Below are 52,063 nucleotides of genomic sequence, written 5' to 3'. Positions count from 1 at the left end.
TGAGGAAAATAAATGAGCACACCTGAATTTGCCACTGCCGAGAATAACCAGGAACTGGCACAGGAAGTAAACTGCCTGAAGTCGCTGCTGACGCTTATGCTACAGGCGATGGGCCAGGCTGATGCTGGGCGTGTGATCATTAAAATGGAAAAACAGATCGCGCAGATGGAAGATCAGGCGGAATCCGCTGTTTTTGCCAATACAGTTAAGCAAATTAAACAAGCCTACCGCCAGTAACAAAAAAGGCTGGATGCAGTGCATTCAGCCTTTTCCTCGTCTGACACGCAGAACGTGATATCAGTCAAATAAGCCCAGTCGCCGCGGCATAACACGCTATCTGGATCTTATTCGGCGCGTTGAATTTCTTCTGCATATTCTTCTGATGGAAGTTGACGGTATTTTCCGAGATGGAAAGAATGATGGCAATTTCTGCCGACGTCTTCCCTTCTGCGGTCCACTTCAGAATTTCCCGTTCACGCTTGCTGAATTTCATTTCCGGCGGCATCACCGTCTCATGTTCAAAGCGCAACAGTGTAGTGAGCGCCATCTGAACCAGCATTTGTAAACGCAGCTCAATCTCTTCACTGGATATCGAGTGTGCCTGTAAGCTAGTACATGACACGGAGAGGAAGCCGAGCGCATGATTTGGCAGCATCAGACACTGCGTTATTCCCTTACGTAAACCGTGGTCCCGCGCGCCGTCCCATAATTGCTGGGCATCCGTGAATAATTCATCCGTCCAGGGCAAATGACCCTGAATGAAATTCTCCGGCTTCAGTACCGGGTCAATGGCGAAATAATTCTCGGATTGATATTGCGCCATCCATTGTTGCGGATAACTGGAATGGACGGATGTTCGCGGGCGGGTAAATGGCACAGGGTGTCGAACACAAAGCGCATAATAATCGAATTCAAGCGCCTGCGTTTGTCGCTGAAGTTCCTGATATACCTCGTCAGCACAGGTCATTTCCTGAAACCGGAGGACGCATTCCCGTCGCCAGGTGAAAAAGTCTATATCCCTCATACTTGCCGAATGAAGCCTCTGATAAAGATAATCATTATTATGGTGAATATAACCTAACACATAAAGCAGGATCATTTATATAAAATATCGACCACAGACGGATTATCTTTAATTTGGCGATGGCTTATCCACATCGGGTGGAATAAAAAATCAACAAAACTGAATTTATGGGAGGATAATTTGCTCCAGAAGTGACATCTGGAGCAAATTGAGCGTGAAAATGCTACTGCATTAAGAATTTTTCAAGGAACTGGCGGGTTCGAGGCTGCTGAGGATTGGCAAACAGCGCCTTAGCTGGCCCCTGCTCTACTATTCGCCCCTGATCCATGAAAATTGCCCGATCGGCAACGTCGCGAGCGAAGCTCATTTCATGCGTCACAATCACCATCGTGCGTTTTTCCTGCGCCAGCTGTCGGATAGTGTTAAGCACTTCCCCGACCAGCTCAGGATCGAGTGCGGATGTGGGTTCGTCGAACAGGATCACATCCGGGCGCATCGCCAGCGCGCGCGCAATGGCGACACGCTGCTGCTGTCCGCCAGATAACCGACGCGGATAGCTCGTCTCCTTCCCGGCCAGGCCAACCTTCGCCAGCAGCTCGCGGGCGCGGGCCGTCGCGTCTTCCTTTGGTTCACCCTTTACGATGACCGGGCCTTCAATAATATTTTCCAGCACCGTACGGTGCGGAAAGAGATTGAAGCTCTGGAATACGAAGCCGACATGCTGACGCAGGCGGCGAATCAGCCCTTTTTGCTGGCTGATGGGTTTCCCGGTATCAATGGTGATATCGCCCACGCGGATCGTCCCACCTTCGGGCTGCTCAAGCAAATTAATGCTGCGCAACAGCGTGGTTTTCCCTGACCCACTCGGGCCGATAATTGCCACCACTTCGCCCTGCTCAACCTCAAGGTCGATGCCGTGCAGCACCGTTTGCCCGTGGAATTTTTTCACCAGGTTTTTGACGTCAATTGCACTCATTTTGGATCTCGCTCCTGGCGGTTAAGCTGGTTTTCAAAATAGTTTTGCAGGGCGGACAGCACCGTCGCCATCACCCAGTAAATCAGCGAGGCCGCCAGATACATGGTAAACACTTCCAGCGTGCGCGAGGTGATCAGTTGCGCCTGACGGAAAAGCTCCGGCACCTGAATGGTCGCCGCAAGCGAGGTGTCTTTCACCAGGCTGATAAAGCTGTTGCTCAGCGGAGGTAGCGCCACGCGCGCCGCCTGGGGCAGGATCGCCCGGCGCAGCGTCTGCCACGGGGTCATCCCGATACTGGCCGCCGCTTCCCACTGTCCTTTATCGATGGACGAGATCGCCGCACGCAGCGTTTCAGAGGTGTACGCCGCCGTATTCAGCGACAGGCCAATCATCGCCGCCGGGATCGGATCCAGCTCGATACCGAACTGGGGCAGCCCGTAGTAAATCATAAACAGCTGGGCGATAAGCGGCGTTCCGCGAAACACGGAGATGTAAAACCGCGCCAGCCACCGCACCGGCCAGACGTTCGACATGCGCATCAGTGCCAGCACAAACCCGAGCACCAGCCCGAAGAACATCCCGCCGATACTGAGCTGTAAAGTAAACACCGCGCCCTTAAGCAAGAACGGCAGCGAATCAATAACCAGTTGAATACTTTCTTGCATTATTATTTTTCTACCTGATTTTTAGACATGGGGATGATAGGCAAACAGCGCAGGCGCCCCGCCAGTATGAACAAACAAAATGGGTCCTTCATCCTTAAAGCGCTTGCGGGCGATACCGTCGATAAGGCCCGCCATCGCCTTACCGGTATAGACAGGGTCAAGCAGAATACCTTCGAGGCGGGCCAGCAGCTTAACGGCCTCCATCCCTTCATCATTGGGGGTACCATAGCCCGGCGCGAAGTAGTCATCCCACAGCAATATTTCCGCCTTCGCCTGAAGCGCAAGCTGTTCTGCCACCGCCTGTTGCAGGGTGACGACTTTCGGCTTTTGATCCGCAACGCTTCTGGAAACCGTCACGCCAATCAACTCTACGTCCGGCATCAGTTGCTCAAGCCCGACCGCTAAACCGGCATGGGTACCCGCGCTGCCGGACGCCACTACCACCGAGGACAAACTCACCGCGCCTTCGCACTGCTGGGCGATTTCCAGCGCGCTCTCAACATAGCCGAGAGCACCCAGCGCATTCGAGCCGCCAACCGGGATGACGTACGGACGAAAGCCCTGCGCTTCCAGGCGCGTCGCCAGTTCATCAAGCTGTGCAGCCGGGTCGGTCAACGCGTCAACCATTTCAACCTGCACGTTGAACAGATCCAGCATCAGGCGGTTACCGTTAGTCAGGTAATTCTCTGCCTGCGTGCCAATCGGGTTCTCCAGCAGGGCTACGCAGTGAAGGCCCAGCTTCGCCGCCACTGCCGCCGTCTGGCGAACGTGGTTAGACTGAATTGCCCCGGCGGTGATCAGCGTATCCGCGCCCTCGCGCAGGGCATCGGCGGCGAGAAATTCCAGCTTGCGCAGCTTATTCCCGCCCATCGCCATGGGCGTCACATCGTCACGCTTAATGAAAATATCGCGCCCCAGATAGTCAGAAAATCGCGGCAGATACTCCAGCGGCGTGGGTGCGCCGATAAATTCCAGACGGGGAAAGCGCGTTAAATTCTGTAGTGACATGGTTCCTCCGGTCACGCAAACAATTGTTATTTCATTATGCACGCAGACGCGCGAGAAATAAAAAAGGCGCTTTTAAAAGCGCCTTTTTTTGTCGGTCAGAGACTTATTTCGTCACGTCTGCGCCGAACCACTTCTCAGAAAGCGCCTTCAGGCTGCCGTCTTTCTGCATTTCAGCAATGGCAGCATCAATGGCTTTCAGCAGATCTTCGTTACCTTTACGCACCGCCACGCCGGACTCCTGACGGGAGAACGCATCGCCCGCGACGGCCAGGGTATTGTTGGTTTTCTTCACCAGATCCAGCGCTGCCAGGCGGTCAACCAGAATGGCGTCTATACGGCCTACGCGCAGATCCTGGTATTTCGTCGGGTCATCATCATAGGTGCGGATGTCCACGCCCTGCACGTTCTGGCGCAGCCACTCTTCGTAGTTGGTGCCCAGACCGACGCCGACTTTCTTACCTTTCAGATCCGCGGCGGATTTGATGCTGCCTTCGTTACCTTTCTTCACCAGCGCCTGGATACCGGACACGGTGTACGGCGTAGAGAAGTCATACTTCTTCTTACGCTCGTCAGAAATGGTCACCTGGTTAATCACCACGTCGATACGTTTGGAATCCAGTGACGCCAGCATACCATCCCATTTGGTCGGTTTCAGGGAGGCTTTGACGCCGAGATGCTTGGCCAGCTCTTGCGCAAACTCCACTTCAAAACCGGTCAGCTTACCGTCGTCGCCCTGGAAGCTGAACGGAGGATAGGTTCCTTCCAGCCCAACCAGCAGCGTGCCGCGCTCTTTGACTTTGTTGAGCAGATTATCTGCCGCGAACGTTTTCACGCTCATCCCCGCGACCAGCGCAACGGCCATCATCCCCATCAGCGCCTGACGACCCAGAACTGCTAATTTCATAAGTACTCCGATACAGTGGAATTTTTGAGTAGTGTAGAGAAATCGCCTGCAACGTCAAAGGCGGCTGCGCTACATCTTATTCTTTTTTAATATATATCAGAAGTTGTTCCGGCGTGGACTTTCTGCTTTATGACGCCCGGCATCTGGACTTTATATTGCGCGTACTTTCGCAGCGCGATGCGGTAATTGTTGGTACTGGTGGCGGGCAGCCAGGGCTCCAGATTTTCATCCAGGTATCCGGTCGTCAGCAGATCGCGGGAGATATTTTGCATGGTCAAATGCTGACCCAGGCGGCGCAGGCGAACCACGTATTCACGCACGGTGCCGTGACTCATCTCCGTTTGTTCAAACAGGAACTGCTTGAAGCCGATAATATCGAAGAAGTCGCTTTGCTCTTTGCAGTGGAGATCGCCACAGAAACGGCAAAGCGCTACCCACTCTTTTTGCTCTTCAAGCCAGGCGGCTTCATCCATCAGCGTGTCGAGGCGGGAAATCGCAATCTTATTCACGATTTCACCGCGACGAACCAGCGTGATGCGGTCGAGTAATTTTTTACAGTGGGCGCAATGCGTCTGGCTGTGTTTAAAGTCTTTCAGGTAGCGGCTTAAAGGCCGTCTTTTAGATTGCTGCACCGTCATGATAACTCCTGGTTGTCAATACGTTGTGCGGCATTTCCAAGGCGAATGACTCACCTATAACTTACCCAGTTTTGTGCGCAGGCGTTTAATGGCCTGGCTGTGCAGCTGGCTCACCCGTGACTCGCCCACCTCCAGCACGGCGCCAATCTCTTTGAGATTGAGCTCTTCCTGGTAATAGAGGGTTAACACCAGTTGCTCACGTTCAGGTAAAGCTTCAATCGCTTCCATCACGCGCTGGCGTAAATTCCCTTCCAGTAAGTGGTGTAACGGGTTTTCTTGCTGATGCTCATCCGTCACCAGCTCGATGCTATCGCCATGCTCTTCGCGCCACTCATCATAAGAGAAGAGTTGGCTGTTATTGGTATCGAGCAACATCTGGCGATACTCTTCAACAGGAATGCCCAGGCGCTCCGCCACTTCGGTTTCCGTCGCGTTGCGCCCCAGTTCCTGTTCCAGCTGCCCCATCGCATGCGCCACTTCGCGCGCGTTGCGGCGAACGCTGCGCGGCACCCAGTCGCGGCTGCGCAGCTCGTCCAGCATCGCACCACGAATACGCTGCACTGCGTAAGTCGTAAATGCCGTTCCTTGCAGAGCGTCGTACCGGTCAACTGCATTCAATAACCCGATACCGCCCGCCTGTAGCAGATCGTCCAGTTCCACGCTCGCCGGCAAACGCACCTGGAGGCGCAATGCTTCGTGACGCACCAGCGGAACATAACGCTGCCACAGCGAGTGTTTATCCATTACACCTTCAGCGGTATAGAGTGAATTCACGATAAACAGCCCTGCGTTAGTTGAGTTATCGGCATGATTATCCGATTCTGGAGGGGTTTTAATCGGGTGAATAGTGGGTGAAATGAGGGGTTATTTGGGGGGTTACGCTTGTGCGTGGATAGAAAAAACCCCGCCGAAGCGGGGTTTAAGCGTAATCAGGCGATTAGCCTTGCAGCAGAGACAGAACCTGCTGAGGAACCTGGTTAGCTTTGGACAGCACGGAGTTACCAGCCTGCTGAACGATCTGCGCTTTAGACATATTTGACACTTCGGTCGCATAGTCGGCGTCCTGAATACGGGACTGCGCTTCAGACAGGTTGGTGGTGGTGTTGTTCAGGTTGGTTACCGCAGAGCTCAGACGGTTCTGAACCGCACCCAGTGAAGAACGGAATTTGTCTACGGACGCGATAGCTTTGTCCAGCAGAGCCAGTGGGTCCGCAGTAGATGCGCCCTCGAATTCGGCAGTTGCTGTACGACCACTACCAGTGCTCAACTCAACGCCAGCAGTAGTAGAAGTAGTTGGTGCAGTAGAATCTTTGGTGTTAACCAGCGCGGTGGCTGCTACACCATAGTTTTTACCTTGGACAGTAACGAAACCAGTAACAGTACCATCAGCAGCAGTACCAACTTTAATTGGCTGAGCAGCCATGGATGCGCCGTCAGCAGCAATACCGTTGACCGCGTCACCATAAGTGATAGTAGTAGTGTTCAGGGACACTTTACCTGCATCAGCCCCAGTGTCACCAACAGATACAGAGTAAGAATCACTGCCAGACTGGACAACATACTGACTTGTTCCAGTTACGTTGTGCAGAGTCAGAGTACTCGCGTCCACACCCAGAGCAGTTGCAACACCTTTCAGGTCGATATCTTTAGGAGTGTTTGAAGCGGTTTCAGTGATCTGAGTTACAGCTGAACCTACATTCAGTGCACCTTTAGAAACGGAGAAGCCGTTCAGACCCAGCGTTGAAGAGTCGATCTGTTGCAGGTCGATGGAGATGGTCTGGCCGTCGTTTGCACCAACCTGAATCTTCATGGAGCCGTCTTTAGCCAGCACGTTCACGCCGTTGAACTGAGTCTGACCGGATACGCGGTCGATTTCAGACAGGCGGGATTTGATTTCGTCCTGGATTGAAGACAGGTCAGAATCAGAGTTAGTACCGGTCGTTGCCTGAACGGTCAGTTCACGAACACGCTGCAGGTTGTTGTTGATTTCAGACAGCGCGCCTTCAGTGGTCTGTGCCAGAGAGATACCGTCGTTAGCGTTACGTGCAGCCTGAGTCAGACCTTTGATGTTAGAGGTGAAGCGGTTAGCGATAGCCTGGCCCGCAGCGTCATCTTTCGCGCTGTTGATACGCAGACCAGAAGACAGACGCTCGATAGAAGAAGACAGAGCGGACTGGTTCTTGTTGATGTTGTTCTGAGTGATCAGCGAGAGGCTGTTGGTATTAATGACTTGTGCCATGATTTCGATTCCTGTTGTTCATCAAATCTGTTTGGTTAGATTTGGGTTTCCACCCTTCGGCTTCATCGCCGTCAAAGGTGTTATCGTCTGGTCCAAACCAACCTTTAGATTTTTTTTCAGGATCGCGTTAATTTTTTTAGCCACGGAAAAGCTCTTCTCTATTACCGTTATTCCCGCCATTAAAAAAAAGAAATTAACCGTAAACTTTCCCCCATAAAAGCCGATAACCCCACTATTCGTTCTACGTGTCGATAGATTAAGGAATAAATATGGCAAGTATTTCATCATTGGGGATCGGTTCGGGTCTTAAGTTAGCAGACATTCTGGATAGTCTGACCACGGCCGAAAAAGCACAGTTGACGCCGATAACCAAACAACAGTCATCTTATACCGCCAAGCTTAGCGCTTACGGCACGTTGAAGAGTTCGCTGGAAGCGTTTCAGACTGCAAACACCGCGCTGAATAAAGCCGACCTGTTTACGGCGACCAGCACGTCGAGTAGCTCCACGGCATTCAGCGCCACCACTACCGGCAGCGCGATTGCCGGTAAATACACCATCAGCGTGTCGCAGCTGGCGCAGGCGCAAACCCTGACGACCAAAAACGCACAGCCGGATACCAAAACGGCCATTGCCACGGCTGACAGCAAGATCACCTTTACCGCCGGAAACGGTAAAGATCCGGTGACCATCGATATCAGCGCGGCAAATTCCTCGCTGACCGGCATTCGCGATGCGATTAACAAAGCTGACGCCGGCGTGACCGCCAGTATTATTAACGTCGGTAATGGTCAATATCGTCTGTCCATCACCTCCACCGAAACCGGAGCGGACAACGCGGTCAGCATCAGCGTAAGCGGCGATAGCGCCCTGCAATCCTTTATGGGTTACAACGGCACCAGCACCGATGCCAGCAACGGTATGATGGAAAGCGTTACCGCGCAAAACGCGAAGCTGAAGGTGAATAACGTAGATATCGAAAACAGCAGCAACACCATTAGCGATGCGCTGGAAGATATCACCCTGAACCTGAACGACGTCACCACCGGTAACCAGACGCTGACGATTACTAAAGATACGTCTAAAGCGGAAACGGCGATGAAAGCCTGGGTGGATGCCTACAACACCCTTCAGGACAGCTTTGCATCGTTAACCAAATATACGGCGGTTGATGCTGGCACAGATGCGCAGGATTCCAGCAACGGCGCCCTGCTCGGAGACACTACGCTGCGTACTATCCAGACGCAGCTGAAAACCATGCTGAGCAACACCGTCGGCGGAACCGCCTATAAAACGCTGTCTCAGGTTGGCATTACCTCAGATCCAAGCACGGGCAAGCTGGAGCTGAGCAGCGAAAAGCTGAAAAAAGCGCTGACGGATAACCCGTCTGCGGTGAAAGATCTGGTTGTAGGTGACGGAAAAACCACCGGGATCACCACCACCATGGCCACCCATCTGACTGACTGGCTTTCCAGTAAAGGCATTATCCAGGCGGCCAAAGATGGCGTCAGCAAAACGCTGAACAAGTTAACGGATCAATATAACGCCGTGAGCGAACGTATTGATGCAAGAGTGGCGCAGTACAAAGCCCAGTTTACCCAGCTGGACGTACTGATGACCTCGCTGAACAACACCAGCAGCTACCTGACGCAGCAGTTCGAAAATACGTCCAGCAACAAGTAGTAAATGCTAATCAGACCCGAGGGGGATAACATGTACGGCGCAAAAGGCACGCAGGCCTACGCAAAGATAGAAGTTGAAAGCGCGGTGATGAGCGCCAGCCAGCAGCAGCTGGTAATCATGCTATTTGATGGAGCCCTCAGCGCGCTGGTACGCGCGCGTCTGTTCCTGGCAGACGGTAATATTCCTGCTAAAGGGCTGGCGCTCTCAAAAGCCATCAACATTATCGAAAACGGGCTGAAGGTTGGCCTGGTGGAAAATAACGGTGATGAGCTTACGCAAAACCTGATTGCCCTTTATGCCTATATGGTACGTCGCCTCCTGCACGCCAACGTGAATAACGACGCCAGCGCCATCGAAGAGGTGGAAAACCTGCTGCGCAATATCGCTGACGGGTGGAAGGAGGTTGCCGGTACGCCACAACTGATGCAGGACGCCGTCTAATGAGTAACGCACCGCAACTTTATGCCCTTTATCAGCAACTCCTTGAGCAGAGCCAGTTGATGTTGCGACTGGCGCGGCAGGGACTATGGGATGATCTCATCATCTGTGAAACCGACTATGTTAATGCGGTGCACTCACTGGCTCGTCTCACTCAGGAAAGTGAACCTTCGATGCAGATTCAGGAGCAGCTTCGCCCGACGCTGCGGGTGATCCTGGACAACGAAGGCCAGGTAAAAACATTGCTGCAAGCCAGAATGGATGAGCTGGCGAAGCTGGTTGGGCAATCCTCCATCCAGAAAACCGTTCTCTCCACCTACGGTAACCAGGGCGGTCATGTCCTTGTTCCGCAAAGTAATAGCGATATTAATTAGCCATTTAACTGGCGGGCAAGCGTTAACCGTTTCGTTCGCCAGGCATTTCTGCCAAACCTGCTCCATACTTGAGTTTCGCGACCTCATGGAGATGGTGCATGCGCAACCCAACACTTTTACAATGTTTTCACTGGTACTACCCCACCGGCGGTGAATTGTGGCGAGAAGTCACGGCATTAGCCCCCAACCTGAACGAAATCGGCATCAATATGGTCTGGTTACCCCCGGCCTACAAAGGCGCATCCGGCGGCTATTCCGTCGGGTATGACTCTTATGACCTTTTCGACCTCGGTGAGTTTGACCAGAAAGGCAGCGTCGCCACCAAATACGGCGATAAAGCCCAGCTGCTGGAGGCCATCAACGCCTTAAAAAGCAACCAGATTGCGGTGCTTCTGGACGTGGTGGTCAACCATAAAATGGGGGCCGATGAAAAGGAACCCGTCCGCGTGCAGCGCGTGGATGCTCAGGATCGCACCCAAATCAGCGATGAGATCATCGAATGTGAAGCCTGGACGCGCTACACCTTTCCCGTTCGGGCCGGCCAGTATTCGCAGTTCATCTGGGATTACAAATGCTTTAGCGGTATCGACCACATTGAAAATCCCAGTGAGGACGGTATCTTCAAAATCGTTAACGACTACACCTGCGAAGGCTGGAACGATCAGGTCGACGACGAGATGGGCAATTTCGATTACCTGATGGGTGAAAATATTGATTTTCGCAACCACGCGGTGACGGAGGAGATCAAATACTGGGCGCGCTGGGTGATGGAGCAAACCCACTGCGACGGCTTCCGCCTGGACGCGGTAAAACACATTCCAGCCTGGTTCTATAAAGAGTGGATTGAACATGTCCAGGAGGTGGCCCCGCAGCCGCTATTTATTGTGGCGGAATACTGGTCTCACGAAGTGGATAAATTGCAGCAATACATCAATCAGGTGGACGGCAAAACCATGTTGTTTGACGCGCCGCTGCAAATGAAATTTCACGAAGCGTCACGCCAGGGACGCGACTACGATATGAGCCAGATTTTCACCGGTACGCTGGTGGAAGCCGATCCGTTCCATGCCGTAACGCTGGTGGCCAACCATGACACCCAGCCCTTGCAGGCGCTGGAAGCCCCGGTTGAAGCCTGGTTCAAACCGCTGGCCTACGCGCTCATCCTGCTGCGTGAAAACGGCGTGCCGAGCGTGTTCTACCCGGATCTTTTTGGCGCCAGCTATGACGACACTGGCGGGGATGGTGAGACGTATCACATTGATATGCCGGTGATTGAACAGCTCCACGAACTGATCCTCGCCCGGCAGCGTTTTGCCCACGGCGTGCAAACCCTTTTTTTCGATCATCCAAACTGCATTGCGTTTAGCCGCAGCGGGACAGAGGAGAACCCGGGCTGTGTGGTGGTGCTGTCGAATGGTGATGACGGTGAGAAGACGATCTGCCTCGGCGAGAATTACGGCAATAAGACCTGGCGGGATTTTTTAGGCAACCGCGAGGAAACCGTGACCACGGCGGCGGATGGCGAAGGGACGTTCTTCTGTAACGGGGGAAGCGTCAGCGTCTGGGTGATTGAAGACGCGCTGTAGTACGGGAAAGGTGCGGCCTGATGCCCTCACCCCGACCCTTTCCCACAGTGAGAGATATCTCCAGTAATTTGAAAGCAGAAGCAATAACGTTGCCTTCATAATAACTGAGGACTTTCAGCGATGCCCTGGTCCGGCTGTAAATCGCTGAAGCGTTTCCGTAAGGCCGGGGCGTGGCGCAGGGAAGCGCCGAGAGGGCGTGGCCTGCATGGATGCAGGCTCATGCCCGACCCGATAGCCTGAAGGAAAAAGCTGAGGGTACCGCGAAGCGGCGATTTTCCGCCGGGAGCCCGGGTCGCCAGGGTGGTGGCGACTGAGCCACCCTGGCACGTTCACCGCTCATGTCGCTACAGAGTAGCAAGGAACATAAAGTGAACGGAATGACCACCAGAGCCGTATGTTCCCCCTCACCCCAGCCCTCTCCCTCCAGGGAGAGGGGGCCGACGGTGAAGGCATTATTTTGTGGAGATCCCTCAGACCACGGGTAGAGGGCGCAAACTCCAAAACGGTTACGGAAGCTTACTCTCCAGCGGATTCTTGCTCAGGTAATCTGCGCATTCCACCGTTGGGCGGTCAACCTTGTACAGTTCCATGCCGTCATACTCCAGCGCCGCCCCATCACGATCGAGCGGATAGACGTCTCGTTTTTCGGTCACGTTATAATAATCATCTGAACGCAGCATGATCTTACCCGGCACCGCGATAACGCGCTGCCACTGACGGCAGTCCAGGGTATCACCCTCTGGCGTCACCACCAGCGTGGCAATCGCCTCCGGGCTCACCATCGCGCTCTGCGGCCCTTTCGACTGCCAGTAACCTGCCAGATGCGAAGGTGCCGGATGCTTAACCACTTCCTGATAGTTTTCGACCTGAACGCATCCCGCTAACGTCAGCATTGCAGCCACAATTGCTACTTTTTTCATCATCTTTCCTGCATGCGAAGAAAAAAATATTGTGGCATTAAAGCCATCAGGCTGCCAGCGTAAGATTGGAAGGTTTCACACCTGCATCGACATCATATGACCATGTAATTTTCATAAACGACAAAGATCGTCCAAGAGCGCACTAAATAACAGATGGTTGCAGTCGTCGAAAACATCAGTCGTCTAAGTTCACCTTAGAACGAGTGCTGTTTCTTGCCCCACATATGCCCCATCACATCACCGGGCAACCGTCATCATTAAAAGCACGATTGATGAAGAACGATACCCGGCCCAGCACCTCAACCTCTTCCAGCGCTACCCCTTCTATCGCTTCACCGTCGTCCGTGATGAGAGCTTGACCCATGAGCTTGGCGAACTGAGTCCTGCCTTCACATAAAATTAAAAGCACATCGCCGGGCGCGCTTTTGGCCGCAGGTTCAATGATGGCAAAGCCAACATCAGTTTCAAGCACCCTGCTCTCAGCCCCTATGTTGCAAATCACTTCAGGCGAGAGCTGGCGCTCGACATAATCGTTCGCTGGTGACGCAAATCCCATTATTGCACCCTCCCCATGTTGCGTAAGATCCAGTACCGGTTATCGCTGCCGTCGGTCGTCTTGTCAGCAAAGTCTTTTTGGTATCGCTCTATCCAGGCATTCGCTTCTTCTCGCGTGTAGTGCCAGTTGAACTCCCGCAATTTCTCTATGAATGCGTCTGTGCTCAGGTAACGATACCCCTTGGGGTTTAACTCTATGGCCGCAACAAACGCGGCATGAATGTCTGCTGTGCGTGGCATAATCACCTCACAAAATAACTGTATGTATATACAGTATCGTCAAATATGAGGGTCGATCAAGTTTCACAGTGGTGCTAAACTTCAGACCTTTCCGAATTGACTGATTTATATAATGTTAAAGCTCTTTGCTAAGTACACACCAATCGGCGTCATAACACGCTCATTCACTGGGTTGTGTTCGCTATTTGCATATATGCATTTTACACAGGTCAGGCACTTGGCAACTTCGCCGGGTTCGTCGTGGCAGTGTAGTGGCAGTTGGCAACTATTCTGCATTCATGCTATCGAGCAATCGCCAACCAGACGCATCAGGGATTGTTTTTAACCCATCAGCTAACCAACCCTTTTTTATCATATTTTTTAATAAAGTATGCTACAAATGCTGACGCCAGTAGAACGATAAAAGCAACGCTCACTGTTGTGATTACAGGCCGTGTTTCATTTATGAGACCCATGGATATCAATACATCTAATATTAATGCATGTACACCATATATTGGTAATGAGAGTGAGGCGATGAATATAACTATATTACCAACTTCTTTCTCGGCATAATAATTCTTAATTAAAACATACATCGACACGGCTGCCATAAAAACAAATGGAGAGTTATTGTTATAGAATGCGCTATTGAACCTCCCGGCCTCGCTTGTTGTATAATAAACAAGAAACGCTGTAATTATTGATGATACTAAGAATACACCAAGCGGAACTACAACACCAAGATTTCTTGTATTGGCATTGCCAATCAAACATCCCGCTATTGCATATAAAAATAAATATATAAATGAACCATCAATGAAAAACTTACTTTTTACATGCACACCCATCAAACCTATCGCTTGATATGTAACCGGATTAACTATCAAAAACACAGCAAGCAAAAAAAACAAAGCAACATAGTTATTAGAAACTCTGCATTTTACGAAACTAAATAATACATAACAGCCTAGCATGCTATAAAAAAACCACAAGTGATAGAACACTGGCGTTTCAAAAATATCCATCAATCTATCTATGGGGTTATACTTATTTATTGCCAGCATATAAACAACAGCCAGTAAACTGTAAAAAACAAGGCAATATATTATTCTCAGTATGTTTTTTATTTTAATTTCTTTATTGCTTAAAAATATAAATCCTGAAACCATAAAAAATAAAGGCACGCACGAACGCACAAGAGAGTCAAGTATATTAACAATATGCCAATTTATTGGCTCCATTGTTTTGTACTTAACAACCATTTGAGCAGAAACATGCAATACTATAACCATGATGCATGCAAATGCACGAACACCATCAAGCCACATCACCCTATCTTTATTTTTCAATTTAATCCTCACGCTCATTCTGTGCAACATTTAACCAAGTGCCAGTGAAAAAGGCTTTACTATATCAGAATTTAATTTGCAGTTAGAGTAATCAATGAGGTGAGCATGAATTTTCATAATCGACACGGATCGCCCAAAAGCGCACTAAATAACAGATGGTCGCAGCCTTCGACTACATCAGTCACTTAAGATCACCTTCGATCGAGTGCTGTTCTTTGCCCCACCCATACCCATCATATCACTGGGCAATCATCAAACTCACCTGTCCGCATATCGTTGATGATATACGTGATCACTTCAAACACAGGATTCTCTATCCCTTCGAAGTGACCAGGTAACTTTTCCTTTCATGGGTTCAGCGCGTTCTTAAGATAAGGTTGAGGGTATGTCCGGTGTATCTTCACCTTGAACTCACCTCCTATCTCACAGATCAGCAGGGAGCAATCGCATGGGTTAAGGGACGAGTCGATGACAAGCAGTGCATCCTTCATAATGCCACAGCGGTTGATAGTCTCTGAAGCTTTCATGTAGTAAGTAGCTGATGGTTTATGGATGAAGCGCTCATCAAGCGACAGCCGGTTCTCAACGTAATCAGCGCCCGAACTCGGGGATCCCATAACTCACCTCCGATAACCACTGCATATGCATACAGCGTTATCAATCGATTAAACTGATCAAGTGATCATTCTCAACCATGTGGTAAACTGATTTTTTTAAAGGAGAAAAAGATGGAGTGGCTACTCATCATGGCTGTTGTGCTGTTCGTCTTTGCGTTGCCCGGTACTGATATATGAAGAGCGGGATAAACCTACCCAGAGTGTTGGGTGTCTCAATGGTCTGCCTGCTTGTCACCGGATCTGTAGATAACAAGTGGGTTGTGGCAATCTTCCTGATGCTTATAGCTGCCTGGCTAACATTAGAAATCTATCTTAAGAATAAAAAATGCGATTAATTATTATACTAATTCTTTGCCTTTCTGTACCGGTAGACATGGTTAACGGGTGGCTATCTTATGAACGAGACATAGGGTTAGTTTCCCCTCTCTACAAGGCTGCTGTGTTGGGTTTGTGCCTCTTCTTGCTAGCTGTGCTCAAATTAAAAAGGTTCCTGGTCTACGCCTTTTTCATATTCTTCCTTTGCCTAGGACCAGTGCTGGGATATACGACCTTTTCCCTTGATGAATTTCCTGTAGAGACCGTACAAATAGCAATCAGGTGTCTGCTGATGTTTGTCGTTTATGATACTCTCGCTGCAATGAAAGTTTCTCACAGGATGGCGGCGTTCGGTGCAGTCTCAGCTCTTAGTTTTACGCTTCTAAACTTCCTGCTGGCCCAGTTGGGTTACGGTTATTCAGCGTATGGTGATGCTGCGCTGAATGATGCTTACGCCGAGTATTCTGTAGGAGCAAAAGGGTTCTTCTTTGCAGGAAATGAGGTAAGCATTCTTCTCATGTTCCTTGCTGCTTTTGTTTCGCTTTATTTCTATAGATATTTTTGGACATTCTTCCTGTTGGTTGCACTACTTGGATGCAGCGTCCTTCTGTCTACAAAAACAGCCATGATCGCCTCTCTAGCTATGGTGGCCGTGTGGTTCTTTGTTCGGTACCGTTCTTTGTCGGTTAAGTACCTTATACCCGCTGCTATTGTCGCCATATTCGCTCTGATTTTCATAATCAATCCAGATATAAATCTGAGTGGAGCAAAGTGGACTCAATTTGTTTACATTTATGAAAATGGCGGAATCACTAGATTAATATTCTCAGGTAGGGATGAGTTTGTGGATGCTGCATGGCGAATGATGCAGGGTAACGACGCGTTTATCACGGGAGAATATTTCTTCGGATTTACCAAGGAATACCTTGAGTTTCAGAGAATCAAATCATCAGTAGAGATAGATCTGATTGATATGTATCTGTGGTTTGGTGTGGCCGGCGTGGTGTTCTTCTTCTACTACATGAAGTTTGTGTGGTCTAAAGTAAAATATGGTTGTCATGAGACTAGAATGTCCAGACTCATATCGCTTTGCTTCTTTACCATGATATTCTTCGTGTCATTCTTCTCTGGTCACGTGGTTTACTCGGGAACGGCAGCGATCCCTGCTGCATTGTGTCTGTATGCCATTTATCAAAAAATGATGTCTCATAAATAAAAGAAGGCGGCACAGGCCGCCTTTACTTTTACACCATTAGCTGGAATGTTGGTGCTGTTCCTGAGAAATCTCCAGTTTGCGTACATACCCAGCCAAGTTTCACTGCTGTACCCGGAGTGATGATAAATATCTTATCTCCACTATACCACTTGCCCGCTGTTGGTACTGCCGCGCCATGAAATATGCGGCAGTTGGCTGTAACAGCACTACTGATGTAGGGGCCTGCATTAACCTGTAGTGCCTGACCAACTGCAAAATCTATTGTGTCGTTGCCGACATTAGTCATTCGCACTGTGGCTGTGGTTGACCTGTAGTTCTGGTACCCAATCTGAGAACCGGCGAGCTGAGCTGTCGAAGGTAGAGTGAAGTAAGCAATGCTTGCTGATGTGAGTGTCCCTGTGGTGTCATTGAAATCTATCGTCCAGTTACCCAACTGGATCCTTGAGCACCCTGCAAAATCCGCCATGCCAAGATATGAGCCGGTTACGTAATTTACCCGTAGATTTACATCGCCAATATACAGATCAGTCACACCTTGCGTAATGGAGAACATAGAGTGAAGAATGCTCGCAGTAACTCCAGCAAGTACACATGCCCCTTCAATGCGGCCTATCCTGATTGTGCTGCTCACGTTATCAGGTCGGCTACGCAGAATTGGCATAATAGATGAACTTAGGGTGTTGTCGATATACAGGGCATCGATGCGCATTGTTCCACTGTACGAGTATGTAATGCCATATCCAGAGCACTCTCTGATACGCAGAACCCCTATGTTTACTATCCCGCCAGCATTTACAACGGGCTCGCCTAATCCGTTATCAACAACCATTTCAGAGATCGAAACGCGACTACCATCAAGGCAGTAAATTCCATTATCGTGGATCAACCTGGCAGTGATAACACCGAATACTGTTTCAGTGGTGGCTGCGACGATTACCCCACCTTGACTGTCATAGATGTTAACATCTGGGTAGTTTCCTCGCTGAGCTGTAGCACCTACGGTGAATGCAGCAGGCTGCGGATCAACACCAGTATCACCCTTCTGAATATTACGAATAATGGCAGAAATGGTGTTTCTTGTTCCTTCATCCGTTACTGCGTTCTGGAGGCCATAAGTAGTTCTGTTAGCACCATAGATATTCGAAACCTTAATGCGACCAACAGTGTCTGTACCCTGATTGATAAAACCACCAGCGCCGAAATTCTGCATGTCGATATCGATGTCATAAGTTACATTCGATCCAGTCAATGTCAGGAGCGTACGACCGTATGCCATGGAAAAATCAGCAGTAGAGGCTTTCATTCTCCCAGTCAGGCTGAATCGACTTGAAGGGATGCTAACGACATTATAATTCTCCCCCATCATTTTCACGTCAAGACCAGAGGCGCATGCTTTCAACAGGCGTCCAGAGTTGTCAAATCCTGTATTCCCATCCCAGCATCCATATTCTTCTGTGCTGACCTGTTTATTTTTGACGCACCGCCGCCACACAGCTCCGCCGGACGTTTTGATATAAAGTCCGCCATCGTCTACCAGCGATCCAGGGTTAACACTGCGGAAGAAGCCCCCACCACCAAATTTGTCTGAGTAATAATTTTGTACCCGGATTAACTGGCCAATGCTCTTTGGTTCAGTTTCACGGAGGGTGGCTACATCTGGACACTCACCAAGCAATCTGAACCCATCAGTATTCCCTAATTGTGTTCTAAGAGATGCATCACCAACACTTAACCATGCTCCTGGACCTATTCCGCCTGTAGATTCTGGAGTGGAGTCAGGAGATACCACCTTCGGGAAAGTACCGTCCCAGCGATAATATTCGCCGGTCGCTTCAAGCCGCAGAACCTGGTTTGGCAGCGTAAGCGTATTTCCGTCTTCAAAGCTGTCCAAGGTGATATACCCGAACTGGGAGATGGCCTGCTGTGCCAGCCAGCGCAGGCCCTCGATCGTATAATGCTTATTGCCGAAACGGTCAGTGTAAGTCCATCCCATCAAAGTAACGAACTCATCTATTTTTCCGGCATTAAACTTCAGGTCGATTGGTGATTCGCTAGAAACCGGATTCTGAGTAGGTGTAGTAGCCATATTTATTCCATAAAAAACCCGGCACGGTGGCCGGGTCTGGTTGGTCGGGGACGGTTCTTATTGGAAGATGGCGTCGCTGTATTCCGCGACGGTCAGAGATACCGTGTTATCTGTGTTCGGTTTAATGCTGTTGACCGTCCATAGCTGACTGTCCAGTTCCTCCACTGTCGCAATGAGATAGCGCGACGGGAGCTGCACAGTGTCTCCGTTCCATATGTTGAGCTGAATGTCGGGTATTGCGGCGGTGAAGCCGTACTTCGTGTCGCTACGGGCAGTGGCCGGATAGCGCAGCGTCGGGTTACCCAAGCTGTCGGTGACAAGGACATACATCGAACCAGTGAAGGTGATCGGCTCACTGGTATCGAAGTTATTCCCGGCGCGGCCGGTGATGTAACCCTGCTGCTGGTTGCTGTCGTAGATATCAGGCATCTGAATGACACTGCCAACCTGGATAATGCCGTCTTCGAACACCTTGGCGTTCATCTTCACGCGCGAGTAGATCAGGCGCTTGGTTTCGCGTAATGCGCGCTCCCGGGCCTGATACTCATTACGGAAGCCGACGATCTCCAGCTTGTTCGGGTTTTCCGCTTCCTGTTCGACGATGACGCCGTTCAGCACGCGGTAGTTAATGTACGTCTTGTTGTTAGTGGTTGGATGAACGTAGGACACCTGCACGCCGTCGTAGCCACCAGGAAGCGTGGCCTCGTACGTCATTTTGTACTCGTCCGTCTTCATGTTGGCCCGGTTGAATACGGCCGCCGGGTAGTCAACTTTCTGGTCTCGAGTAAACGTCAGCACGCCGTCATCCCAGTACGCCACCACCGACGCCGCATTGCAGATCGCCTGCACGCGGTCTCCCAGTGAGTCGTTCTCGTCGTCAAACGTATAGTCGAAGTAGCCCAGGCGCTCGTCAGGCAAGCTTTCAGCAATAGAGTACAGACCGTACAGGTCGATGCTGCTTACGGGTTGCTCACCCATAATCAGCCAGGTATGAGCCACTGCATCAGCGAACGAGCGAGACGGACGCAGGGTGTAATCCACCGTCTGCGTGTCCAGGTCGTATGTGATGGTATGTCGCGTCACCAGGGCGTTATATTTGCGCTCGCGGCTCCCCAGCGCGTTCTCGGTAGCCCTCACCTTCACTCGTACCAGCGTGTCGGTCGGGTGAACGACGTTTGTCCTGATGTTGATGCTGTGGATCTCTTCAACCTTGAGCAGTGACGCGTCACCGGAGTTATCCGTGCGCTGAAAACTGACCGCGTACTTTCCAAATCCGCCGGTCGGAGTGATTTTGTCGGTTCGGTAGAAGACTTCGCTGGTCGACTGGTGCGGCGTCGTCTGCCGGTACGTAAACGTCTGCTGCGTACCCGGGACCTGGTTGTAGTCGTCGTCGATTTTCCAGATGACAACTTTCCAGTTGGTCTCCTTCTTCCCGCCGAGGCTGGACTGGGTATGCAGCCACAGCTGAGTTGACTCGACTGGCGAGAAGAACGGGCCAACCACCAGCGCCTCGTTATCGTTGAGGATGAACTTCGTGGTGTTGATCGTGGCATTCGCCGGGATGTCCTGCGGGCCTTCGAGCTGGTTCATCGTAAACGTGTACCAGCGCACCGGATTCACCACCGCGCCATCGTTTGTTTCAACCGCTGAAATCAGCGTGCCTGAGAATGTCGCGTCGGTGGTGACGCTGCCTGAGGCCGTGCTGTACGTCACGTTGATGGTGAAAGTCACAGCGTGCGGCAGAACCAGCCCCATGAAATAGTCGAACTCGGCTTGTTTCACGATTTTCATCGCTATCTGGCCGCCGGAATACGTTCCGCTGACCACCGTGTTTGCCGTTGCTGTTTCTATAGGGAAGTCGTTGGCTTCGTTCTGCCCGGGAACCTCCTGACCGTCAACGTCATCGAACCCGTAGCCTTCGACGATCTGCGGGATTACTTCGCCAGGCTGGAAGAACTGAAATTCAGCGCCTGCAAGAGAGCCCAGGCTTGATTCTGAGTAGCGAACAGACTCGTAATCGTATTTGCCGATTCCGATGCACATCCACTCTGTAACGTACTTCAGGCCCCCGTCGGTGGAAGTCTGGTGCACGTATTCGAACACCGACTCCTGAATCAGATCCGGGAAAGAGCGAATCTGGCCGTAAATGTCCGGTTTTGCCTTGTAAACGCGCGCGGTGTTTGTCTGACCGGTCAGGCTATTGTTAGGTGAGTCGACGGTATTACCACCGTTGTTCGCGATAGCGGGCTTCGGCGCCAGGAACGAAAACACCTGGCCCACTACTTTAAAGATCGGGCTCAGGATGTCGCCGACAATGCCTTTTGGCTGGTCGAATATCTGGATGTGGTCCAGCTCACTCAGTTCAAACGCCAGCTCATCATCGTCACCCAGCTTTACGCCGTTGCGGACGATAAGCAGATCGCGGTGAAAGGTAGCGTCATTGGCCGCCAGCCAGTCATAAAAAAGGGTGCCGTTTGGCACCCTGCAACGCAGCTTAGGCGTTCCTGGAAAGTTCGATATCTCAACCAGCGCCATATTCGAAAAACTCCACTTTGGTGAATGCCCGCTGAATGACCAGCAACGAGTCCATGCGTACGCTTCCGTTCTCGCCGCGTGAATGCAGCGCCTGCCTGTTAAGCACCAGGCCAACGTGTGCCGGTTGCGTGCCGCGGTACCCGACGAATATCCCGCCCTCGACCGGTTTATCGACCTTGCGCCAGAAAACGACGTCTCCCTGATAGCAGGTGAAGAAATCTTCCCCGGCTTCGTAACCCGGCGTCTGGTGCAGTTCAATGTCGAGCACATGCCGGTAATACAACACAACCAGCCCCCAGCAATCAGTCTTTTCGAATGAGCAGGCGCGGTTAGACCACGGCACGCCGATCATCCTGCTGATAAAATCAGAGGTACTGAAGTCCCGTGTATTCGACTGGATCATATGGTTGACCAATGTTGTTATTTAGCGGGTTTGTCATTGATAAAGTAACTGATGCGTTATCTGAAACAACATCGACAGTTTTTACAAATAATGTCCAATTCTTCATTGGCGTAGAGGTATCAACTCTATCGAAAACCTGACGAGTTGCCGTGATAGGCGACAGTCTGGAAACACCACTCCACTTCTTCATCAGCGTTTTAATATCTGAAGACAGTCGCCCAAGTTTCACCGTTGCGTCGATTACCGGAGTTCCGCTCTGCTGGCTCTCTTCGATTTCAAATCGCGCTGGCGTGTACGTCTGGCCGCCAAGCGTCTTCGGGAAGAACTGTTTGTCGACGAGGCGGACGTAACCAAAGGAGGGGTGATAGAACGTGATGGTGTTGTAACAGCCGCTAATCGGGCGCTTCTGATTATATTCACGATATGAAGGCATCAGGGAACCCTCGGAAGACTTTCTGGATCGCGTCCATCCGGATAACCCGTAACCACGATATCCAGCCACGAATCCCACGGCGGCGGCAGCTCAACAATGATGTCGTCAAACTCGTCATCGGCGTTGTAGAGGTGGTTGGCAACAACCGTTCCTGTCCAGGTCACCACCCCGCCGTCGATACTGGTTTGCACCGGCATCTGCGTGAAGTGAAGCTCCTGCTGCTGAAGACCGCTGCCGCCAAGGTTGATATTCATCCGGAACCAGTTAAGGCCGCGGTTGAGATAGTTCGGGCTGCGCAACCACTGCTGGAATGCGCGCTCCTCAGCCAGAGTGAAGATCCACGTCAGCGACCAGGTCACTTTCAGGTCGTCGGTTTGATTCTCGAAGATAGCCGGGCCGACCGCTGGCTGATCGGTCTGGAACCCGGTATCGAGCGTCATGTTTTTGCTGGCCTTCTGCGCCAGCGGCAGCCAGTCGGGATAGTCGATAATTGGCATCAGCCCTGCCCCCTTGGCGTGCGTTTAACGTTCATGTTGCTGGTAATGGCGTTACTGATTGGCCCGCCGTTGTTCAGGTCAGCGACAATTACATCCACAGTCACTCCACCATTGGCATCCGTACCAGCCTGCGCATCGACCGAGGATGACGTGTAGTTCTGGATGTTTATTACCACCCCTCCACCTCCGCCGGCAGTCATCTCCTTGTTGCTGATCACCCGACCGTTATCACCAGGAATCATGTACTGCTTACCAGTGCTGGCCTGGTAAATCTCAGGCATGCCCCCTTCGCCGACTTGATACATCCCGCCTGCACTCACCGGGCCGCCATTCTTACGCTTGCCAGACAAAGCCAGGATGCCAGCCATCGCGCCGAGACCAATAGCCACTGCTCCACCGAATGAAGCCACAGAGGACATGATGGCCGCAGGAGTCCAAGCGGCGGTCGACGCAGCGGCGGCTGTGGTACTTGCAGCAGATTGCACGCCAATGCCAGCAACCTGAGCTGACGTTGTCGCTGCAATTGCAGCCTGCTGGGTTGTGGAACCCATGATTGCCGATTTAGCCCACTCGACGCCCATTTGCACAAAGGAGTTGATCAGTTGGTTAACAACAGAGTTAGCGAGTGAACGAACAGCTTCCTCACCACTTTGCGTGCCAGTGATAATTCCAGCGAAAGCGCTGGATGCATTATTGCCAAGAGCATCAAGCGATGTCGCAAGCATCTGGTTGGCTGCGCTTTGCTGAGAGAATAGAGTCCACTGTGCCGCAAGGCGTTGCTGCTCGTATTCAGTGTCGGCTGCTGCGCGTAAAGCTAGTGCGTTCTGGTGAGTGATAAGCCCCTGTTGCTCGTATGCCTGAATAAGCGCGAGTTTTCGGGCGTTTTCATTCGCCAGTTGCTGAACCGGATCAATGCCACCTACAGCATCTTGCTGTGGTGTCACCGCCTGCTGCGCGCGGATTTTTGCGAGGTTTGCCTGGTGTGTGGCCTCGAGTCTCTCAGATGTCTGATTGAACTGCTCCTGGCTTATTTTCTTAGCAGCCAGAGCGGTATTCAGATCCTGAACATCTTGCTTATAACTTGCGTTTTCGCGCGCTTCTGGCAGGAGTTTCTCGGCTGCGGCTTGTGCTTTGAGTGCGTTGGCCGTATCCCATTTTACCGCCGCGTACTGCCCCGCCAGCGCGATCTGTTCTTTTGTGGCTCCTTTTCCGAGAGACTGCTGCGCATTCAGGATCGCCTGCTCGCGACTCAGATTATTGGTTGAGTCGGCAGCGAGCTCTGACTGCTGTTTGAGGTTAGCAAGTTTCTGAGCAATAGAATCAGCCTGGGAGGCTCCTTTCTTTTGCTCTGACTGAAGTGTTTTCTGCGCCTGCGTATTTATGTACGTGGCAGCAGCATCGTCTTGCATCTGCTTAGCGTGCGGATCATCCTTCGCAAACCCGGCATCTTCCGCAGCATATTGAGCCTGCAGACGCGCGCGGGCTTCACCCTGCAACTTTGAGAGTGCCAGGTTGCGCTCAGACTGCTTGATCAGGTTCTTCTGGCCGCTGGTTAGGTTGTCTGTCTCTTGCTTGAGCGCCGCGACGTTGCCTTTGGCGATTACCGCCTCACGCGAAAGTTCCACCAACTTACCAACGAACGCTGTGAGCGCTGTTTGCCCCTTTTCAGTAGAGCTCTGCGTGTTCTGCAACTCTGTAGCCAAACGCTGCAAAGCCTCTGGCGAAGGGTTTTTGGCAATATCTGAAAGCTGCTTGCTCAGCTCAAAGGCTTTCTGCTCGGTGATGCCGAACTTATCCGCTACAGCTCCAACGGTATTGCCGATGCTGTTCGCAGTAGCCTGGAACGCCTGACCTGCGCCGTATGCCTGCTTAACTGCCTCGGCATAGTTATCGGTGGTGATTTCCAGAGTAGCCAGACGGTCATTAAATCCATCAACCGATGCATAGCCGCCGGAGAACGCCGACAATGCTTTATCACCGAAAGACAGTAGAGAACTTGATGCGTCACTGATAGCTTTCGGTATTTTGTTGATCGCCTCGTTGTACTCCAGGAGCGCCTGGTTACGCATCAGCGTTGCGACCTCAGCGTTTGTCTTCGCCAGGTACGCATATTTGTCTGACAGCGCGGCCACGCCATTGATCGAGACGTTGATAACCTTGTCCATCGCTTCGGCTGCATCTTTCAGCGCGTCCATGGCGGTCTTACCACCATTAAGCGAGGTGATCAGCACGCCAGCAATCACTGAACTGAGCGCAATGAATGCCCCCACTACTGCGCCGCCCGGGCCGAATGCGCCAGCGAGTTGTGAACCCTGCTGAGCGAACGCCACCAGAGCGGACTGCCCACCCTGAACCTGTACGATGAAGTCCTGCACCTGGTACCCGGCCTGCTGCATGCTGGACTTCCATGCGCCGGTACCTTTAGCGCCACCTTCAGCGCCAGTTTTCATGTCATACAGGCGACCAGTCAGATCGCCGATCTTCTGCTTTTCTTCGTCTGTCGCTTTCGACCCGGCACGCAACTGCGCAGCCAGAATAGCGGCACTGCGCGCGCCATTCTCCTGTGCCTCATCCAGCACAGCCAACTGGTTACCCAGCGCCTCGATGATGGATTCGGCACGGCTGAATTCACTGCTCGCACCGCCGGTACCGCTGCGGGCCTCTCCCATAGCGCGGGCAATTCCGCTCACGTTGGTGTTCAGCTTGCGCAGCTGGTTATCCATGGAGTTGGCATAACCAGCCAGTTCAGTAAACGCGGATCCAGTTTGAGACGCACTCTGGTCGAGGTTATCCATTCCCTTGCCGGATTGCTGTGCTGCAGCATCCAGTTTATCCAGAGCATCAATGGCCTGTTTCCCGCCTTGTAGCAGCGGCTCAATATTGGCGCTGACTTCATAAACGATGCTACCGGCGTTCTTCTCACCTGCCATGTCATTCTCCGGTTATTGCTTTGCTTTTGCCCTTCGCGCGGCCTGCTTAGCCAGGTATTCGTCGGCGATGCTGTCGTACTCTTCGCGAGTGAAGCCTTTCTGGTCCGGGTATTTCGCCGCCAGCAGCAGCTGAAATTTTGTCATTGTCAGCCTGGCCGCCTCTTCCTCGCTCATCCTGAAATGAGTCTGAGCGGCGACGATATATTCCATCGCCTTAAACTCCGTTGTCGTCTCGCCGGTTTCGTGGCGCTGTAACTGCCTAACCTTGGCTTTTCCGACTACACCGTGCTGCATGAGATGCTGAGCCAGCACAATTATGTCGTTCTTTGGCAATCTGCCCGGTCGGTAGACGACGCAGTGCCGCCACCCCTTCCACTCGCCGATCATTGGTGTCAGGTCGTCATCGCAGCACGCCTGAAGTACCAGCATGCACGTTGATAAAAGCTTCTCAGCAGAGCGATTGAATGATGGAGATAGCCATTCAGGAAAGCGCCCCAGCGTGCCAGCGCACACCTCAATCAACTGAGCAACGTCATTGCCGTGTATGGTGGCGTACGTCTGGACAATCTCTTCCGGCGTGCCGATCCTGTTCATAGCCTCGAATGAAGGCCTGAGCAGGTAGTCTTTCCCGCCTTCGCGGCTGTCGCTGATAGAGAGTTCGCCAATATCGGTTAAAGCGGTCATAGTCCTTCCAGTAAACGGTCATTATCAAGGGCAGCACGCCGCCCTTTGGAATGTCCGTTAGGTAACGGTAACCGTATGCACGGCCACAAAGTTGCCGTCTTCGGTGTTGATGATGATCTGCGCGCTGCCGGTGGCGACGCGATTCACAGTAACGGTGGTGCCGGACGCAGTAGCAGTTGCTATGGTCGCGTCGGTAGACGCTACAGTGAACTCTTTATTGGTTGCGCCGGTTGGAGCAACATTCACCGTAAAGGTGCTGGTACCGCCTGCTGTGCCGGTGCTGGTTGCCGGAGTTACCGTTACGCCAGTCACTGCTACAGCAGTCAGCTCGTTCACTTCGATGGTGGTTGCATCACCGACTTTAAACTCGGTAGAGAACGTGACGATGTCGTTGGTACCACCGTCAGAGCTCAGCGCGGTGATGTTCATGTAGCCGACGAATTCGACCGGGCCGTAATCCATGCGCACCCAGATCCCAGGCTGGCGCTTGGCCTTCAGCTCGTCAGCGAAATACTTGATGAACTTGCCAACGCCGTACTGATCCAGTTTGTCCTTCTTTCGCACTTCGCCTTCAAAGCTCAGGGTGAAGTCACTGTTGGTGATGATGGTCTCGACATAGCCGCCGCCGTCATCCGCATCAGAGGTAACCGAGTTTGGGTTGAAGTCGAAGCCCTTCGATGTACCAGCGGCCAGCGCCATCCACTCATCTTCGAGTGGTTTGACGTCCGGGCAGCCATCGGCGACTTCCAGCACGACCGCACCGCCGAACAGGCGCTCGTTCGAGTTCTGGCAATTAGCCATGTGAAACTCCTCTTTGACGTATAAAAAAGAAAACCCGCCGGAGCGGGTTATTTGGTTGGGATGGCTATTCGCCGTAAGTGCAGGCGAACTGGAGTCGGAAGACTATTCGCCCTTCTTCTGTGAGCACCGGCGCGGGAATTGCGCCCATGTTCTGGATGTAGCCGACGCACTCGTCAGCCATGGGGTTAGCCTGGACGTAGTCGACGATGCGCTGCACAGCGTTGAGCGCGTCTTTGCGCTTATCTTTCGCGCCTACGACATCAACCAGGACGTGATACTCAGAACCGAGATCGGTGCGGATATTTGACCCGCCGTTTGGCCTGAATACCATGATCGCCTTCGACAGGTCACCTGGGTCGTCGTACATAAGCTGCTGCACTGTGAAACCGGTAGTTAGCCCGGCGTCGCCGAACATGTTGCGCACCCGCTCGTGCATCATGGGTGTCATAGCGAAAGCTCCTTGCGCATCACCGCGTCAACGTTATCGCGCTCGTCATTCGCGCCTTTGGTTAAGAATTGCGGTTCACCATGCGGATCCCAGTAGTTGCCAGTTCCGGTACCGCCTCCGAACTCTTTCGGTTTCTGAGGTCCGAACTCAGACCGGTTGCTGGTAACGCCGAAGTGCGCGCGCGGTTGCCCCTTCAGCTTGCCTGACGCCTCATGAACGTACGCGGCATAGTTGGCTGAGTAGCCGATGCGCCCGGTGATGAGCACGCCGCCCGCGTCGATTTCCCGGAACTGGCTGTTAATCAGCGTGGAGGTGTCGATCGGGGTGTAATAGGCCGCCCGGGCACCGATAAGAATCATCGCTGACTGCAGCGCGCGAATTACCTTACGGCCCTTAACGTCGTTGATGACATCGTTCAGGTGCTTCTTCGCCTGGCTGATGCCCTTCACTTTGATACCCATGGCTTTCTCCAGGCAATAAAAAAGGCCGCCTAAGCGACCTTATCTCTTTGATTAATGATTACTTTAATACGATGAAGTTACCATCAACCTTCACAAAATCGAGGTTATCTTCATCAATGAACTGCGGGCGTTTTGCAGTCACAGATGGTTCGCCATGTCCAGGAGCCGATTTAACATCTACCATCACAACCATGAGATTAATGTTGTTATAGGTGGCGCGAAAAATACTTGGAGTCTTCACGATTATACCATTATCGTCTTGCCACTCTCCGTATGGAGAGTAGACGTCAACCCAGCGTATTTTTGAGACTTTCATTTCTTCGCCATATTCACTTAACGCTTGATTGAGTAATTTATCGTCAGGAATGTCGATCATTACACAGCGAATGAATTTGTTCATAACGCTGTTAGCATAGGTAGATACCGGGCGCTCATAACGATAGCCAAACTTATTCTCGAGTGAAATAGTATTTTTCTCCGTGATCACCACTGAGTATTTCCCTTCCTCGAAAATTAATACCTTCATTATCAGCCTCAATATGGGAGTTCGTGAATAAATCATATGCCAGTCAGGATGGCGTAATCAGAGTAACTTAACCCTGCGCTCAAGCTCATCAACATTCTCAATGAGCTTTCTCACCTCGGGTGGAAGCTGATCGCGGGGTGTAAACTCAATCTGCTTGGAGTTCTTCTCAGGAACCAGTACAGCGACATAAACAGAAATAGCCACCGCCAGCACTGAGATAGACATTGTGAGCGAATCGATATCCATAAAGTCTCCGTAGTTAGATGCCTGTCAGTATCGCATAATCATCCGCCACACGCTCGAACGTGTCGGCGTAGCGAATAACTTGCCGCACCTCGTCGGCACCAGCCACAACCGGGTCCGCTTCAGTCGAAACGCCAATCAGCAGGTAATCACCCGCGGCCGCCAGCGCGAACTCCGTCCAGACGGTGTTCTTAACGACGATTTCAGCGCCCAGGCTGGCTAACTTCTTACTGAGCCCGCCCTCGTAATCGCAGAGGATTTGCTCAGGTTCGGCATAGCCAAGCGGATCGCCGTATTCGTCATTTCCTTCCAGTTTGCGCCAGATGGTCGCCGTGGCGGTGTAACTCCAGTTGGCTACTGATGACATCAGCCCTCCTTCCAGCGCAGCACCTTCGCGCCGGTCGCCCGGATGCGCGGGCAGTTGATGAACCACTCGCCGTCCGATTTCACGTAGCCGGTAGTCTCCCGCCCGGTGTCGGTTTCGACCCATACGCGGGTGAGAGGCTTCGGCTTGCCTTCCGTCACTGATTTGTACTTCATCACTTACCCCCGCACATGCAGCCGCCCTTCCCGATCCAGATACCAGCGAATGCCGGGGTGGCGGTAGGGTCGGCAGGAATAAGGGAGGTTGCACAACCGTACTTATCCAGCCCGCGCAGCATGTTCACTGATGCTTTCCAGCGATCGGTGAACGACTGGTACATGAAAGATCGCGACGCCCCGCTTGGAGCTGTCTGGCTGGAGATGTACTTATCACCCTGCCCGAGCCCCATAAGCGCCAGCAGATAGAGCTGAATCAGCAGCGCGGTCGATGCCGGATAATGCGCATCAAGACACTCTTGTATGCTGTTGGCCTGGTCGACGAGAGCCTGAAGAACAAAATCGGGAATGGTAATTCCCTGGCTCTCCAGATACTCCTTCGCCTGTTCGAGAGTTACCATTATCGACTCCGTGAAATACCCCGCCGGAGCGGGGCATAAAAAAACCGCCTTAGCGGCGGCTGTTATTCAGCAGGGAAAAGCTTTTCGAGTTCGCCGTCTGGCAACAGATCACTGAGCTTTTCAGCGCCCAGGTTGCCTTTGAACTCAATGCCCAGCTCAGCCAGACGAGCCTGGATAACCTCTTTGCGGGATTTCTCACCGGTACCGGCATCAGGCGTCGAAGGGGTAAGTTCTCCGCCTGCCTCACCATTCATGAGACGAACGTTAGACTTCAGCGCCGGGTGAAGTTCTTTCAACTCCACCACCTGCCCTACCTTCACGCCGAACCATGGGCGCACAACTTCGTATTTAGCCATGCTGTTTCCTTACGCCAGGTTAGCGCCGTAGACAACGCCAGACAACCCCTGATCGTCTGCGGTAATTTGCAGACCTTCAGCAGACATGATCTGGAAGTTGTAGTTAACGTTAGGCAGTGGGCGCGGCAGCGGAACAACGCCTACAGCCATACCCACCAGTGGTGAGATCACGTCACGGCGACGAACGTACGCGATAAACTCGTTACCGGTCAGCGCGAAACTCATGCGGATTTCTTTCACCGGCGCGAACGGAAGAACCGCCTGCAATACAGTGCCGCTTACAACGCCATTCACCACGTACGGCTGCGCCAGGTTTGCCCAGATTTCCGGGGAAACCCACATTACATCGTATGCGGCGACTTTGTTCGTGCGGGCGGTAGTACCGAATGCGCCTTTACCGAAGAACGCAAAGATCGCGGTCATGTCAGCGGTGGTAAGGTCGATGTTCGCGCCACCGGCACCAGAGCCGAGATTAATCTTTTTGGTGTTGCGGTGGTTCTTGATGCCCTGCGCCGGGTAGGACTGAACCTGAATTTTTGAATCGCCGTTCAGGTAGTAGTTGACGCGCTTCTGGTTGAACTTGCGCATCTTAGCCATCTGCGAGTCCAGGACCAGATCAATGCCCACAGAGTTCAGGCCAGCAGCATGACGCCAGTTAACACCGTAACCAGCAGTGAACACCGGAATGGGGTCACCGTCGCTGGCATAGTCAGTGTGGTCGAAGGAGAATGGCGCCTGACCGTCGATGCTTACTAACACGTCGTCAGCAATGTCGCCAACTACGTTATACAGCTTGGCGGTTTTACCGACCGGCAGCACCGTCTGAACGCCGATCAGGTCGTTCACGATTTCCATGCCGACTTCCTGATCGCGCAGCTGCAGCACCTGGTTGTCAATCTCAGCCCAGAAGTCACGGGAGAAACCGCCAACGGCGTTACAGGCCAGCATGTCAGGCGTCATGATCGCGCGGTTAGCTGCAATGATGGAATCGTTCTGAAGGTTCCACATGTTGCGGTTTGCCCACAGTTCGCTCCAGTGGCCACCGAGGCGGGAGTTTGCCGCCAGTGTGTCTTTTGAAAAATACATGTGCGTTGTTCCTTTTGTTAAGCGCTAGCGGCGGCGACGGTGCCAACGCGCATACGCACGCGAATATAATCGGTGGTGCTGGCCGCGATGGTGTATTCATCCTGGCTGTAGCCGATCACTGAATCAGTGTCGGAGGTGGCAAGGGTGAACTGACCAGCAGTGCTCAGCTTGATCGGACTGTCTTTTTTATACGCACCAGGCAGGCAACGCAGCGCAAGCTCACGACCTTCTTCGACGTAGTTGCCTACTGCCGAATCACCGGCTGGGATTGATTCGGTGATGGTCAGGCCCTGGTGATAACCGACATCGATGATGTACAGGCGGCCGGTTAGCGCTGTGGCCTGAGCGAATTTATCGGATGAGTTGATGGTTGCGGCGGTGCCTGGAAGCAACGCGGCGGCCGTAGTGCGGGTTTCGGTCTTGTACAGAGACTGACCGTCGATATTAACGCGACGATAACGTGGCATTATTCCGGCTCCTTACTTGAAGTGTTCGTCTGCGGCAGGTGCGCCGGTTTCTTTGTGCTGTTGAGCATTGTTGGTGCCCAGCGGAGCAGCTTCGCCCAGCGACTTGAACATTGCGTCCAGCGCATCGCCAGAAAGCGCGTTGGCCACGATGTCGCCATGGACCTTAGCAACCGCATCACGCTTGGCTTTCTCTTCAGCGCGTGAGTTGGCGGTCAGGGTGTCAGCGAGTTGCTTCTGGTTGGCCTGTAGCGCATCAACCTTTTCCGCGAGAGGCTTAATAGCCGCTTCAGTATTGGTCGCAACAGCCTGGCCGATCATGCTGCCGATTTGTTCCAGTTCTTCTTTGGTTAAAGGCATGTCGCCCTCCGTTTTGTGGTTTGGTGCAGGCTGTTCCTGCGGTGTGAATAGAGCTTTGAATTTGTTAGCTACGACTGCGACCCACGACTCCTGGCGCGCTACTGCGGTGCCGGTATCGTCGAAGGTGATAACTCCGCCCTCAGACTTGTACCCAAACACCTCAGCAGTTCCGCCGTTGCGGATGATTACCGCTTGCGAGTCAGTGAAGTCAGCCACCCAGGCGTATTCATCCGGGCCCGATGCAAACTTTGCTTTGGCTGCGCGGTCAAGACGCTGTTCACGCTCACGGTAGGATTCCCCCACCAGCGCTCCGGAGTTCGCCTTAAGCGGCTGCGCAAGATCGGCGTTAACCATCAGGCCAACGCCCTGCTCCGGAGTAGCGGCTCCAACTTCGTGCAGCAGGATCGCGTCGTGGTCCATGCCGTGGATATCAGCTACCCACTCAGCTCCGGTAGCGCGTTGTTGCTCGTTCGGCTCAAGCTGGTCGAGGAATGCGGCCACACTGGTATGAATCGGTGGAACGTCTTCACCGCGCTCAATGGCAGCGACACGTTCAAGCAGTTCTTTACCGCCTTCCGACTCACTAGCGCGGGACACATCAACCCACTTTTCGAGGTAAATGCGATTACCGGACTTCTTAACGTTGCGGTTCCATGCGCCGATATGGCCTGCGTTAATCCCCTCTGGCGAGAAAGCAGACACGAACTGACCATTAACCTGAGGGTGGCCCAGCGGCGCCAGGGTGCCTTCCAGACCCTGATAGTGGGCATCGATTTGCTCTTGTGTGTACAGCCCGCCATTCATGACGACGTTTGCCGGCAGCGTGTAGCTCGGCAGCACCAGATGCTCGCGACCGTTGTATGTTTCGCGCCGGATAGACTGGCTGTTCACCTTCGTGGTGATATTGACCTGCATAGGCATAGTTATTTCTCCGCCCAGGCGTAACCGCGCGCCTGCATCGATTTATATTCCTGTTTGAGTTTCGTGATGGTGTCCGGGTATTCCGGATTACCGTCCGCATCCACCAGCACCGACTGCTGGCTGCATTTGCAGTTGATGGAGTTGCCATCCTTGCTGTACCAGTCACGGACCTCTTCATTGGTGTAGAGGTGGGCATGGCGCACTGCGTGGGTATGTCGGGTTGTCGGTGACAGAGCCGAGATGTGAACCAGCAGCGTTTTAAGGCCGTAAAGGTCATTCGCCTCCTGGTCTTCATCCCACTTAGCCCGGCGCAGCGCGGTAGTCACTTCAGTGCGTGCTATACGGTTTGCCCGGCGCTTCTCGATGCCGGTCTGGTCAGTCAGGTTGCGGGCAATGTCCAGCGGATTGAGACCACGGCCCACGCCATCAGTCAGCACGCGCGCCATGTCGCGCTTAACTTCTGCCGTCAGTCCCTTCATTTCCTCAAACACACGGGCATGCACCAGCGCCATGCGTTGCTGGTACGGGTCGCTTGCGAGGATGGACGCCAGCGACTCACGACCAGCGGCGTACACCGGCGACTGCTGGCTGAGGTTGTAGAACGACTGACCGGTCCCTTTCTCCGATGCCAGATCGATATACTCGTAAAACCACAGGTCGTAATCGCCACCTTCAAGCAGCACCTGATCAACCAGGTAACTGGCATCGTTCAGGATGATGGAAAGTAGCGCTGGGTTTAGCTGGTATTCGTATCGGGCGTTTACTGCGAGGGAGGAAGGTATTTTGTCGAGTGCTGATTTGTACGCCTTGCCAATCTTATTCATGCGCCTGGCGAAGTCTTTCATTGCCCGGCGTTCCAGCGCATCGGCTCCGGTCGGATCCTGATAGTTACGCGGCAGAATCGGTGGCTTCGTCTTCTTCGCCGCCATCCTCTTCTCCTAAAGGCTCTTCGTCGTCATTGTCATAGCCCGCAGCCGTGCGAATCTCTTCACGGGTGAACGCGGGTTCATCGCCGCTGCCCTGCATGGTCTGGTTAATCTCACCCATTGTCTTGGCGTTAGTGAGCTTCTCAGTGCCGGTCTGTTCGTTCAGGTCATCCCAGATAACTGCTTTCTGGCTGACTGAATCGACGATCTGCAAGTCAATAAGCTTGTCGCAGAAGTCCTCTATTTCGAAAGAGAGGTCTACGCGGCGCGACTGACAACGAGCATTAAAGTATTTCTGGTCTTCGGTGCTGGAGCGCTCGGCCTGCTGATTACCAACCAGAATACGCGTAGGAATATCAACTCCTGCGGCGGCTGTTTGCAGGTTTACGTTATAGGTTGGAGACGGATCAGAAACCGGAGAAACAAGGGAGGTTACGCTGGCCCCCTGGAGAGAAAGCAGCACATCATTGCCGCGATTCATCTCGCGTGCAGCGTCGTTAAATTTATCCTGCAACTCATCTACTTTAACGCCGTACATAGATGCAATGCTGCCAAAGTCGATTTCCTTGTCGAAACTAAGTGCTAACTGGCGAGCGGCGTTCTTCAGGAATGACTCGCCGGATCCACCCTCTACCTTCTCCAGGCTTACAAAGGCGTTATAAGCTGGCTCAAGGAAGCCAATAGCATCGTCTGAGTAATCACCAAGGATGAAAACGCGATCGGGGTGGATATTGACGCGGCGACTTGAACCATTCGGCAAGCGTTCGGCGTACTGCCACATTTTCGGCTGACCGTAAGTCTTCGAGTTCAGCCCAGTGTCCCACTCGCTCACCGTTAGCGATCCGGCCCATGCCACGGAAACATTCTGCAATCCTCGCCCTTTGGTAACCGGAAGGTTCCAGTCTTTTTCATCGCGGACGTGCAGAAGGATGCCTGCATAACGACCGACAAGGCGACGACGATCCGCCTCGGCAAATGAGCGCCAGAACCGGTTGTTGAATACCTGCTTTGACTTGTTTTCCCAGGCAGTTTCGTTTTCGCTCTCGTCGGCATCGTCACCCTCGATGATTTCCGGGTTAGTCTGCCAGCATTTGCCCACCAGCTTCTCAACGGCACCGTGAGCGATACCACCGCGACGGTACAGGGCATAAAGGTTTTCGTAGGTTACCTGCTCAGGGAAGCCATACTCGCACCATGCTGAATGGCGCTTATTGTCCAGCCCCATCGTTGGCGCCATCATTCCCATACGGGCGCGCGCCATCCGCGCATCGTTCAACGCATGGTTGACGGCGAGAGTTAATTTGTCATTCATGGATTGTCCGGTGGTGGGTTTATGGCAATAAAAAAGGCCACCGTAGCGACCTATAACGTAATTAGTGTTTATTACTTATCTGGCTGGATGCCTGATAAGAAAATTTCGATTGCACCTGGATCTACAGGGGATTCGTTAACTGATAACTGGTCAAGTTTGATAGTAAACTCAGAATTACTTACTGAAGATACAAGGCGTACCTGAATCATCTCGCCTACGCGTGCGACCAATTCTTTGCAAACTGAAGAGCAGTCTGAAAGAATACCACTTGCTGTAACCTCAATATGCCCGCCAGGAGTCGGCTGGTAATAGCTGAACTTAACAATCTCTCCCAAAACAACGTCTTTTTCTTGTCCGTAATTAACTTGTACTACAGTTTTCTGATCAATCATGACGCCTCCATAGGTTGATTTAACAACATGTTATCGGCATCAATCCGTCCAACTTTAAATCACGCTCCCCTTAATCTCTTAGGGATCATCATGCCAGCCATCTGGCCCTTGCGCTTAATGTGTCCGTCGAGGCTGTAACGAATACCGTCCCAGCAATGCTCGTAACCATCGGCGAGCTTCGGCAACACCTCACCGGTGATGCGGTCCGTTTTGTACGACCACATGCGGGCCTCGCGCGCGACGTTCTTGCAGCGGGGATGGATAATGATTTCGTCAAATCCGCGAAGGTGCGCGATACCGTCCTCAACGCTCCCCTGCCATTTTTCGGCGGCTGAGATGTTGAAGCCCTGCCGCTTGAGATAGCTGATCGTCTCGGGTCGTGCCGAGTCGGCCTTGATGGGCCAGTCACGCGATCCGGGGATTGTGTCGTATAGCTCTGGCATGTGGTCGAGCTCTGTCTGCTGCCCGTATGCCTCGTATTCGATGTAAAGCCGGTTGTGCAGGATGAACGAGCGAACAAGCGTGTTGGGGTCTTTGGCAAAACCGAAGTCGGCACCAAAGAACAGACGATCGGCCTCTTTCCATAGTTGGTCCGAGAACTCAGCAATCCGGTATTTACCGGCCAGCACCTGCTTATCGGAGTTTTCGAGGTAAGCGCCTTCCCACACCCATGCATATGTCGCCTGGTCGAGGCGGCGCTGATCGTTCTGTCGCTCACCTTCAAGCACGTCAGGGAACCACGGGTTATCCGTATAGTTCATCTCAACGGTAATGCAGTCGTCGCCGGCTTCTTTGCGGAAACGTTTATCCGTTGCGCTGCCGTCGCGCTCCGGGTTCCACGTCACCCAAATCTCTGAACCTTCCTCACGAACGGTCGGGCTCAGCTTCTGCCAGGCTATTTCGCTGACTGATTCAGCCTCATCAACCCAGCAAAGCAGGATGCGAGCTTTCGACTTGATGCTGTCGAGGTTATGCCGGAGACCGCAGAACACGTAGTTAACGCTCTTGTCGATGGTGCGGATGTACTTCTCGCCGATATCAAAGTTGGAAGCCAGCCAGGGGACAGACAGGATCGCCTGTTTCACCTCCTGCATGCTCGATTCTTCCAGAGAGTTCATGAATTCACGCGCGCAGAGCACCACGCCGCTTTCACCGTTCATCATCGACTGATACGCCTTTACGGCAGTCATCAGGGCAAATGTGCGCGTCTTGGCGCTGCCACGTCCACCGTGCGAGCACCGGTAACGCTTATTCACCGCGGTGAACAGTGGCGCAAGCTTCGCGGGGATCGGCAATTGAACGGCGTTACTCATGCTTTGGCTCAACAGGCAGTAGCTGGATGATTGTTGGCTGCGGCGTCATGCTGCCATCAGGGCTTGTATGCTCGACTTTCTGGCGATTAGTGTAGGCATCGCCCATTTCTTTGGCGGCCTGCTCGATAAGCTGCGAGGTCATGCCGTAGTTCTTCATCTTTTCAGCATTGGTCGCCATTCGGTCGAGAACGCGCAACCGGTACGCTTTATTTGCGATCGGAATGTCACCGATCTCATTCTGGAATCGTTTACGGGTAGCGTTGAACAGGTCAATCCACTTCTGGCTCAACTTGGCCGCCATTGCGTTGCCGGGCGTATATTGCGACACCTGCTGCCGTGAGACATCGATGCCATATTCAGCCTTTACAAGCTCAATGACTTTTACCGGGGTCTCGTAGCAGGCGAGTGATTGAACGATGAAGGCTTTAACCTCTGTCGATAATGCTGCCACAGGCTACCTCCATGACAATCTGAATAAAGCGTTACGCCAGCTTTAGCATGCACGTCCCGCATGACCTGGCTATATCGATGTGAGCCACTTCTGCTGGCGCATTGGCCGCATCAACGAGCTCCTGTACTTCTTTGCTGGCACCGTATCGACGTACGACACCAGTGAATTCTTCGACGTCGTGGCCGCGCAGTGTAAGCACTGGCTGCCCAGTCTCTTTGTTGAACCTTGGCGCGCCGAAATCATCGGTGGCCTGGGCGATGTGGTAAAGCTCATGCTCTACCAGCGCGCAGAATTCGAGGTCACTGCACTGCGAGCAGTAGTCAGCTGCCAGCGTGATGATGAACTTCGGGATGCGCCCGAACCATTCATGCATCTGCTGTTCCATTCTGGCTTTCTGCCAGCCACCGGCGCGGAGCATTACCTGTTCGGCTTGACCGAGAACGTAGCGGCCCTTCTTCGCGAACGAATCGGACGCCCACATGAAGCAGAGGTCAGCCTCTAACAGGTGTTCGTGGTCAGGGTTATGGATGCTTCCGGTATCGCTGAGGATTTGGCGGTTTATCCACTCATGCACTTCGTTAGCGGGGATCAGACTGGTGTATGGCTGCCAGTTGTCGGAGGCGATGAAGTTAACTGGCGGATATGGCCTGCGCTCGTCATCGTTAACCATGGGTTACTCCGTCGCTTTTTCTGCTGGCTGTTCGGTCTGCCCTTCCGGTACTGGCGTGAACTCCACGCGCTTTACATCGGCAGGCGCGAAATATAGCCACTGTCCCGTCTCGGTCGCCAGCGGCACAAAGCCGTTAACCAGCTCAGGCTGACGTCGTGACATCTTGCCCGTGAAGGTTTCGCCTGTTTGGGTGGTTAGCGTGATTTGGTAGATGTCGGACATTGAGAGCCTCTTTATCCGCTTGTGGGGATATTGCCATTACGATGGGAATACCCATGGTGATGACAATAAAAAAACCGCCCGGAGGCGGCTTGATTTACTTTTTGAAATTAAGTGCTTTTTCAATTTCAGTTAAAGCATTTGAGACATGGGGATGCTCAACAATTCGATAAGGTGAATTATCCAGCAAAAGCATGTCAGCCCTAACTGCTATGCGCTCCAAATCAGCATCCTCTTCTCGGATAGCGCCGATAACAGCGATAAGGGCTTGCTCAAGAGCTATTTCTCTATTAGTCATTATTATCTTCCTTTAATAATTGAAAACAGAATCATAGCTCATTTCAGACATTGGGTGTTGATGTAGCCCTGCAAATAGCCAACCTGCTTCGTCACGGTGACGATTCGCTCTCTGAGGATGAAATAATCCCGTTCAGCGGAGTCAGTAAGTCGGGGGCCGGAAGCATCGCCCATGCCGCCGGTGCCGGTCGCTCCGTTCGCGGGACAGTTTGCGTTGAGCTGCAGCCGCTTACGGCCAGCAATGACATCGCTATGCAGACGCTCAATGGTTTCTTTCGCATCAGCCAGTTCTCCGGTGTACTTGGCATCCAGCGCAGCGACATCACGCTGCCGGGTCTGCATATCTTTGATGGTGTCGTTAGCCAGGCGGAGATTCTCAGTGGCTTTATCGCGCTGGTCTTTGTAGGTGATGGCGTTGTCGCGGTAGTGGTTAATCGCCCAGGCCATGGTAACGAGCAGGAAGATAACGACAGCACAGATGATTGCGGTTAATCGGCTCATTTCACACCGTCCAGGCAGAGCGCCTCTTCTTTCCCGGCACGAGTAACCAGACCAGGCAGAACCCTGCCGCCACCCCATACCCAGCGAGGGAACTGGTGGCATGCCGCTGTGATGTCCCCACTTCTGAGAAGAGAGAACATCGTGGAGGTGCGCATGTTCCCGCAGCCAGCTCGAAACGTTACCGATACAGCTGCCGAGAAAGTATTGTCAGACAGCTTGCGTCCATTTCCGTAGCGGTTAACGCAGGACTCAGCATCAAGGATGTTGCGCTCCCACTCGGCTGCGATCTGCTGGTCAGACTTAACGGTGCCGAGCTTTACGCCATGCGTATTACCCATTCCGTCAGTAAGCACACCTGCCGGGCACACATACGGATCACGTCGGCAAGATTCAGCGTTGCCGATTAACTCCAGCCCGCGCTCGTTAGTCCTGACATGGCCCGCATTCATCACGATTGCGATAATTGTAGCCACTGAACAAACGATCCCGGCCGCGCCACTCTTCTTACTCAGCTTCAAGTTCGCCACTGGACATTCTCCGCATTGCCTCCGTTACAACCTCGGCAGATGCCGGACGTTCGGAGTGGGGTTTCTCGCTTACCTCAGCAAGGTATTTAGCCAGTAACTGTGTACGTTTCTTTTCTTCTTCCAGCCGTTCACGCTCTTCTTTCCGTTTCGCGTAATAGGTCTTAATCGTGAAGTATGCAGAGACCAGCGCGCCGAGAATAAAGACGTAGTCCTGTAAACTGAGAACGGAAAATAACCCCAGAAGAGTTGACCACCAGTAAGGCAGATTGTGTCCATCTGTTGGGTTCATACGTTGCATTCCACACCTCCGGTTCCGGGGTGCTGTGTGGTAGTAGGGGAAAGGCCGTCAGACACGTTAGCTACGTGGCATCTGGAATTGATTGTCTGCGGCCTGGAATAAAAAACCTGGCGACAAGCCAGGAAGATGAGGGTAAGGCAATGTCGGCTCTATGGCCGAAGGGTCCCAGGTAGTGGGTTTGGGTCGCCCGTCTGGATTCGAACCAGCAATCATCCAATTATGATTTGGGAGCTTTACCGCTTAGCTACAGGCAAATAAAAAGGCCGCCTAAGCGACCTGTCTGTTGAGTTGCACCTTCACCACATTTTGAGCCCACGTAAAAAGCCTCTTAGGCCTTCAGCGTGCCTCCTGTAATGCGATGTGCACTCATCGATAACATCATGAGCTGACACAAAGCGAAGCGACTTACAACCGACCTCTTTGTGCAACTTGTTTTTGACGTTGAATATTCGAACACTAAAAGCATCATCCACCTTTCTGATTTCGTAACGATAGATGATGTTGTTAGTGCCGCCAACGTAAAGCTGGAAGTTCTTCATGATGAGGCCTCTGTGTTTTAACTGGAGGCCACATTTTACATAAGTAAAAAATGATTTTTAACTTTTAAAGACTACTTGGTTTACATAAAGCACAAAAAACAAAGCCCCGCACATTGGCGAGGCTCTTAATTCTTTGTCGACCTACGAAGCTATGGCGACGATATCAGATTTACATGAAATGTATGCTATTTAATTGACTTTTGCAATACCCTGCTTCGAAAAAGCCGCCTTTTGTTGTGATCGTGTTCTCACAGTGCAACGAAGAGAGTCGTCATCAAGTCGTTTAAAGATGGCGCACATGGACCTCCAGTAATCGGCGTAGTTATGGCACCAGTTATCAGGCTTAACGCCACACAGGGACGCCAAGTACTGATGCTGATATACATCCTTGCCCGCCAGTTCAGCTTTGACGTCCTGCGCCGCCAGCCAAATAAGTTTCTTCAGGCGGTCCATCGTCTTGCCAGCCACCTTCTTCGCGCCGAGCTGCTCCTGGAACTCTGCCCATGCCCACTGGGTGATAGCCACCTGGAACTCGAAGCGGATATTCTCGCTGTAGTTCCAGAGCAGCCATGCTTTCTGGTGCTCTTCCAGTGACAGCACTGCGCGGCGCCATGAGGCGGTGCCAAACTCTACTGGGCTGACGAGTGCGATGGATGAGCCCTTGGCGCGGGACTGGCTGCCACTCATCGCCGGGCCGTCGGGGTTAACCTTCCGGCCGGTGACCGGGTCGGTTATTTTCTTCCGTCCCCGACTGCGCGCCGTCGCGGTAAATTGAGCGTTCTCTGCGAAAGCTACCAGTTGCCCTTTCGTCGCCCCGCTCAGATCTGCGGTCGCCACAATGAGCTGCTGACGTACGTATTCCAGTTGCTGACTGTTCATGCGGCTTCCTTCTGTGGCTGGTTGGTTTGCTGGCTGTGCTTTGCTACTGGTGGCAGACTGGCGCGCTTAACGCTTTCTGCCTGGTACCGGAGGAAGTCGGCGTGGTTCATGCTGCCTCCGCCATTAGCTGTTCGTACGTCAGGTAAAGGCCCCAGCAACTGAAAAGGACGTGCGCTTTCACTACAGCTTTTTCCTCATTGTTCCAGCGACAAAACCAATTGATTGCGCCGGATACCTCGCGCTCTATCTGGTGAGCGCCATCAAGATGGATCGGATACACCACGTCATCAAAGACAGCAGCGGTAGTCATTGGGTACTGTATTTTGCTCATGCTGCGTGCTCCTGTTGACGTGCGCGGCGCTTCTCCAGCGACCGGGCTTTGCGGGTGAATATGGATTTGATGCGCTTCAGATATGGGATATCGAACCGGCGGACTGAGTTATCGTTGTTTATCGCCTCTACTTTTTCGGCACCGATGCGCTCAATAAGGCCCTGTTCAAAAGCCTTTTGCGCGCCGTCCCGATCCCGGTTGCAATAGACACACTGGGCTGCGGTATTGTGAAGGTTGAAAGCCAGATGCGCCGCTGCGCCGCGGGTGCGGTAGTGGCCGCAGTCCATGGTTCCGCCAAACTTCTGCTCCGGCAGCCTGCCGCAGCTGATGCACGGCTTACCAGCATCCCTCAGGCGGACGTACCGATTGAAAGCCGCCTGCGCCTCAGCTCTCCATTGCGGTTTCGTTTTTAGCGCCACTTTTCTTGCTTTCAGATCCCGGCGTTCCGCGCGCTCTTTCTCTTTGCGTTCCTTGATGCGTTTCGCCGCGGCCTTAACCCTCTCCTTTTCGCGTTCTTCCATCGCGAGGATTGCGCCATGTTCCGGGCTACACCAGCGGATCCGGATGTCGCGGAATTTCGGCACAAAGTATTCACCGCATACTTTGCACTTACGGCGGGATGGTTTACGCATGCTTCCTCCGTGCCGCGAGACGCAGCCATTTCTGATCCACCAGGCGGGCGGTATAGTCTTTCAGGGTCGGGATATCCGACGGCTTAACCGCGGGCTTACGCTTGCGGCGCGCCGGAACGCGGAAGATTTCGTTGGTGATGACGCGGGAAAGTGGAGTAGACATCAGGCCTCCTGCTTATCGCGCAGCTGCTGGTACTCGCAGCTCTGCGGGATGGTCAGGTGGCAGCCGATATTCATCGCCCAGGCTTCGACTTTGCACAGGAATATGTACATCTCGCCGGTTTCAAGCTCTGACGTATGGCGGAGGGATTGTACGGTAGTGACTTCGCCGGACACGACGTCTACCCGGTCTTTGCTTTCGTAGCCGAGATAGGTGTGCTTCATCGCGTCTTTAACCCACTCAGGCGTAGCGAATGTCTTGCCACGGGCGATGAGGTATTCGCTGATTTCCGTGTACCACATGTGGCTGAGCGCGTTCTGAGACAGTCTGCGGGTCTCGCGCCACGGCTTAACCTGCAGGCGGAAGCATTGCCCGGCATCCAGCAACGGCTGAATCTGCTGGCCGATGGCCGCGAAGTTACCGCGATGGAGTTTGATGCCGTCTACTGGCAGAGTCATACGGCCTCCTTAACGGAAACCGCAGAATGCAGAAAATCGCAGGTGCATTTCTGCATCTGTGACAAGGTGAGGAGTTCAGATTGTGGTCGCATTTAAGTCCCCTTAAATGCGCAGAAGTCACCGGAGTTGTTCAGGCTCCGATGACATGATTATGGCTTGATGATTTTACAAAATCAAATGGGTGAAGCTTTCTTTTTTAACTTCAATGTTGGCGCTTTCTCCTTCGATTTATTCTCACTTTCAAATGCATCTTTTGCATTGTTGCATCCGCATTGATGGCAAACGTAGTCGCCACTCCACCCTCTGCGAGTAACTTCTTTTCCGATAGCGATTGAACCACAATCAGGACAGATCATAACCCCTCCGGTTTGCATTGGACTGCAAAACGATGATATCAATTCAAACACGGAAGGGAATGGTCTTTACAAAATAAATCCCTTTAATTTCAATAGTATAATATTTCTCTTCGGAATCCATCTAAGAACGGTGAATTATTGATGGTAGTTATTTTCAATCCTCCTGCTGCGGTGCTGCTGGCAGCGGCATCCAGTGGGTTGGCTTGCAGTAGCAATCAAAGCCGTGTCCGTGTGCTGACCCGCCAACGTACGTTGCCATCTTGATTAATGGATCATTACTTTCCGGCGCGTCTGGACGGTACGCCAACACTTGTTCCCCTGCGGAAGGCATCCGCTCAACGCAAGCCACCCAACCATCCTGAATCACCGGAGAGTTTCCAGCCTCATACGCAACGCGCAACCAGTGGAAAAAAACCTCCGTCATCACGCATCCACATTCGACGTCAATGGTGCCTGTCTGCTGCAAAAGCCACCGATCGAATGGCAACTTGTAAGCCGTCGTTACAGGTTCGGCCCCCTGAAACAGGGTTTCCTGATACCGTTCCAGCGTCACGTACTCCTGACATGACCACCCGCCATCAATAAAATCGCGAGCTTCAACAGCGTCGAAAGTGAACGATGTTTCACCGCCAGTTGGTGAGGTTAAGCCGTACAGGTCTGCTACCGGCTTAAACTGTGTGGCTGGAATATTTTCCGGAATATTTTGCGGTTCGTTTTGTGGTCGATCGGCACCCTGAAGCATGGCGTTGCGGCAGGCGTTAAATCCGCGAGCCCATGCCTCATCTGCATCAGTAACGTCATACTTGACGAATGCCGGGCAATCTTCAGCAGTAACTTCATCCGGCACAGATACCGGCGCTGGCGGGGCGGCGTAATAATACTCGTCCTCAATCCCATCAACTGGTTTTGAGAAGCCGATAAAATTACCGTAATGCCAAGGATAAGGGCCGTATGGCTCAACGGTCACCCTGCGCCAGCGATGAATGGCAGGCTCCGCTTCGAGCGATGCCAGCGCGATCTTCATCGCAGCCAGAGCCAGGGCTGCATCTTCGTTTACTGCGCCTGGCGTCGCATCGCGCTCTTCTTCAAGCTCCGCGATTGTTTTCAGGAGCCATTCTTTGGTAAGGGTGTTCATGATGCTACTCCTTTTCGAAGCTGGGCGGCGAAGTCACCGCAGATAGTTGCTGCTGCATCAAGCCCAATTTGTTCGTCCTGATAGCAATTAATAATTGCATTGCTAATTTTCAGGCAAACTTCATCTACTGCGGCGGCCCGCACTTCAGCCAGGAAAGCCTGGTACGCAGGAATCTGCATCACAGCCAGCGATCGAATTATCTTCTGAACTTCTGCCGGGCACTGCTCATAGTGATCATCTTTGATGAACACTGCCTCGTTGTGGATTGCTTCGACTGCACGCAACTCCGCAGCCAGAGCCGCGCACTTGGCTTCCAGTTCTTCGTATGTTGGTTTCATGCGACAGCCCCTTCAAATTGGTAAGAAATTTTAATTCCCAGCTTTTTAGCCATGGCATGCTCAGCGACAGCACCTTCCGACTCTTGCCACCCATGCAGCATGTGAATGGCGTCGGCGCAGCGAAGCATCGCCAGGCAGATGTCCATATACTCACGCTGAGATAAACCATCCGGGAGCGTGGCCGGATTTAATGCCACATGACCACCTGATAACATCTGCTGTGCTACTGCGTTAAACATCGGACGGTTGTAGTTTTCGTAACCCGTCATTGGTCCTGCGATGTAAATTTTCATACCCCTGCCCTCCCGTACTTGTCTGATAACTCGCCCATTTGCCTGTGGATTTCCGCAAGGTCACACCCTGCGCACCCCAGAGCTTCGGCTATGAGTTCTTCCTGTTCTTTGGATGGCCCCGCTTGGAGAATCTGATTAAGTTTCCTGTTCGATACGCCGCAGTGCTTGGCGATGCTGATGAGCGTTACACCGTTATCCTTCGCCATGGTCCTAACCATCCAGCGATAATCACTCCATTCGCTCATACCCCTGCCCTCCCCCAAACCATCAATACTCGCTTCATCGCCTGACTGTTCCGGCACTCCTGGCAGATAACGTTCGTCTCGGTACGCTGCACCAGCTTCGAATTTCCCTTCGGTATGGCCGGTATGGTTTCCGGTGCGTATTTCATGCCGTAGTTGGTCAGCCGATAAAGCCGCTGGCCATGCTTACCTTCGAACTCGATAAGGCCGTCTGCAAACAACGTGCTTAGCGGGCCGGAAATCTTTTTGGTGGTCATGCCGATCATGCTGGCAATACGAGCACTGCTCAGGCCCGGGTTATTACGCAGGGCTGCAAGAATCTGCCCACGAATTGTTATGGCCATGCTGCCCCCTTAGAACGGTAAGAATCCCACGTGAATGACAGAGTGCACCCGCCTCCATCGCTCATGCGATCAAGAACACGTTCGCCGATGAATGCAGCCAGTTCTTCCCGGGTCTGGTTGCTGATCAGGATAGTTGGCTTCATCCGCTCATAACGGGTGTTGATGATTTCGAACATGATCAACTTCTCGGCGTCGCTTCCGAACTGCACGCCGACCTCGTCGATAATCAGCAGGTCGGGCTTCGTGAAGTAACGGATCACTTCGTCTTCAGTACGGCTTGACCCCTTCGACCAGGTTGACTTGTACTCCCTGGCAATTTTCAGCGCGGTGGTGAACACAGCTGAGCTTTGGTGCTCGGTGATTGCATGCCGGGCGATAGCCAATGCGAGGTGGTTCTTGCCGGTTCCAGGCTTGCCGCACATCACCAGGCCGCCACCCTTCTGCAAACGCTCAGGCCAGCGGCTGGCGTATGCCTGACAGACCTTCAGGGTGCGTTTCGCTTCTTCGTTCACCGGTTCATAATTCTCCAGTGAACAGGATTCAAACCTGGCCGGGATGCTCAGTCCATCCAGCAGGCGCTCGATGTTTCTTTTGCGGGCTGCTTCGTTGATGCTAATTCTTTCCGCCTGCAAGCGGCCTAACTCCTCTTTGAGGCATTCAGGGCAGCAGCTTGGGCGCGGGGGAATTTTCACGACAGAGTTTAAGAAATGCCTGGTCCTGCATTCAAAGGGGCCATGCGTTTCGCAGTTCTCGGTGCTGATAGTTAGCTCGATATCTTCATGCTGAACTGGCGGCTGGCTCAGCTCAGTAATGCGTTTCTCTAGTTGATTGATTTTTTCATCCAGCGTCATGATCAGTCCCTCGCCCATGCAGGAATTTCAGTCTGGCCGTAGTCTTTGCCAGCAAAGTTCTCAGATACGCGAGACTGCGCGCGAGGCGGCTGCTTGGCTGTCTTTGGCTCAAACAAACCCTGCCAGCCATTCGCAATGCTCTGGTTGATGATTTCTTCAGGCTGGTATCCGCTGCACTTGCAACGCTCAAGCAGGTTGATGGCCTGGGTTACCGTCTGCTGAGACTTAATCGGTTTCTTCAGGTCTCGACGATAATCGACCCATGACTTCCAGACTGAAACTGACAGCCATTCAGGAAGGTCAACACCAGCCGGATCGAACGAAGCCGGTTTGGGGGATTTAGGGGGTTTATTAATATTGTCTTTATTGTCTTTTGTATGTTTGTCTTTTGTGTTTACCTTATTTGGGTAAGTGTCGTTACCTGATTCGGGTAAACATTCCTTACCTGATTCAGGTAAATTTACCTCTTTCAGGTAACGTTTATTTTCATTACCGGTTTTGGGTAATTTCACCCATTCACTAACCGTTTTGTTAATGCCGACAGAACGCCCGATTTGGGTAAATACTCCACGCTTCACTAACGAGCTTTTAGCAGCAGAGCATTTGTGCGGAAGAATGCCGGTAAGGGCAGATAACTGATCGTTACTAACCCAGTCAGATTTTTTGTTGAAACCGTATGTTTTACGCATTACAGCCATGAAGACCAGCAGCTGATGCTGAGACAATCCTGCCAGCATGACAGCCTCCAGAAGTTCATTGGCAATACGCGTATAGCCATCATCAAGATCTGCCACGCGCGGCTCCACGACCTGCAAATCAGGCCTGATTGGTGAGATATTGTTAATTGCTAAGTTCATCAGCAGCCTCCCCGCCTTTCTTGAAGATAATTTCGACACAAAGCAGAATGCAGTTATCGCAGATAGCAACGCCTGGACCGGCAACTATGGTTTTCACGTCGCTATCAATATTGCTTCTGTCGCAGAAAGAGCATTTATGAGTTGCGTGCTGATTTGCCTTTTCGTTTATTGCTGGCATACTTACTCCCGTTACTTGGCGTAACACAGTGTTTGGAAGGCCTTTGAAGTTACCGCTTCAAGGGCTTTTTCTTTTCTGGTGCCTATCACATAACCCCCAACATCGATGTAACCATCGTCATCAGCGGCCCTACCTGCTCAGGCATAAGGCGAAACAGCGACGCTATACCCTCACTTACCTCTTTCAGCTTCTGATGCTCTGGAGCGTCCAGCAGCACGGCCTGTTTAGCTTCGGCGAGTTCTTTCTCGGCCTCAGCAAGGCGAGACATTTTGCAATCGGCACCGATCAGGCGAGTGCGATACTCAACCGGCAGGACGGCCATGATTGCCGGCGTCAGCTGGCGAATGTTGTTCGCGGCGTACTCGGTATCGCCATCAATCCATCGAAACACTTTCTGCATCTGGCGGTGCGAGTCGGTCGGGATATCCAGACCGGTTCCGCCGGTTGCCCGCCATTCTTCTACAATCAGCGCTGCAACAAATTCACGGCTGCGGCAATCAGCAGCCCAGGCGCGAACAGCTGCGCGGATCCCATCGATGTTTAACGCCGTGGAATCAGGCTCCCGGCGATTCTGGTAAATCATCGCCGTTGGCGAAAATTTGTTACCTTGTTGATACGCAAGTGAATGCATTGCTTTCCCTTTCGTGGTTAGGGCCGCCGTTAAGCGGCATGGTTGTCAGGGTGTGGAAAGATGGACGGCAGGTCCGGGCGGAATTCGTGAGCCTGGATTTCACCACCAACCGCTTTCACCAGTTCAGGAACGTGAACCGGGGAGATGCGTTTCTTTCCGTTAAGCCAGTCACAGATAGTGGACTGGGCTTTGCCGCAACGTTTTGCCAGTTCTTTCTGGCTGCCAGCGATGGCGATCGCTTTCTCTACTGCGGAGTTCTTCTCTACTGTTGGGGTCTTCATAATCACCTCAGCTATCAGTTTAAAGCGATTATGGTTATCACTTTAGCGAATGTCAATCGCATAGGCGATTTTTTGCTAAATAATCGCTTGAGCGATAGAGTTAAAGGAGTCATTAACAGAGGTGAATATGGGATTCTCGGAGCGCTTAGCGCAGGCAATGGAAAACGCTGGATATACACAGGGTCGATTAGCTAAAGAGGTCGACATGGCTCAGTCCAGCGTAAATAAGTTACTAAAGAATGCTAAAGGCTCTCGAAAAACCGTTGAGATTGCCTCTGTACTTGGTGTTCGCCCTGAATGGCTTTCTACTGGTGAGGGGGAAATGGCTGCCGGTGGCGCCAGGGAGCCAACTGCGCTATACCAGGTTAAGCCGTCACTGAATGGGATTTATCGCGTGGATGTACTCGACGTTAAAGCCAGTGCTGGGCCAGGCACACTGGTAACCAGCGATTTCATTGAAACTATTCGTGCCATCGAATACACAACTGAACAGGCGCGCGCTTTATTTGGCAACCGGCCAGCTACGCACGTTAAAGTCATTACCGTCAATGGCGACAGTATGGATGGGACGATTTCGCCAGGCGATCAGATCTTCGTTGATACCGGCGTTACACATTTTGACGGTGACGGGGTATATGTCTTTGTCTTCGGCAAAACCCTCCATGTTAAGCGTCTTCAGATGCAGCGTGACCGCCTGGCAGTAATATCCGACAACCCGATTTACGAAAAATGGTACGTCGAACCTGAGGATGAGGACGCGTTCTACGTGATGGCGAAGGTGTTGCTCAGACAGTCCATCGACTATAAACGCTTCGCATAGCCCGGCTCCCGGGCTAGCATCTCCAACCCTCTTTAATCAACTTCTCACGTATATCCTCTATACGCTGAAACTCCTTTCTTTTTTTCAGGATGACTGACAACTGAGAGTACCCATAATGTGAAGGAGGATAAAATTCACTGGGATACTTATTTCCAGTTAACGATTCGTACTCTTCCACCCTTTTGTCATGAGCATGACGCAAAGCCGGGAACGCCAATTCAGACAGCGCAATCATCTGCTCGCATAAATGCTCGGCCCTTGCGAGGTTATCGCCCTCTCCCCTCAGCTTGTAATATTTCTTGATATCCTCCTGAAGTCCAAAGTGAACCTGAACGATCTGCTCTGGACTTAGCCAGCGGAGCTTATCAACCCATTCTTTATGGTCCATACGTATCCCCCTCCAAAAAATTCAGCATACCACGTAAATAAATTTCAATAAAAATCGCTTTAACAATCATGCAATTATCGGTTTATCGATGATAAATATCGTTTTGGCGATTGACTCAAATAATCGCTTTAGCTATTGTTAGCTCATCGAAACGAAACATCGACAGCTGAGCGAAGTTAGCCAGCGGCGGACAGCAAGTCGCCTGCTTTTTAACAACATGCAGATTTACAGCGTCAATGACCTGTTAAGACCCCTACACGTAAACGTGCAGTATCACCGGGTGCGATCCGGTCGGTGAGAGAGTATCCCCGCGCGAGAGCGAGAACGGCGTGAGAACGGGCAACACTGGCAGAGAGTTGGCGCTGATTCAACTTAGAGGAGTGATTCCAATGAAGCACTAAAGCGGACAGGCCGCACTTGCAAGCCGCAGTAATGATGTGGCCCCGAGTCTCTATGAGAGCCAGACGCAGGTCCGAACTGCGACATACCGCTGGTCAGGGTTAATCGAGGAAAAGGGTATGCCGGTAAAGCAGCGCGAACGCCAAACGCGCACCGGTTATGAGCGGCGATGAGCGACAAGTACTCAAGGGCATGAGCGCGGCCACTGCGAGAGTGTGGCGAAGTGCTTTGGGATTGGATGAATGAGCAGGCTGATGCTCGACCGATGTATTCACAGCGCTCATGGCAAGCAGTAACCAATCTGCGCCTCAAGACAGAGTCACTGGTAGTGCGGGCGCTCTAACCAGTAAGCCGGAGATCAGCGCCGGCCATCCAATCGCCAAAGCATTTCTCCCGAATCAGCGGGTAACGACAGAGGGTAACGCGATGGATAAGGAGCAGTTGAACAGAACTGTTAATGCACTCAGGCGGCGCCAGTTGTGCGTCAGGGAAAGTATTTCGATTCTCCGCAGGCAATGGCAGGCAGATCAGAAAACGCTCGAAGAGCTAATGCCAGAAGCGGTTGCAGCTGGCCTGGCTGTTCAGCTTGAAATTGATGAACCATAAGACCCGCTCCGGCGGGTTTTTCATACCTCAGTCGCTTCACCGAGGCGGCTTAGTTATGACAACCGGCGGCCATCCACCGCCCATTAGCGCAGAAGTCTTGTATTAACTGTTCCGTTCGCCGCGATAAGGCCAAGAGGATTTATGAGCAACCCAATCACAGTAGGTTTTTCGGGCCTGACGAAGCGAATCTTCGCGGGTCGGTCAAAGCCAGGCAAATTGGCGCCCGGCGTTCGTCAGTTCACTGGCGAGAAGTTTGATGTGACAGACGAGGCTATTTTCGCTGTAGCACACCTGATGGTTGCTCGCGATGACATCATCGTCATACCTCTGCCGAGTGGCGACGAGATTCACCTCCGCGCCGACCTCAAAGAAAAGCGGGAGGCATCATGACAGTCACCCACAATGGCAAGCAGCACACCGCCAAAAAACTCAACGATAACGAGTGGCAGCTGACGTCGGTATCGGCACCGCGCGACAAGCTGACGCTTAACCGCTGGCAGATGCATATCGCTGGCCTCCTGGAACAGGTTGAGGTGAAGGTATGATTGGAATGCACTACGGCACCGCATCAGTGCCACGTGGCGAGGTTTTACCGGGTACAATGCTGCAACACCACGGCAAAACTTATCGCGCCTCTGCGAACGTTGAGAAAGGCCTGTACGCCTTCAACATCTTCGAAAAAACCATCATCAAAAGTGATTCCGTCGTTGTGCTGCTGAATGAGCGCGGCGAGCCAATGGTTCACTGATACCAACCACCCTATTCAACCGATCGGCCTGGCTCAATGCGGGCGGGATCTGCACATCCAAATTTCAGGAGTTCAGCCATGAACGCATTCCTCACTTACGACCGTATCGAAGACCGGCGCTGGGTTGAACAGCAACTCGACGACGAGAAAGAAAAGTGGATCGATGACCGGGCTCGGGAAATCATCGACATGATGCCTAAAGAGCCGTCCGGCCTCTTCCACTTCTCCGTACCGATTGACTCCAGCCCATACGAAGGACTTCGCAGCGATAAAGCTGGCGAGGCCTATAACGATTTCATTTCGGCAGTTGCTTACGCCCAGGCGGAATACGACTGGGAACACCGTACCGGCTGCCCGTTTTAATTTTTGAGGGATTTAACAATGAGTACTGCACTTTCCACCATGGCCGGGAAACTGGCCGCTCGCCTCGGCATGGATGCCGGTACAGACCTGATGAATACGCTGAAGAATACAGCGTTCAAAGGTGGCAACGTCACGGACGAGCAGTTTACAGCCCTGTTGATCGTCGCCAACCAGTACGGCCTGAACCCATGGACGAAAGAGATTTACGCATTCCCAGATAAAGGCGGGATTGTCCCAGTCGTCGGCGTTGATGGATGGGCTCGCATTATCAACGAACATCCTCAGTTTGACGGCATGGAGTTCTCTTACGACAAGGAGGAAGGCGCGTGTACCTGCAAGATTTACCGCAAAGACCGTAAGCACCCGACCATTGTCACTGAGTACATGGGAGAGTGTAAACGCAACACTCAGCCATGGCAGTCCCA

72 protein-coding genes, 1 tRNA gene and 1 pseudogene (1 of these 74 cut by a window edge) are annotated in these 52,063 nt (G+C 52.4%); 14 read left to right on the top strand and 60 right to left on the bottom strand.

Annotated features, from left to right (window positions below):
* Positions 1–12 precede the first annotated feature (12 nt).
* A complete protein-coding gene (locus tag ACNQ0T_RS00670) occupies positions 13–237 on the top strand; it encodes a DUF2594 family protein (RefSeq protein ID WP_003859644.1) in 225 nt (74 codons plus the stop codon).
* Between the two features lie 64 nt (positions 238–301).
* Here ACNQ0T_RS00670 and sdiA read toward each other — a convergent pair whose 3' ends face one another.
* The 8 genes from sdiA to ACNQ0T_RS00630 all read right to left on the bottom strand — a co-directional run bounded on the left by sdiA (position 302) and on the right by ACNQ0T_RS00630 (position 7,454).
* A complete protein-coding gene (gene sdiA / locus ACNQ0T_RS00665; protein WP_032622448.1) occupies positions 302–1,024 on the bottom strand; it encodes a transcriptional regulator SdiA in 723 nt (240 codons plus the stop codon).
* A gap of 223 nt (positions 1,025–1,247) precedes the next feature.
* On the bottom strand, positions 1,248–2,000 hold the full coding sequence (gene tcyN / locus ACNQ0T_RS00660; RefSeq protein ID WP_023306513.1) for an L-cystine ABC transporter ATP-binding protein TcyN: 753 nt from the start codon (positions 1,998–2,000) through the stop codon (positions 1,248–1,250).
* On the bottom strand, positions 1,997–2,665 hold the full coding sequence (tcyL, locus tag ACNQ0T_RS00655) for a cystine ABC transporter permease (RefSeq protein WP_022648540.1): 669 nt from the start codon (positions 2,663–2,665) through the stop codon (positions 1,997–1,999). The genes tcyN and tcyL overlap by 4 nt, the downstream gene beginning before the upstream one ends.
* Before the next feature lie 21 nt (positions 2,666–2,686).
* Positions 2,687–3,673, bottom strand: coding sequence for a D-cysteine desulfhydrase (gene dcyD, locus ACNQ0T_RS00650; RefSeq protein ID WP_022648541.1), 987 nt, complete (start codon positions 3,671–3,673; stop codon positions 2,687–2,689).
* Positions 3,674–3,776: 103 nt separating this feature from the next.
* The gene (tcyJ, locus tag ACNQ0T_RS00645; RefSeq protein WP_023300481.1) at positions 3,777–4,577 is read right to left on the bottom strand and encodes a cystine ABC transporter substrate-binding protein; all 801 of its coding nucleotides are present in this window, start codon (positions 4,575–4,577) and stop codon (positions 3,777–3,779) included.
* 86 nt (positions 4,578–4,663) lie between these two features.
* Positions 4,664–5,215 carry a flagella biosynthesis regulatory protein FliZ gene (gene fliZ / locus ACNQ0T_RS00640; RefSeq protein WP_023300482.1) on the bottom strand — a complete coding sequence of 184 codons (552 nt, stop codon included), beginning with the start codon at positions 5,213–5,215 and terminating at the stop codon, positions 4,664–4,666.
* 54 nt (positions 5,216–5,269) lie between these two features.
* Entirely contained in the window at positions 5,270–5,989 is a 720-nt protein-coding gene (locus ACNQ0T_RS00635; RefSeq protein ID WP_003859623.1) for an RNA polymerase sigma factor FliA, read from the bottom strand.
* A gap of 163 nt (positions 5,990–6,152) precedes the next feature.
* Complete coding sequence (locus ACNQ0T_RS00630; RefSeq protein ID WP_417929384.1) at positions 6,153–7,454, bottom strand: FliC/FljB family flagellin; 1,302 nt, start codon at positions 7,452–7,454, stop codon at positions 6,153–6,155.
* 269 nt (positions 7,455–7,723) lie between these two features.
* On the opposite strand from ACNQ0T_RS00630, the gene fliD reads away from it, so the two are divergent.
* The 4 genes from fliD (at position 7,724) to amyA (ending at position 11,534) form a co-directional block, all read left to right on the top strand.
* Positions 7,724–9,136, top strand: coding sequence for a flagellar filament capping protein FliD (gene fliD, locus ACNQ0T_RS00625; protein ID WP_023300484.1), 1,413 nt, complete (start codon positions 7,724–7,726; stop codon positions 9,134–9,136).
* Between the two features lie 30 nt (positions 9,137–9,166).
* Positions 9,167–9,577 carry a flagellar export chaperone FliS gene (gene fliS, locus ACNQ0T_RS00620; protein ID WP_003859616.1) on the top strand — a complete coding sequence of 137 codons (411 nt, stop codon included), beginning with the start codon at positions 9,167–9,169 and terminating at the stop codon, positions 9,575–9,577.
* Positions 9,577–9,948 (top strand): flagella biosynthesis regulatory protein FliT, encoded by a 372-nt coding sequence (gene fliT, locus ACNQ0T_RS00615; RefSeq protein ID WP_006811148.1) that lies wholly within the window; start codon positions 9,577–9,579, stop codon positions 9,946–9,948. The genes fliS and fliT overlap by 1 nt, the downstream gene beginning before the upstream one ends.
* 98 nt (positions 9,949–10,046) lie before the next feature.
* Entirely contained in the window at positions 10,047–11,534 is a 1,488-nt protein-coding gene (gene amyA, locus ACNQ0T_RS00610; protein WP_417929383.1) for an alpha-amylase, read from the top strand.
* Between the two features lie 506 nt (positions 11,535–12,040).
* Here amyA and yedD read toward each other — a convergent pair.
* From yedD to ACNQ0T_RS00595, 3 genes are all read right to left on the bottom strand, one after another.
* Entirely contained in the window at positions 12,041–12,454 is a 414-nt protein-coding gene (gene yedD, locus ACNQ0T_RS00605; RefSeq protein WP_022648547.1) for a lipoprotein YedD, read from the bottom strand.
* Positions 12,455–12,686: 232 nt separating this feature from the next.
* Positions 12,687–13,010, bottom strand: coding sequence for a hypothetical protein (locus tag ACNQ0T_RS00600; RefSeq protein ID WP_078310102.1), 324 nt, complete (start codon positions 13,008–13,010; stop codon positions 12,687–12,689).
* Positions 13,010–13,249 (bottom strand): hypothetical protein, encoded by a 240-nt coding sequence (locus ACNQ0T_RS00595; protein ID WP_045357208.1) that lies wholly within the window; start codon positions 13,247–13,249, stop codon positions 13,010–13,012. Before ACNQ0T_RS00595 ends, ACNQ0T_RS00600 begins: the two co-directional genes overlap by 1 nt.
* Before the next feature lie 112 nt (positions 13,250–13,361).
* Between ACNQ0T_RS00595 and ACNQ0T_RS00590 the strand changes: the two are divergent.
* Positions 13,362–13,498: pseudogene (locus tag ACNQ0T_RS00590) on the top strand (GtrA family protein); the annotation flags it as partial.
* Between the two features lie 80 nt (positions 13,499–13,578).
* On the opposite strand, the gene ACNQ0T_RS00585 reads toward ACNQ0T_RS00590, so the two are convergent.
* A complete protein-coding gene (locus ACNQ0T_RS00585; protein WP_275061903.1) occupies positions 13,579–14,580 on the bottom strand; it encodes an acyltransferase family protein in 1,002 nt (333 codons plus the stop codon).
* Between the two features lie 942 nt (positions 14,581–15,522).
* On the opposite strand from ACNQ0T_RS00585, the gene ACNQ0T_RS00580 reads away from it, so the two are divergent.
* On the top strand, positions 15,523–16,728 hold the full coding sequence (locus ACNQ0T_RS00580) for a hypothetical protein (protein WP_417929382.1): 1,206 nt from the start codon (positions 15,523–15,525) through the stop codon (positions 16,726–16,728).
* Between the two features lie 28 nt (positions 16,729–16,756).
* Here ACNQ0T_RS00580 and ACNQ0T_RS00575 read toward each other — a convergent pair whose 3' ends face one another.
* The 47 genes from ACNQ0T_RS00575 to ACNQ0T_RS00345 all read right to left on the bottom strand — a co-directional run bounded on the left by ACNQ0T_RS00575 (position 16,757) and on the right by ACNQ0T_RS00345 (position 48,314).
* The gene (locus ACNQ0T_RS00575) at positions 16,757–18,814 is read right to left on the bottom strand and encodes a hypothetical protein (RefSeq protein WP_417929380.1); all 2,058 of its coding nucleotides are present in this window, start codon (positions 18,812–18,814) and stop codon (positions 16,757–16,759) included.
* 57 nt (positions 18,815–18,871) lie between these two features.
* The gene (locus ACNQ0T_RS00570; RefSeq protein WP_417929379.1) at positions 18,872–21,349 is read right to left on the bottom strand and encodes a host specificity factor TipJ family phage tail protein; all 2,478 of its coding nucleotides are present in this window, start codon (positions 21,347–21,349) and stop codon (positions 18,872–18,874) included.
* Positions 21,336–21,701: an NlpC/P60 family protein gene (locus ACNQ0T_RS00565; protein ID WP_032677284.1), complete on the bottom strand. Its 366-nt coding sequence runs from the start codon at positions 21,699–21,701 to the stop codon at positions 21,336–21,338. Before ACNQ0T_RS00565 ends, ACNQ0T_RS00570 begins: the two co-directional genes overlap by 14 nt.
* A 13-nt stretch (positions 21,702–21,714) precedes the next feature.
* Entirely contained in the window at positions 21,715–22,185 is a 471-nt protein-coding gene (locus tag ACNQ0T_RS00560) for a hypothetical protein (protein ID WP_015571561.1), read from the bottom strand.
* Positions 22,185–22,682, bottom strand: a complete 498-nt coding sequence (locus ACNQ0T_RS00555) for a hypothetical protein (RefSeq protein ID WP_417929377.1) — start codon at positions 22,680–22,682, stop codon at positions 22,185–22,187. The genes ACNQ0T_RS00560 and ACNQ0T_RS00555 overlap by 1 nt, the downstream gene beginning before the upstream one ends.
* A complete protein-coding gene (locus ACNQ0T_RS00550; protein ID WP_417929375.1) occupies positions 22,682–25,612 on the bottom strand; it encodes a tail protein (tape measure) in 2,931 nt (976 codons plus the stop codon). Before ACNQ0T_RS00550 ends, ACNQ0T_RS00555 begins: the two co-directional genes overlap by 1 nt.
* Positions 25,613–25,624: 12 nt before the next feature.
* A complete protein-coding gene (locus tag ACNQ0T_RS00545; protein WP_417929374.1) occupies positions 25,625–26,296 on the bottom strand; it encodes a DUF6246 family protein in 672 nt (223 codons plus the stop codon).
* A 57-nt stretch (positions 26,297–26,353) separates the two neighbouring features.
* On the bottom strand, positions 26,354–27,097 hold the full coding sequence (locus tag ACNQ0T_RS00540) for a phage tail tube protein (protein WP_417929373.1): 744 nt from the start codon (positions 27,095–27,097) through the stop codon (positions 26,354–26,356).
* Between the two features lie 64 nt (positions 27,098–27,161).
* Positions 27,162–27,545, bottom strand: a complete 384-nt coding sequence (locus ACNQ0T_RS00535; protein ID WP_032608745.1) for a hypothetical protein — start codon at positions 27,543–27,545, stop codon at positions 27,162–27,164.
* Positions 27,542–28,006 (bottom strand): hypothetical protein, encoded by a 465-nt coding sequence (locus ACNQ0T_RS00530; protein ID WP_006808948.1) that lies wholly within the window; start codon positions 28,004–28,006, stop codon positions 27,542–27,544. Before ACNQ0T_RS00530 ends, ACNQ0T_RS00535 begins: the two co-directional genes overlap by 4 nt.
* 58 nt (positions 28,007–28,064) lie before the next feature.
* Positions 28,065–28,532 carry a hypothetical protein gene (locus ACNQ0T_RS00525; protein WP_417929372.1) on the bottom strand — a complete coding sequence of 156 codons (468 nt, stop codon included), beginning with the start codon at positions 28,530–28,532 and terminating at the stop codon, positions 28,065–28,067.
* Positions 28,533–28,589: 57 nt separating this feature from the next.
* Positions 28,590–28,778 carry a hypothetical protein gene (locus tag ACNQ0T_RS00520; RefSeq protein ID WP_417929371.1) on the bottom strand — a complete coding sequence of 63 codons (189 nt, stop codon included), beginning with the start codon at positions 28,776–28,778 and terminating at the stop codon, positions 28,590–28,592.
* Positions 28,779–28,791: 13 nt separating this feature from the next.
* On the bottom strand, positions 28,792–29,142 hold the full coding sequence (locus tag ACNQ0T_RS00515; RefSeq protein WP_126811111.1) for a hypothetical protein: 351 nt from the start codon (positions 29,140–29,142) through the stop codon (positions 28,792–28,794).
* Complete coding sequence (locus ACNQ0T_RS00510; protein WP_058671447.1) at positions 29,142–29,315, bottom strand: hypothetical protein; 174 nt, start codon at positions 29,313–29,315, stop codon at positions 29,142–29,144. The genes ACNQ0T_RS00515 and ACNQ0T_RS00510 overlap by 1 nt, the downstream gene beginning before the upstream one ends.
* Entirely contained in the window at positions 29,315–29,716 is a 402-nt protein-coding gene (locus tag ACNQ0T_RS00505; RefSeq protein ID WP_417929370.1) for a hypothetical protein, read from the bottom strand. The genes ACNQ0T_RS00510 and ACNQ0T_RS00505 overlap by 1 nt, the downstream gene beginning before the upstream one ends.
* A 62-nt stretch (positions 29,717–29,778) precedes the next feature.
* Entirely contained in the window at positions 29,779–30,072 is a 294-nt protein-coding gene (locus tag ACNQ0T_RS00500) for a hypothetical protein (protein WP_417929368.1), read from the bottom strand.
* A 9-nt stretch (positions 30,073–30,081) separates the two neighbouring features.
* Positions 30,082–31,158, bottom strand: coding sequence for a major capsid protein (locus ACNQ0T_RS00495; RefSeq protein ID WP_417929367.1), 1,077 nt, complete (start codon positions 31,156–31,158; stop codon positions 30,082–30,084).
* A gap of 17 nt (positions 31,159–31,175) precedes the next feature.
* On the bottom strand, positions 31,176–31,625 hold the full coding sequence (locus tag ACNQ0T_RS00490) for a phage cement protein (RefSeq protein ID WP_063843741.1): 450 nt from the start codon (positions 31,623–31,625) through the stop codon (positions 31,176–31,178).
* Positions 31,626–31,637: 12 nt separating this feature from the next.
* The gene (locus ACNQ0T_RS00485; protein ID WP_417929365.1) at positions 31,638–32,903 is read right to left on the bottom strand and encodes a hypothetical protein; all 1,266 of its coding nucleotides are present in this window, start codon (positions 32,901–32,903) and stop codon (positions 31,638–31,640) included.
* A gap of 2 nt (positions 32,904–32,905) precedes the next feature.
* Positions 32,906–33,832, bottom strand: coding sequence for a phage minor head protein (locus tag ACNQ0T_RS00480; RefSeq protein ID WP_417929364.1), 927 nt, complete (start codon positions 33,830–33,832; stop codon positions 32,906–32,908).
* Complete coding sequence (locus ACNQ0T_RS00475) at positions 33,792–35,141, bottom strand: anti-CBASS protein Acb1 family protein (RefSeq protein ID WP_417929363.1); 1,350 nt, start codon at positions 35,139–35,141, stop codon at positions 33,792–33,794. Before ACNQ0T_RS00475 ends, ACNQ0T_RS00480 begins: the two co-directional genes overlap by 41 nt.
* A 71-nt stretch (positions 35,142–35,212) precedes the next feature.
* Positions 35,213–35,533, bottom strand: a complete 321-nt coding sequence (locus ACNQ0T_RS00470) for a hypothetical protein (protein ID WP_069595872.1) — start codon at positions 35,531–35,533, stop codon at positions 35,213–35,215.
* A 59-nt stretch (positions 35,534–35,592) separates the two neighbouring features.
* Positions 35,593–36,846, bottom strand: a complete 1,254-nt coding sequence (locus tag ACNQ0T_RS00465) for a PBSX family phage terminase large subunit (protein ID WP_417929361.1) — start codon at positions 36,844–36,846, stop codon at positions 35,593–35,595.
* On the bottom strand, positions 36,839–37,297 hold the full coding sequence (locus ACNQ0T_RS00460) for a DUF2280 domain-containing protein (protein ID WP_054829856.1): 459 nt from the start codon (positions 37,295–37,297) through the stop codon (positions 36,839–36,841). Before ACNQ0T_RS00460 ends, ACNQ0T_RS00465 begins: the two co-directional genes overlap by 8 nt.
* A gap of 31 nt (positions 37,298–37,328) precedes the next feature.
* Entirely contained in the window at positions 37,329–37,967 is a 639-nt protein-coding gene (locus ACNQ0T_RS00455; RefSeq protein WP_417929360.1) for a putative metallopeptidase, read from the bottom strand.
* A 3-nt stretch (positions 37,968–37,970) separates the two neighbouring features.
* Complete coding sequence (locus ACNQ0T_RS00450) at positions 37,971–38,189, bottom strand: hypothetical protein (protein ID WP_417929359.1); 219 nt, start codon at positions 38,187–38,189, stop codon at positions 37,971–37,973.
* A gap of 94 nt (positions 38,190–38,283) precedes the next feature.
* Positions 38,284–38,484, bottom strand: a complete 201-nt coding sequence (locus tag ACNQ0T_RS00445) for a hypothetical protein (RefSeq protein ID WP_045622346.1) — start codon at positions 38,482–38,484, stop codon at positions 38,284–38,286.
* 38 nt (positions 38,485–38,522) lie between these two features.
* A complete protein-coding gene (locus ACNQ0T_RS00440) occupies positions 38,523–38,984 on the bottom strand; it encodes a lysis protein (RefSeq protein WP_417929357.1) in 462 nt (153 codons plus the stop codon).
* Complete coding sequence (locus tag ACNQ0T_RS00435; protein ID WP_080031250.1) at positions 38,981–39,433, bottom strand: lysozyme; 453 nt, start codon at positions 39,431–39,433, stop codon at positions 38,981–38,983. Before ACNQ0T_RS00435 ends, ACNQ0T_RS00440 begins: the two co-directional genes overlap by 4 nt.
* Before the next feature lie 55 nt (positions 39,434–39,488).
* The gene (locus ACNQ0T_RS00430) at positions 39,489–39,809 is read right to left on the bottom strand and encodes a hypothetical protein (protein ID WP_017383027.1); all 321 of its coding nucleotides are present in this window, start codon (positions 39,807–39,809) and stop codon (positions 39,489–39,491) included.
* A gap of 179 nt (positions 39,810–39,988) precedes the next feature.
* Positions 39,989–40,063, bottom strand: a tRNA-Ile gene (locus ACNQ0T_RS00425).
* 474 nt (positions 40,064–40,537) lie between these two features.
* Entirely contained in the window at positions 40,538–41,227 is a 690-nt protein-coding gene (locus ACNQ0T_RS00420) for a bacteriophage antitermination protein Q (protein ID WP_417929356.1), read from the bottom strand.
* Positions 41,224–41,337 carry a hypothetical protein gene (locus ACNQ0T_RS00415; protein ID WP_417929355.1) on the bottom strand — a complete coding sequence of 38 codons (114 nt, stop codon included), beginning with the start codon at positions 41,335–41,337 and terminating at the stop codon, positions 41,224–41,226. The genes ACNQ0T_RS00420 and ACNQ0T_RS00415 overlap by 4 nt, the downstream gene beginning before the upstream one ends.
* A complete protein-coding gene (locus tag ACNQ0T_RS00410; protein ID WP_045357552.1) occupies positions 41,334–41,558 on the bottom strand; it encodes a hypothetical protein in 225 nt (74 codons plus the stop codon). Before ACNQ0T_RS00410 ends, ACNQ0T_RS00415 begins: the two co-directional genes overlap by 4 nt.
* Positions 41,555–42,190 (bottom strand): recombination protein NinG, encoded by a 636-nt coding sequence (locus tag ACNQ0T_RS00405; RefSeq protein ID WP_417929353.1) that lies wholly within the window; start codon positions 42,188–42,190, stop codon positions 41,555–41,557. The genes ACNQ0T_RS00410 and ACNQ0T_RS00405 overlap by 4 nt, the downstream gene beginning before the upstream one ends.
* A complete protein-coding gene (locus ACNQ0T_RS00400; RefSeq protein WP_058647154.1) occupies positions 42,183–42,353 on the bottom strand; it encodes a NinE family protein in 171 nt (56 codons plus the stop codon). The genes ACNQ0T_RS00405 and ACNQ0T_RS00400 overlap by 8 nt, the downstream gene beginning before the upstream one ends.
* A complete protein-coding gene (locus ACNQ0T_RS00395) occupies positions 42,353–42,808 on the bottom strand; it encodes a YbcN family protein (protein WP_417929351.1) in 456 nt (151 codons plus the stop codon). The genes ACNQ0T_RS00400 and ACNQ0T_RS00395 overlap by 1 nt, the downstream gene beginning before the upstream one ends.
* A gap of 510 nt (positions 42,809–43,318) precedes the next feature.
* Complete coding sequence (locus tag ACNQ0T_RS00390) at positions 43,319–44,299, bottom strand: DUF551 domain-containing protein (RefSeq protein ID WP_417929349.1); 981 nt, start codon at positions 44,297–44,299, stop codon at positions 43,319–43,321.
* Positions 44,296–44,637: a hypothetical protein gene (locus ACNQ0T_RS00385; protein WP_417929347.1), complete on the bottom strand. Its 342-nt coding sequence runs from the start codon at positions 44,635–44,637 to the stop codon at positions 44,296–44,298. The genes ACNQ0T_RS00390 and ACNQ0T_RS00385 overlap by 4 nt, the downstream gene beginning before the upstream one ends.
* The gene (locus ACNQ0T_RS00380) at positions 44,634–44,930 is read right to left on the bottom strand and encodes a DUF4406 domain-containing protein (protein WP_410986879.1); all 297 of its coding nucleotides are present in this window, start codon (positions 44,928–44,930) and stop codon (positions 44,634–44,636) included. The genes ACNQ0T_RS00385 and ACNQ0T_RS00380 overlap by 4 nt, the downstream gene beginning before the upstream one ends.
* Entirely contained in the window at positions 44,927–45,175 is a 249-nt protein-coding gene (locus ACNQ0T_RS00375) for a hypothetical protein (RefSeq protein WP_097479372.1), read from the bottom strand. Before ACNQ0T_RS00375 ends, ACNQ0T_RS00380 begins: the two co-directional genes overlap by 4 nt.
* Positions 45,172–45,516, bottom strand: coding sequence for a winged helix-turn-helix transcriptional regulator (locus tag ACNQ0T_RS00370; protein ID WP_417929345.1), 345 nt, complete (start codon positions 45,514–45,516; stop codon positions 45,172–45,174). The genes ACNQ0T_RS00375 and ACNQ0T_RS00370 overlap by 4 nt, the downstream gene beginning before the upstream one ends.
* The gene (locus ACNQ0T_RS00365; protein WP_417929343.1) at positions 45,507–46,385 is read right to left on the bottom strand and encodes an ATP-binding protein; all 879 of its coding nucleotides are present in this window, start codon (positions 46,383–46,385) and stop codon (positions 45,507–45,509) included. The genes ACNQ0T_RS00370 and ACNQ0T_RS00365 overlap by 10 nt, the downstream gene beginning before the upstream one ends.
* Positions 46,370–47,224: a replication protein gene (locus ACNQ0T_RS00360; RefSeq protein WP_417929342.1), complete on the bottom strand. Its 855-nt coding sequence runs from the start codon at positions 47,222–47,224 to the stop codon at positions 46,370–46,372. The genes ACNQ0T_RS00365 and ACNQ0T_RS00360 overlap by 16 nt, the downstream gene beginning before the upstream one ends.
* Positions 47,208–47,402 (bottom strand): ClpX C4-type zinc finger protein, encoded by a 195-nt coding sequence (locus ACNQ0T_RS00355; protein ID WP_047721649.1) that lies wholly within the window; start codon positions 47,400–47,402, stop codon positions 47,208–47,210. The genes ACNQ0T_RS00360 and ACNQ0T_RS00355 overlap by 17 nt, the downstream gene beginning before the upstream one ends.
* 85 nt (positions 47,403–47,487) lie before the next feature.
* Positions 47,488–48,033 carry a toxin YdaT family protein gene (locus tag ACNQ0T_RS00350; protein ID WP_417929341.1) on the bottom strand — a complete coding sequence of 182 codons (546 nt, stop codon included), beginning with the start codon at positions 48,031–48,033 and terminating at the stop codon, positions 47,488–47,490.
* A gap of 29 nt (positions 48,034–48,062) precedes the next feature.
* On the bottom strand, positions 48,063–48,314 hold the full coding sequence (locus tag ACNQ0T_RS00345; RefSeq protein WP_001514164.1) for a transcriptional regulator: 252 nt from the start codon (positions 48,312–48,314) through the stop codon (positions 48,063–48,065).
* A 127-nt stretch (positions 48,315–48,441) separates the two neighbouring features.
* On the opposite strand from ACNQ0T_RS00345, the gene ACNQ0T_RS00340 reads away from it, so the two are divergent.
* The gene (locus tag ACNQ0T_RS00340; protein ID WP_032104889.1) at positions 48,442–49,134 is read left to right on the top strand and encodes a LexA family transcriptional regulator; all 693 of its coding nucleotides are present in this window, start codon (positions 48,442–48,444) and stop codon (positions 49,132–49,134) included.
* Positions 49,135–49,147: 13 nt separating this feature from the next.
* Here ACNQ0T_RS00340 and ACNQ0T_RS00335 read toward each other — a convergent pair whose 3' ends face one another.
* Entirely contained in the window at positions 49,148–49,522 is a 375-nt protein-coding gene (locus tag ACNQ0T_RS00335; protein ID WP_048248330.1) for a hypothetical protein, read from the bottom strand.
* An 825-nt stretch (positions 49,523–50,347) separates the two neighbouring features.
* On the opposite strand from ACNQ0T_RS00335, the gene ACNQ0T_RS00330 reads away from it, so the two are divergent.
* From ACNQ0T_RS00330 to bet, 6 genes are all read left to right on the top strand, one after another.
* On the top strand, positions 50,348–50,527 hold the full coding sequence (locus ACNQ0T_RS00330; protein ID WP_032677287.1) for a hypothetical protein: 180 nt from the start codon (positions 50,348–50,350) through the stop codon (positions 50,525–50,527).
* Positions 50,528–50,668: 141 nt separating this feature from the next.
* Entirely contained in the window at positions 50,669–50,917 is a 249-nt protein-coding gene (locus tag ACNQ0T_RS00325) for a DUF7446 family protein (protein ID WP_181522334.1), read from the top strand.
* Complete coding sequence (locus tag ACNQ0T_RS00320; protein WP_252027840.1) at positions 50,914–51,072, top strand: hypothetical protein; 159 nt, start codon at positions 50,914–50,916, stop codon at positions 51,070–51,072. Before ACNQ0T_RS00325 ends, ACNQ0T_RS00320 begins: the two co-directional genes overlap by 4 nt.
* A complete protein-coding gene (locus ACNQ0T_RS00315) occupies positions 51,069–51,275 on the top strand; it encodes a cell division protein FtsZ (protein WP_044856894.1) in 207 nt (68 codons plus the stop codon). Before ACNQ0T_RS00320 ends, ACNQ0T_RS00315 begins: the two co-directional genes overlap by 4 nt.
* Before the next feature lie 78 nt (positions 51,276–51,353).
* Positions 51,354–51,638, top strand: a complete 285-nt coding sequence (gene gamL / locus ACNQ0T_RS00310; protein ID WP_417929340.1) for a host nuclease inhibitor GamL — start codon at positions 51,354–51,356, stop codon at positions 51,636–51,638.
* 18 nt (positions 51,639–51,656) lie between these two features.
* Positions 51,657–52,063: the 5' portion of a phage recombination protein Bet gene (gene bet, locus ACNQ0T_RS00305; protein ID WP_280018976.1), read on the top strand. The gene runs 340 nt beyond the window's last position; the window shows 407 of its 747 coding nt (coding positions 1–407); the start codon lies at positions 51,657–51,659; the stop codon falls past the right edge of the window.

The organism is Enterobacter cloacae complex sp.6700776 (assembly GCF_048284255.1).
GTDB classification, from domain to species: domain Bacteria; phylum Pseudomonadota; class Gammaproteobacteria; order Enterobacterales; family Enterobacteriaceae; genus Enterobacter; species Enterobacter intestinihominis.
This window is presented reverse-complemented; position numbering and strand designations above follow the sequence as displayed.

What these genes read in the sequence shown, in the direction of transcription:
- ACNQ0T_RS00670 (WP_003859644.1), top strand. Translation starts at nt 13, where the DNA reads ATGAGCACACCTGAATTTGCCACTGCCGAGAATAACCAGGAACTGGCA.
- sdiA (WP_032622448.1), bottom strand. Translation starts at nt 1,024, where the DNA reads ATGAGGGATATAGACTTTTTCACCTGGCGACGGGAATGCGTCCTCCGG.
- tcyN (WP_023306513.1), bottom strand. Translation starts at nt 2,000, where the DNA reads ATGAGTGCAATTGACGTCAAAAACCTGGTGAAAAAATTCCACGGGCAA.
- tcyL (WP_022648540.1), bottom strand. Translation starts at nt 2,665, where the DNA reads ATGCAAGAAAGTATTCAACTGGTTATTGATTCGCTGCCGTTCTTGCTT.
- dcyD (WP_022648541.1), bottom strand. Translation starts at nt 3,673, where the DNA reads ATGTCACTACAGAATTTAACGCGCTTTCCCCGTCTGGAATTTATCGGC.
- tcyJ (WP_023300481.1), bottom strand. Translation starts at nt 4,577, where the DNA reads ATGAAATTAGCAGTTCTGGGTCGTCAGGCGCTGATGGGGATGATGGCC.
- fliZ (WP_023300482.1), bottom strand. Translation starts at nt 5,215, where the DNA reads ATGACGGTGCAGCAATCTAAAAGACGGCCTTTAAGCCGCTACCTGAAA.
- ACNQ0T_RS00630 (WP_417929384.1), bottom strand. Translation starts at nt 7,454, where the DNA reads ATGGCACAAGTCATTAATACCAACAGCCTCTCGCTGATCACTCAGAAC.
- fliD (WP_023300484.1), top strand. Translation starts at nt 7,724, where the DNA reads ATGGCAAGTATTTCATCATTGGGGATCGGTTCGGGTCTTAAGTTAGCA.
- fliS (WP_003859616.1), top strand. Translation starts at nt 9,167, where the DNA reads ATGTACGGCGCAAAAGGCACGCAGGCCTACGCAAAGATAGAAGTTGAA.
- fliT (WP_006811148.1), top strand. Translation starts at nt 9,577, where the DNA reads ATGAGTAACGCACCGCAACTTTATGCCCTTTATCAGCAACTCCTTGAG.
- amyA (WP_417929383.1), top strand. Translation starts at nt 10,047, where the DNA reads ATGCGCAACCCAACACTTTTACAATGTTTTCACTGGTACTACCCCACC.
- yedD (WP_022648547.1), bottom strand. Translation starts at nt 12,454, where the DNA reads ATGAAAAAAGTAGCAATTGTGGCTGCAATGCTGACGTTAGCGGGATGC.
- ACNQ0T_RS00600 (WP_078310102.1), bottom strand. Translation starts at nt 13,010, where the DNA reads ATGGGATTTGCGTCACCAGCGAACGATTATGTCGAGCGCCAGCTCTCG.
- ACNQ0T_RS00595 (WP_045357208.1), bottom strand. Translation starts at nt 13,249, where the DNA reads ATGCCACGCACAGCAGACATTCATGCCGCGTTTGTTGCGGCCATAGAG.
- ACNQ0T_RS00580 (WP_417929382.1), top strand. Translation starts at nt 15,523, where the DNA reads ATGCGATTAATTATTATACTAATTCTTTGCCTTTCTGTACCGGTAGAC.
- ACNQ0T_RS00575 (WP_417929380.1), bottom strand. Translation starts at nt 18,814, where the DNA reads ATGGCTACTACACCTACTCAGAATCCGGTTTCTAGCGAATCACCAATC.
- ACNQ0T_RS00570 (WP_417929379.1), bottom strand. Translation starts at nt 21,349, where the DNA reads ATGGCGCTGGTTGAGATATCGAACTTTCCAGGAACGCCTAAGCTGCGT.
- ACNQ0T_RS00565 (WP_032677284.1), bottom strand. Translation starts at nt 21,701, where the DNA reads ATGATCGGCGTGCCGTGGTCTAACCGCGCCTGCTCATTCGAAAAGACT.
- ACNQ0T_RS00560 (WP_015571561.1), bottom strand. Translation starts at nt 22,185, where the DNA reads ATGCCTTCATATCGTGAATATAATCAGAAGCGCCCGATTAGCGGCTGT.
- ACNQ0T_RS00555 (WP_417929377.1), bottom strand. Translation starts at nt 22,682, where the DNA reads ATGCCAATTATCGACTATCCCGACTGGCTGCCGCTGGCGCAGAAGGCC.
- ACNQ0T_RS00550 (WP_417929375.1), bottom strand. Translation starts at nt 25,612, where the DNA reads ATGGCAGGTGAGAAGAACGCCGGTAGCATCGTTTATGAAGTCAGCGCC.
- ACNQ0T_RS00545 (WP_417929374.1), bottom strand. Translation starts at nt 26,296, where the DNA reads ATGACCGCTTTAACCGATATTGGCGAACTCTCTATCAGCGACAGCCGC.
- ACNQ0T_RS00540 (WP_417929373.1), bottom strand. Translation starts at nt 27,097, where the DNA reads ATGGCTAATTGCCAGAACTCGAACGAGCGCCTGTTCGGCGGTGCGGTC.
- ACNQ0T_RS00535 (WP_032608745.1), bottom strand. Translation starts at nt 27,545, where the DNA reads ATGACACCCATGATGCACGAGCGGGTGCGCAACATGTTCGGCGACGCC.
- ACNQ0T_RS00530 (WP_006808948.1), bottom strand. Translation starts at nt 28,006, where the DNA reads ATGGGTATCAAAGTGAAGGGCATCAGCCAGGCGAAGAAGCACCTGAAC.
- ACNQ0T_RS00525 (WP_417929372.1), bottom strand. Translation starts at nt 28,532, where the DNA reads ATGAAGGTATTAATTTTCGAGGAAGGGAAATACTCAGTGGTGATCACG.
- ACNQ0T_RS00520 (WP_417929371.1), bottom strand. Translation starts at nt 28,778, where the DNA reads ATGGATATCGATTCGCTCACAATGTCTATCTCAGTGCTGGCGGTGGCT.
- ACNQ0T_RS00515 (WP_126811111.1), bottom strand. Translation starts at nt 29,142, where the DNA reads ATGTCATCAGTAGCCAACTGGAGTTACACCGCCACGGCGACCATCTGG.
- ACNQ0T_RS00510 (WP_058671447.1), bottom strand. Translation starts at nt 29,315, where the DNA reads ATGAAGTACAAATCAGTGACGGAAGGCAAGCCGAAGCCTCTCACCCGC.
- ACNQ0T_RS00505 (WP_417929370.1), bottom strand. Translation starts at nt 29,716, where the DNA reads ATGGTAACTCTCGAACAGGCGAAGGAGTATCTGGAGAGCCAGGGAATT.
- ACNQ0T_RS00500 (WP_417929368.1), bottom strand. Translation starts at nt 30,072, where the DNA reads ATGGCTAAATACGAAGTTGTGCGCCCATGGTTCGGCGTGAAGGTAGGG.
- ACNQ0T_RS00495 (WP_417929367.1), bottom strand. Translation starts at nt 31,158, where the DNA reads ATGTATTTTTCAAAAGACACACTGGCGGCAAACTCCCGCCTCGGTGGC.
- ACNQ0T_RS00490 (WP_063843741.1), bottom strand. Translation starts at nt 31,625, where the DNA reads ATGCCACGTTATCGTCGCGTTAATATCGACGGTCAGTCTCTGTACAAG.
- ACNQ0T_RS00485 (WP_417929365.1), bottom strand. Translation starts at nt 32,903, where the DNA reads ATGCCTATGCAGGTCAATATCACCACGAAGGTGAACAGCCAGTCTATC.
- ACNQ0T_RS00480 (WP_417929364.1), bottom strand. Translation starts at nt 33,832, where the DNA reads ATGGCGGCGAAGAAGACGAAGCCACCGATTCTGCCGCGTAACTATCAG.
- ACNQ0T_RS00475 (WP_417929363.1), bottom strand. Translation starts at nt 35,141, where the DNA reads ATGAATGACAAATTAACTCTCGCCGTCAACCATGCGTTGAACGATGCG.
- ACNQ0T_RS00470 (WP_069595872.1), bottom strand. Translation starts at nt 35,533, where the DNA reads ATGATTGATCAGAAAACTGTAGTACAAGTTAATTACGGACAAGAAAAA.
- ACNQ0T_RS00465 (WP_417929361.1), bottom strand. Translation starts at nt 36,846, where the DNA reads ATGAGTAACGCCGTTCAATTGCCGATCCCCGCGAAGCTTGCGCCACTG.
- ACNQ0T_RS00455 (WP_417929360.1), bottom strand. Translation starts at nt 37,967, where the DNA reads ATGGTTAACGATGACGAGCGCAGGCCATATCCGCCAGTTAACTTCATC.
- ACNQ0T_RS00450 (WP_417929359.1), bottom strand. Translation starts at nt 38,189, where the DNA reads ATGTCCGACATCTACCAAATCACGCTAACCACCCAAACAGGCGAAACC.
- ACNQ0T_RS00445 (WP_045622346.1), bottom strand. Translation starts at nt 38,484, where the DNA reads ATGACTAATAGAGAAATAGCTCTTGAGCAAGCCCTTATCGCTGTTATC.
- ACNQ0T_RS00440 (WP_417929357.1), bottom strand. Translation starts at nt 38,984, where the DNA reads ATGAGCCGATTAACCGCAATCATCTGTGCTGTCGTTATCTTCCTGCTC.
- ACNQ0T_RS00435 (WP_080031250.1), bottom strand. Translation starts at nt 39,433, where the DNA reads ATGAATGCGGGCCATGTCAGGACTAACGAGCGCGGGCTGGAGTTAATC.
- ACNQ0T_RS00430 (WP_017383027.1), bottom strand. Translation starts at nt 39,809, where the DNA reads ATGCAACGTATGAACCCAACAGATGGACACAATCTGCCTTACTGGTGG.
- ACNQ0T_RS00420 (WP_417929356.1), bottom strand. Translation starts at nt 41,227, where the DNA reads ATGAACAGTCAGCAACTGGAATACGTACGTCAGCAGCTCATTGTGGCG.
- ACNQ0T_RS00415 (WP_417929355.1), bottom strand. Translation starts at nt 41,337, where the DNA reads ATGAACCACGCCGACTTCCTCCGGTACCAGGCAGAAAGCGTTAAGCGC.
- ACNQ0T_RS00410 (WP_045357552.1), bottom strand. Translation starts at nt 41,558, where the DNA reads ATGAGCAAAATACAGTACCCAATGACTACCGCTGCTGTCTTTGATGAC.
- ACNQ0T_RS00405 (WP_417929353.1), bottom strand. Translation starts at nt 42,190, where the DNA reads ATGCGTAAACCATCCCGCCGTAAGTGCAAAGTATGCGGTGAATACTTT.
- ACNQ0T_RS00400 (WP_058647154.1), bottom strand. Translation starts at nt 42,353, where the DNA reads ATGTCTACTCCACTTTCCCGCGTCATCACCAACGAAATCTTCCGCGTT.
- ACNQ0T_RS00395 (WP_417929351.1), bottom strand. Translation starts at nt 42,808, where the DNA reads ATGACTCTGCCAGTAGACGGCATCAAACTCCATCGCGGTAACTTCGCG.
- ACNQ0T_RS00390 (WP_417929349.1), bottom strand. Translation starts at nt 44,299, where the DNA reads ATGAACACCCTTACCAAAGAATGGCTCCTGAAAACAATCGCGGAGCTT.
- ACNQ0T_RS00385 (WP_417929347.1), bottom strand. Translation starts at nt 44,637, where the DNA reads ATGAAACCAACATACGAAGAACTGGAAGCCAAGTGCGCGGCTCTGGCT.
- ACNQ0T_RS00380 (WP_410986879.1), bottom strand. Translation starts at nt 44,930, where the DNA reads ATGAAAATTTACATCGCAGGACCAATGACGGGTTACGAAAACTACAAC.
- ACNQ0T_RS00375 (WP_097479372.1), bottom strand. Translation starts at nt 45,175, where the DNA reads ATGAGCGAATGGAGTGATTATCGCTGGATGGTTAGGACCATGGCGAAG.
- ACNQ0T_RS00370 (WP_417929345.1), bottom strand. Translation starts at nt 45,516, where the DNA reads ATGGCCATAACAATTCGTGGGCAGATTCTTGCAGCCCTGCGTAATAAC.
- ACNQ0T_RS00365 (WP_417929343.1), bottom strand. Translation starts at nt 46,385, where the DNA reads ATGGGCGAGGGACTGATCATGACGCTGGATGAAAAAATCAATCAACTA.
- ACNQ0T_RS00360 (WP_417929342.1), bottom strand. Translation starts at nt 47,224, where the DNA reads ATGAACTTAGCAATTAACAATATCTCACCAATCAGGCCTGATTTGCAG.
- ACNQ0T_RS00355 (WP_047721649.1), bottom strand. Translation starts at nt 47,402, where the DNA reads ATGCCAGCAATAAACGAAAAGGCAAATCAGCACGCAACTCATAAATGC.
- ACNQ0T_RS00350 (WP_417929341.1), bottom strand. Translation starts at nt 48,033, where the DNA reads ATGCATTCACTTGCGTATCAACAAGGTAACAAATTTTCGCCAACGGCG.
- ACNQ0T_RS00345 (WP_001514164.1), bottom strand. Translation starts at nt 48,314, where the DNA reads ATGAAGACCCCAACAGTAGAGAAGAACTCCGCAGTAGAGAAAGCGATC.
- ACNQ0T_RS00340 (WP_032104889.1), top strand. Translation starts at nt 48,442, where the DNA reads ATGGGATTCTCGGAGCGCTTAGCGCAGGCAATGGAAAACGCTGGATAT.
- ACNQ0T_RS00335 (WP_048248330.1), bottom strand. Translation starts at nt 49,522, where the DNA reads ATGGACCATAAAGAATGGGTTGATAAGCTCCGCTGGCTAAGTCCAGAG.
- ACNQ0T_RS00330 (WP_032677287.1), top strand. Translation starts at nt 50,348, where the DNA reads ATGGATAAGGAGCAGTTGAACAGAACTGTTAATGCACTCAGGCGGCGC.
- ACNQ0T_RS00325 (WP_181522334.1), top strand. Translation starts at nt 50,669, where the DNA reads ATGAGCAACCCAATCACAGTAGGTTTTTCGGGCCTGACGAAGCGAATC.
- ACNQ0T_RS00320 (WP_252027840.1), top strand. Translation starts at nt 50,914, where the DNA reads ATGACAGTCACCCACAATGGCAAGCAGCACACCGCCAAAAAACTCAAC.
- ACNQ0T_RS00315 (WP_044856894.1), top strand. Translation starts at nt 51,069, where the DNA reads ATGATTGGAATGCACTACGGCACCGCATCAGTGCCACGTGGCGAGGTT.
- gamL (WP_417929340.1), top strand. Translation starts at nt 51,354, where the DNA reads ATGAACGCATTCCTCACTTACGACCGTATCGAAGACCGGCGCTGGGTT.